This window comes from Actinomadura sp. DC4, assembly GCF_030406325.1.
In the GTDB taxonomy this organism is placed as follows: Bacteria; Actinomycetota; Actinomycetes; order Streptosporangiales; family Streptosporangiaceae; genus Actinoallomurus.
Window position 1 is genome coordinate 111,286 of sequence record NZ_JAUEQY010000017.1, and the last position, 57,671, is coordinate 168,956.

Annotated in this window: 28 protein-coding genes (2 of these 28 only partly in view); 17 read left to right on the forward strand and 11 right to left on the reverse strand. The window is 76.0% G+C overall.

Annotation, left to right across the window (positions count from 1 at the left end):
* On the forward strand, positions 1 to 1,127 hold the 3' portion of the coding sequence (gene rox / locus QWU11_RS26935) for a rifampin monooxygenase (RefSeq protein ID WP_290117211.1). The gene continues 331 nt to the left of window position 1, outside the view; only the last 1,127 of its 1,458 coding nucleotides appear in the window; its start codon lies beyond the left edge, outside the window; the stop codon is at positions 1,125 to 1,127.
* 68 nt (positions 1,128 to 1,195) lie between these two features.
* Here the strand turns inward: rox and QWU11_RS26940 are convergent, their stop codons facing one another.
* A complete protein-coding gene (locus QWU11_RS26940) occupies positions 1,196 to 1,876 on the reverse strand; it encodes an SHOCT domain-containing protein (protein ID WP_290117212.1) in 681 nt (226 codons plus the stop codon).
* A gap of 307 nt (positions 1,877 to 2,183) precedes the next feature.
* Here QWU11_RS26940 and QWU11_RS26945 point away from each other — a divergent pair, with 307 nt between their 5' ends.
* A complete protein-coding gene (locus tag QWU11_RS26945; protein ID WP_290117213.1) occupies positions 2,184 to 2,705 on the forward strand; it encodes a PPOX class F420-dependent oxidoreductase in 522 nt (173 codons plus the stop codon).
* A gap of 19 nt (positions 2,706 to 2,724) precedes the next feature.
* Here QWU11_RS26945 and QWU11_RS26950 read toward each other — a convergent pair whose 3' ends face one another.
* Positions 2,725 to 3,096, reverse strand: coding sequence for a hypothetical protein (locus QWU11_RS26950; RefSeq protein ID WP_290117214.1), 372 nt, complete (start codon positions 3,094 to 3,096; stop codon positions 2,725 to 2,727).
* 102 nt (positions 3,097 to 3,198) lie between these two features.
* Complete coding sequence (locus QWU11_RS26955) at positions 3,199 to 4,221, reverse strand: aldo/keto reductase (RefSeq protein ID WP_290117215.1); 1,023 nt, start codon at positions 4,219 to 4,221, stop codon at positions 3,199 to 3,201.
* 133 nt (positions 4,222 to 4,354) lie between these two features.
* Here QWU11_RS26955 and QWU11_RS26960 point away from each other — a divergent pair, with 133 nt between their 5' ends.
* The 8 genes from QWU11_RS26960 (at position 4,355) to QWU11_RS26995 (ending at position 45,021) form a co-directional block, all read left to right on the forward strand.
* Entirely contained in the window at positions 4,355 to 5,206 is an 852-nt protein-coding gene (locus QWU11_RS26960; RefSeq protein WP_290117216.1) for a helix-turn-helix transcriptional regulator, read from the forward strand.
* Between the two features lie 199 nt (positions 5,207 to 5,405).
* A complete protein-coding gene (locus QWU11_RS26965; protein ID WP_290117217.1) occupies positions 5,406 to 13,826 on the forward strand; it encodes a type I polyketide synthase in 8,421 nt (2,806 codons plus the stop codon).
* Positions 13,827 to 14,113: 287 nt separating this feature from the next.
* Complete coding sequence (locus QWU11_RS26970) at positions 14,114 to 21,121, forward strand: type I polyketide synthase (RefSeq protein WP_290117218.1); 7,008 nt, start codon at positions 14,114 to 14,116, stop codon at positions 21,119 to 21,121.
* A gap of 26 nt (positions 21,122 to 21,147) precedes the next feature.
* Complete coding sequence (locus tag QWU11_RS26975) at positions 21,148 to 31,101, forward strand: type I polyketide synthase (protein WP_290117219.1); 9,954 nt, start codon at positions 21,148 to 21,150, stop codon at positions 31,099 to 31,101.
* Positions 31,102 to 31,133: 32 nt separating this feature from the next.
* Positions 31,134 to 37,505: a type I polyketide synthase gene (locus QWU11_RS26980; RefSeq protein ID WP_290117220.1), complete on the forward strand. Its 6,372-nt coding sequence runs from the start codon at positions 31,134 to 31,136 to the stop codon at positions 37,503 to 37,505.
* Between the two features lie 4 nt (positions 37,506 to 37,509).
* Complete coding sequence (locus QWU11_RS26985; protein ID WP_290117221.1) at positions 37,510 to 43,287, forward strand: type I polyketide synthase; 5,778 nt, start codon at positions 37,510 to 37,512, stop codon at positions 43,285 to 43,287.
* A gap of 187 nt (positions 43,288 to 43,474) precedes the next feature.
* Positions 43,475 to 44,512 (forward strand): tyrosine-type recombinase/integrase, encoded by a 1,038-nt coding sequence (locus QWU11_RS26990; protein WP_290117222.1) that lies wholly within the window; start codon positions 43,475 to 43,477, stop codon positions 44,510 to 44,512.
* 122 nt (positions 44,513 to 44,634) lie between these two features.
* Positions 44,635 to 45,021, forward strand: a complete 387-nt coding sequence (locus tag QWU11_RS26995) for a hypothetical protein (protein ID WP_290117223.1) — start codon at positions 44,635 to 44,637, stop codon at positions 45,019 to 45,021.
* On the opposite strand, the gene QWU11_RS27000 is transcribed toward QWU11_RS26995, so the two are convergent.
* Together QWU11_RS27000 and QWU11_RS27005 are read right to left on the reverse strand one after the other, a co-directional pair.
* Positions 45,011 to 45,826, reverse strand: coding sequence for a nitroreductase/quinone reductase family protein (locus QWU11_RS27000; protein WP_290117224.1), 816 nt, complete (start codon positions 45,824 to 45,826; stop codon positions 45,011 to 45,013). The two genes, QWU11_RS26995 and QWU11_RS27000, sit on opposite strands and share 11 nt — an antisense overlap.
* Before the next feature lie 298 nt (positions 45,827 to 46,124).
* On the reverse strand, positions 46,125 to 46,895 hold the full coding sequence (locus QWU11_RS27005) for an SDR family oxidoreductase (RefSeq protein WP_290117225.1): 771 nt from the start codon (positions 46,893 to 46,895) through the stop codon (positions 46,125 to 46,127).
* Positions 46,896 to 46,963: 68 nt separating this feature from the next.
* Here QWU11_RS27005 and QWU11_RS27010 point away from each other — a divergent pair, with 68 nt between their 5' ends.
* Positions 46,964 to 47,584 carry a helix-turn-helix domain-containing protein gene (locus QWU11_RS27010; RefSeq protein WP_290117226.1) on the forward strand — a complete coding sequence of 207 codons (621 nt, stop codon included), beginning with the start codon at positions 46,964 to 46,966 and terminating at the stop codon, positions 47,582 to 47,584.
* Between the two features lie 24 nt (positions 47,585 to 47,608).
* Here QWU11_RS27010 and QWU11_RS27015 read toward each other — a convergent pair whose 3' ends face one another.
* Complete coding sequence (locus tag QWU11_RS27015) at positions 47,609 to 48,241, reverse strand: YigZ family protein (protein ID WP_290117227.1); 633 nt, start codon at positions 48,239 to 48,241, stop codon at positions 47,609 to 47,611.
* A gap of 35 nt (positions 48,242 to 48,276) precedes the next feature.
* Between QWU11_RS27015 and QWU11_RS27020 the strand changes: the two genes are divergently transcribed.
* The 4 genes from QWU11_RS27020 (at position 48,277) to QWU11_RS27035 (ending at position 51,368) form a co-directional block, all read left to right on the forward strand.
* The gene (locus tag QWU11_RS27020) at positions 48,277 to 49,287 is read left to right on the forward strand and encodes an MFS transporter (RefSeq protein ID WP_290117228.1); all 1,011 of its coding nucleotides are present in this window, start codon (positions 48,277 to 48,279) and stop codon (positions 49,285 to 49,287) included.
* 102 nt (positions 49,288 to 49,389) lie between these two features.
* A complete protein-coding gene (locus tag QWU11_RS27025) occupies positions 49,390 to 49,803 on the forward strand; it encodes a YciI family protein (protein ID WP_290117302.1) in 414 nt (137 codons plus the stop codon).
* On the forward strand, positions 49,800 to 51,017 hold the full coding sequence (locus QWU11_RS27030; protein WP_290117229.1) for a DUF6596 domain-containing protein: 1,218 nt from the start codon (positions 49,800 to 49,802) through the stop codon (positions 51,015 to 51,017). The genes QWU11_RS27025 and QWU11_RS27030 overlap by 4 nt, the downstream gene beginning before the upstream one ends.
* A 108-nt stretch (positions 51,018 to 51,125) precedes the next feature.
* The gene (locus QWU11_RS27035; protein ID WP_290117230.1) at positions 51,126 to 51,368 is read left to right on the forward strand and encodes a hypothetical protein; all 243 of its coding nucleotides are present in this window, start codon (positions 51,126 to 51,128) and stop codon (positions 51,366 to 51,368) included.
* A gap of 34 nt (positions 51,369 to 51,402) precedes the next feature.
* Here QWU11_RS27035 and QWU11_RS27040 read toward each other — a convergent pair whose 3' ends face one another.
* On the reverse strand, positions 51,403 to 52,464 hold the full coding sequence (locus QWU11_RS27040) for a cation diffusion facilitator family transporter (protein WP_290117231.1): 1,062 nt from the start codon (positions 52,462 to 52,464) through the stop codon (positions 51,403 to 51,405).
* 85 nt (positions 52,465 to 52,549) lie between these two features.
* Between QWU11_RS27040 and QWU11_RS27045 the strand changes: the two genes are divergently transcribed.
* Complete coding sequence (locus QWU11_RS27045; RefSeq protein ID WP_290117303.1) at positions 52,550 to 52,906, forward strand: metalloregulator ArsR/SmtB family transcription factor; 357 nt, start codon at positions 52,550 to 52,552, stop codon at positions 52,904 to 52,906.
* Positions 52,907 to 52,944: 38 nt separating this feature from the next.
* The gene (locus QWU11_RS27050; RefSeq protein WP_290117232.1) at positions 52,945 to 53,655 is read left to right on the forward strand and encodes a hypothetical protein; all 711 of its coding nucleotides are present in this window, start codon (positions 52,945 to 52,947) and stop codon (positions 53,653 to 53,655) included.
* Between the two features lie 30 nt (positions 53,656 to 53,685).
* Here the strand turns inward: QWU11_RS27050 and QWU11_RS27055 are convergent, their stop codons facing one another.
* The 4 genes from QWU11_RS27055 to QWU11_RS27070 form a co-directional block, all read right to left on the reverse strand.
* Positions 53,686 to 54,132, reverse strand: coding sequence for a hypothetical protein (locus tag QWU11_RS27055; RefSeq protein WP_290117233.1), 447 nt, complete (start codon positions 54,130 to 54,132; stop codon positions 53,686 to 53,688).
* Positions 54,133 to 54,135: 3 nt separating this feature from the next.
* Positions 54,136 to 55,098 (reverse strand): ribonucleotide-diphosphate reductase subunit beta, encoded by a 963-nt coding sequence (locus tag QWU11_RS27060; protein ID WP_290117234.1) that lies wholly within the window; start codon positions 55,096 to 55,098, stop codon positions 54,136 to 54,138.
* A 72-nt stretch (positions 55,099 to 55,170) separates the two neighbouring features.
* Entirely contained in the window at positions 55,171 to 56,427 is a 1,257-nt protein-coding gene (locus QWU11_RS27065; protein WP_290117235.1) for a cyanophycinase, read from the reverse strand.
* A gap of 352 nt (positions 56,428 to 56,779) precedes the next feature.
* On the reverse strand, positions 56,780 to 57,671 hold the 3' portion of the coding sequence (locus QWU11_RS27070) for a M20/M25/M40 family metallo-hydrolase (RefSeq protein WP_290117236.1). 152 nt of this gene lie beyond the right edge of the window; only the last 892 of its 1,044 coding nucleotides appear in the window; the start codon falls outside the window, past its right edge; it ends in the stop codon at positions 56,780 to 56,782.

Below are 57,671 nucleotides of genomic sequence, written 5' to 3' on the forward strand. Positions count from 1 at the left end.
CGGTCATCGACCGCCTGCTCGAAGAACACGCGGCCGAACTGGGCGCGCAGGTCCGGCGCGGTCGTGCGGTGACCGGTCTCGAGCAGGACGACGAGGGTGTGACCGTCGAGCTGGCCGGCGGGGAACGGCTGCGTTCGCGCTATCTCGTCGGCTGTGACGGCGCGCGCAGTACGGTACGCAAGCTGCTCGGCGTCGGCTTCCCCGGCGAGCCCTCGCGGAACGACACCCTCATGGGCGAGATGAAAGTGGGTGTGCCGCAGGAGGAGATCGCCGCCACGATGACCGAGGTCACCGAGACCAACAAGCGATTCTGGCTCAGGCCCATCGGCGAAGGGGTCTACAGCGTCGTGGTCCCCGCCGCGGGAGTCAGCGACCGTACGGAACCGCCTGCCCTCGAGGATTTCCAACAGCGGTTGCGCGCCATCGCCGGAACCGATTTCGGCGTGCACTCCCCGCGCTGGCTGTCCCGCTTCGGGGACGCCACCCGGCTGGCCGAGCGCTATCGGGTGGGGCGGGTTCTGTTGGCCGGCGACGCGGCGCACATCCATCCACCCACCGGCGGCCAGGGTCTCAACCTGGGCGTTCAGGACGCGTTCAACCTCGGCTGGAAACTGGCCGCGCAGATCCGCGGCTGGGCGCCGGAAGCCCTGCTGGACACCTACCAGGCCGAACGTCATCCGGTCGCCGCGGACGTGCTGGACAACACCCGCGCGCAGATGGAGCTGATGTCCACCGAACCGGGCCCCCGGGCCGTGCGCCGGCTGCTCACCGAACTGATGGACTTCAACGAGGTGAACCGTCACCTGGTCGAGAAGATCACCGCGATCGGCATCCGCTACGACTTCGGAGAGGGCCCTGACCTGCTCGGCCGCCGCCTGCGCGACATCGACGTGAAACAGGGCCACCTCTACGGCCTGCTGCATCGCGGCCGCGGCCTGCTGCTGGACCGTACCGAACGCCTGACCGCCGGCGGCTGGTCGGACCGGGTCGACCACCTCGCGGATCCCACCGCGGTGCTGGACGTTCCGTGCGTGCTGCTCCGCCCCGACGGCCACGTCGCCTGGATCGGCGACGATCAGCAGGACCTGGACGACCACCTCTCCCGCTGGTTCGGCGAGCCCGCCTGAGCGAGGAGGGCCGTGCCCGTGCCGCCTCGTCGATCGGAGACTCCGCCGACGCGAGGCGGCCGGCGCGGTCAGCCCTTGATGATCCGGGACTTCTCGGCGGCGTACTCCGTGTCGTCGATCTCGCCCTCGCGGTGGAGGCGGTCCAGTTCGACGAGCCGGTGGATGCGCTCGGTACCCGGTGACAGCGGTTCGGGCGCGGTGGCCTCGGCCCGATCCGCCTCGGCCGGAAGAGTGCTGAACGCCTCGACCGCCGCCGCCATCTCGTCCGTGCTCACGAAGTTCCGTCCCGGACGCAGGTCGACCGCGACCCGCCTGCGGTTGTGCGGTGCGACCGCGACGTCCACCGTCATGCCGTCGCGGACCCTGTCGTCGCAGATCAGGCAGGCGGTCTCGTACGGCGTCCGGCCCGGGACGCTCACGCGCAGGTGGTACCTCAGGATCGGGGCCGTGTTCCAGGCGTAGCCTCCCGACCCGATGGCGAGCGGGGTCCGCCCGGCCGAGAGGACGACCGCCCTCCCGCGTACGCCGCGCCGGAGCAGGCGCGGGTCGCCCATCATGATCGCCACGATCGCCAGGTACATCCCGTACGCGAACGGCCCCCACCACAGCAGCATCACGACGACGACGGCGACGGGGGTACGGGCCGGGAGGCCGCCGACGCCCTCGATCGCGTGGATGAGCGGGACGAAGGTCAGCGACAGGGCGAGGAAGAGGAGCCAGCAGAGGAGTGAGATCCTGCCCACGGTCATCGGGGCCGCCTTCCAGCACGGAGATCTATCTGTAGGAGATCTTTCCTGTATGGACGGCAGATGCCGGGTGCCGGTTCGCGCCGGATCGTACGGGCCGACGGACGGCCGCTGCCCGGCGACCGGGCTCTGTTCCCGTCGCCGGCTGCGTGCGGCGGTACCCCACCAGCGCCCAAACGATTGGATCACTCGATAGCCTGCCCCGGTGATCCCTGGCTCCCGCCTTTCCTCCGGCCGGGCCGGCCACATCACCGACCAGCCGGTCGACGTCCTCACCGCCGGGCCGCCCGGCTGAGCCAGAGGAGCACCAGTGGGCATCAACCAGCGTTCCCAGATCGAGATGACCGCGGAGGAAGTACAGGCGTTCGTCGCGTCCCAGCGCACGGCCACCCTGGTGACGGTCGGCCCGACCGGCCACCCCCACGCGGTGGCGATGTGGTTCGCCGTGCTGGACGGAGTGATCTGGTTCGAGACCAAGGCCAAGGCGCAGAAGGCGATCAACGTCGGCCGTGATCCGCGGGTGACGGTCCTGGTCGAGGACGGCCTCACCTACGACCAGCTCCGCGGCGTCTCCTTCGAGGGCCGCGCCGAGATCGTGGACGACCCGGACGCGCTCTGGCGGGTCGGGGTCAGCGTCTGGGAGCGCTACAACGGCCCCTACAGCGAAGAGGTCCGCGAACTCGTGGAGTTCATGCTGCACAAGCGGGTCGCCATCCGCATCGACGCGGACCGCACCCGGTCCTGGGACCACCGCAAGCTCGGCCTGGACCCGATACCCCTGGGCGGCACCACCGCCCCGGGCTCGGGGTCCGGCCCCCTCACGAGCGGGTGATCAGGGGCCGGACGCCAGGTCAGCCGAAGTTGACCAGGACCGGCGCCGTGGTGGTGCCTTCGGCGCCGCCCGTCCAGCCGGTGCCGGCCGAAAAGTGCGCCGTGCCCACGTAGAAAGAGTCCTGCGGGTGGGTGTTCCACAGCCCGTAGACCTTGGCGTACGTGCTGCCGTTGATCAGGGAGATCTGCTGGCACTCTCCCGGGAACGCCACAGTGGTCGAGAAGCCGCCCTGCTGGGGGACTTCGCCGTAGGCGCTGTAGTTGCCGTAGGCGCAGATCTTGAACGTGTGCGGCACCGCCGCCGCGGCCGGGACCGCCGCCGCCGCGATCCCGAAGCCGGTCAAGGCCACGGCCGCGACGGCCACCCGGGCACCCTTGGACGTCTTGCTCATGCTCGTCGCTCCTTCTGTCGGATACAGGGGGTATACAAGTCACACGGAACCCCTGCCCGGCGAAGTTCACATGTCGTGGACAAATCCCGTGCGCAATTTCGGTCAGGCGGCGGCGCGTTCGCCGGCGGGGCGGCGGCGCAGGGGCGTCCGCTGGAGGGCCGGTGGGACGTACGCCTGGTCGAGTGTGCCGACGTCGGTGCCCGGGGGGACGATCTCGTCGATGCGGTCGAGGATGTCGTCGGTGAGTGCCACGTCGATGCCGGCGAGAAGCGTGTCGAGGTGGCTCATCGTACGGACGCCGACGAGCGCGCTGGTCACGTCCGGATGGGAGATCGCGAACGCCATGGCCAGGTGGGTCATCGGCAGGCCCGCCTCCTCGGCGAGGGAGACGAACCGCTCGACGGTGTCGAGGCGGCGCTCGTCGTCGAGGTGCTGGATGAGGCCCGCGCGGCGGAGTTCGTTCCGCCGGCCCTTGCGGACGCGCCCGGTGAGCAGTCCCTGCCCGAGCGGGCCCCACACCAGCGTGCCCATTCCGTGGCGCCGGGCGGTCGGCAGCATCTCGCGTTCGATGCCGCGGTTGAGCAGGGAGTACGGCGGCTGTTCCGTGTGGAACCGTTCCAGCCCGCGCCGCGTGGCCGCCCACTGGGCCTCGACGATGTCGGACGCCGGCATCGCGGACGTCCCGATCGCGCGGACCTTCCCGCTGTGGACCAGGTCCGAGAGCGCCGAGAGCGTCTCTTCGATGTCGGTCTCAGGGTCCGGCCGGTGGATCTGGTAGAGGTCGATGTGGTCGGTCCGCAGGCGGCGTAGCGAGTTCTCGACGGCGGTCATGATCCAGCGCCGTGAGGCGCCCTGCCGGTTGGGGTCATCGCCCATCGGGCGGCTCACCTTGGTCGCGAGGACGACGTCGTCCCGTCGCGCCTTGAGCGCCCTGCCGACGATCTCCTCGGAGTCGCCGTAGGCGTCGGCGGTGTCGATGAGGTTGATGCCCGCGTCCAGCGCCTTGTGGATGATGCGGGCCGAGTCGTCGGGGTCGGGGTTGCCGATGGACGTGGCGAACATCAGTGTGCCGAGCGCGTAGGGGCTGACCTTGATCCCGGTCCGGCCGAGCGTGCGGTATCGCATGTGAAGTCGTCCTCTCCGCTGTTCTGAAGTGCTTCCCAGCGTGCGGCGGTCCGGGCGCCGGCGGGAGAGACGTCCTTATCCGGGGACGGGCGGTCCCTGGCTGCGTCCGGTGCTCCGGGGGCATGGTGGAGATGTGGACCGAACCGAACTGGCCGACTTCCTGCGGCACTGCCGTGCCCGGCTCGTCCCTGCCGACGTGGGGCTGTCGCCGGGCGCGCGGCGCCGTACCCCGGGACTGCGCCGCGAGGAGGTGGCGCAGCTCGCGGGCATGTCCACCGACCACTACACGCGGCTGGAGCAGGCCAGGGGATCGCGTCCGTCCCGCCAGATGCTCGCCGCCGTCGCCCGCGCGCTGCGGCTGACCGGCGACGAGCGGGACCACCTCTTCCACCTGGCCGGCGAGGAGCCCGCGCGCAACCGGCCGGCCTCGGAGCACGTACGCCCCGGCCTGCTGCTCGTCCTCGACCGGCTGACCGACACTCCCGCCCAGGTGGTGAACGACCGCGGTGACGTCCTCGCGCAGAACCTGATGGCCAAGGCGCTCCACGGCGACGCGTCCGCCCGCCCCGAGGCGGAGCGCAACGCCGCCTGGCGCTACTTCACCGACCCCTCCGCGCGGCAGCTCTTCCCGGCCGAGGACCGTGACCGGGGCGCCCGCGCGGTGGTGGCGGATCTGCGCGCCACGCTCGCCCGCCGCCCGGACGACGCGCGGCTGGCCGGGCTCGTACGCCGGCTCCGCGCCCGCAGTGAGGAGTTCGCGGCGCTGTGGGACGCCCACCACGTCGCCGTGCGCCGCTCCGACGTCAAACGTTTCCTGCACCCGGTCGTCGGCCTGCTGGAGCTGGATTGTGAGGTGCTGCTGAACCCGGAGCACGACCAGCGGCTGGTCCTCTACACGGCCCGTCCGGGCACCACGTCGTACGAGCGGCTGGAGCTGCTGCGGGTGGTCGGCCTCCAGGACCTGACCCAGGGCGGAGGCGGCTGACCTCGGCATAATCGGCCCGCCTCGCTTTATCGGCGCTTAAGACCTGCGAATGCGTCGTACGCGACGAACCCCCTAATATCAGGGTCCTATCCGATCTTGACCACGGTGGCTAAACCGACAGGTTCGCTTATTCGTCAATAGCGCGGACGGCCGGGCGGCGCGCCGGAACAAGTCTCTGTGCGATGGCGGGGGTTGCGACATGCCGGCCGAGTCGGGCGACAGGATGGTCGAGGCGCTGCGCGCCGCCCTGAAAGAGACCGAAAGCCTCAAGCGGCGTAATCGCCGGCTCGTCGCCGCGGCGCGTGAACCGGTGGCGATCGTCGGAATGGCGTGCCGTTTTCCGGGTGGGGTGGATTCGCCGGACGCGCTGTGGCGGCTGGTCGACTCCGCCGCCGACGCGATCGGCGACTTCCCGGCCGACCGCGGCTGGGACGTCGAGGGCCTGTACGACCCCGATCCCGACGCGGCCGGGAAGACCTACACCCGCAAGGGCGGCTTCCTGCACGACGCGCCGGACTTCGACGCGGAGTTCTTCGGCATCTCGCCGCGCGAGGCGCTCTCGATGGACCCGCAGCAGCGGCTGCTGCTCGAATGCGCGTGGGAGGCGTTCGAGTCGGCCGGCCTGCCCGCGGAGGCGCTGCGCGGCAGCCGTACCGGCGTGTTCGCGGGCGTGATGCACGAGGACTACGGCACGTTCGCGCCCCTCGGCAGCGGAGGCGAGGGCTACCGGCTGACCGGCCGGGTCTCGAGCGTCGCCTCCGGCCGGATCTCCTACGTCTTCAGCCTGGAGGGCCCGGCGGTGACGCTCGACACCGCATGCTCCTCCTCGCTGGTGGCGCTGCACCTGGCGGTGCAGTCGCTGCGGCGCGGGGAGTGCTCGATGGCTCTCGCCGGCGGGGCGACCGTGATGGCCACGCCCGGCGCGTTCGTGGAGTTCTCCCGGCAGCGCGGGCTGTCCGCCGACGGCCGCTGCAAGGCGTTCGGCGCGGACGCGGACGGCACGGGCTGGTCGGAGGGCGCGGGCTGGCTCCTCGTGGAGCGTCTGTCGGACGCGCGCCGAAACGGCCACCGGGTCCTCGCGGTCGTCCGCGGTTCCGCGGTGAACCAGGACGGCGCGAGCAACGGCCTGACCGCCCCGAACGGCCCGTCGCAGGAACGCGTGATCCGCGCCGCCCTCGCCGACGCCGGGCTGGAGACCGCCGACGTGGACGCCGTCGAGGCGCACGGGACCGGTACGAGGCTCGGTGACCCGATCGAGGCGGGCGCGCTGCAGGCGACGTACGGCCGGGGCCGCGACCGGCCGCTCCACCTCGGCTCGGTCAAGTCGAACCTCGGCCACGCGCAGGCCGCCGCCGGCGTCGCCGGCGTGGTGAAGATGGTCCAGGCGCTGCGGCACGAGACGCTGCCGCGCACGCTGCACGCCGAGGAGCCCACGCCGCACGTCGACTGGGACTCCGGCGCGGTGACGCTCGTACGCGAGCCGGTCGCCTGGCCGCGCGGCGAGCGCGTACGCCGCGCCGGGATCTCCTCGTTCGGCATCAGTGGCACCAATGCGCACGTGATCCTGGAAGAAGCACCTGCAGAGGCGGCCGCGCCGGGTGGCGAGCCGGCGGCGGCACCGGGCGCCGTCCTCCCGGTCTCGGCGTTCGGGCCGGCGGCGCTGCGCGCCCAGGCGGAACGGCTGCACACGCTGCTGACCGGCGACGATGCTCCCGAAGTCGCGGACGTGGGCTACTCGCTGACGCGCCGCGCGGTGCTCGGGCACCGGGCGGTCGTGCTCGGCGACGCGAAGGCCGGGCTGGCCGCGCTGCGTGCCGGCGAGCGGTCGCCGGACGTGGTGACCGGCGAGGCCGGGGCGGTCGGGCGGACCGTGTTCGTCTTCCCCGGCCAGGGCTCGCAGTGGCGCGGGATGGCGGCCGGGCTGCTGGCCGAGTCCCCGGTGTTCCGCGCGCGGCTGGCCGAGTGGGGCGCGGCGCTGTCGCCGTACCAGGACTGGTCCCTCGAGGCGGTGATCCGCGGCGACGAGGGCGCGCCGGCCCTGGACCGCGTGGACGTCGTGCAGCCCGCGCTGTTCGGCGTCATGGTGTCGCTGGCGGCGGTGTGGGAGTCCTTCGGCGTCGTCCCGGAGGCGGTCGTCGGGCATTCGCAGGGTGAGATCGCGGCGGCGTACGTCGCGGGCGCGCTGTCCATCGAGGACGCCGCCAAGGTCGTGGCGCTGCGGGCGAAGGCGCTGCGGGAGCTGTCCCACTCGGGCGCCATGGCCTCGATCGCGCTACCGCTTGCCGTCGTACGCGAACGGCTGGCCGGCGGGCTGGAGATCGCCGGGGTGAACGGCCCCTCCGCGACCGTCGTCACCGGCGACCCGGTCGCCGTACGCGAGCTGATGGCGGCGTGCGAGGCCGAGGGCGTACGCGCCCGGCTGGTCCTGATCGACTACGCCTCGCACTCCGTGCACGTCGAGCCGCTGCGCGAGCTGCTGGCGGCCGAGCTGGCCGGCGTACGCGCGCTGCCGGGGCGGATCCCGGTGTACTCCACGGTCACCGGCGGGCCGCTTCCCGGGACCGAGCTGGGGGCGGCGTACTGGTACCGCAACCTGCGTGAGCCGGTGCGATTCGAGGACGCGACGCGGGCGCTGCTCGCCGACGGGCACCGGGCGTTCGTGGAGTGCAGCCCGCACCCGCTGCTGACCTACGGGGTCGAGCAGACTCTGGACGACGCCGCGACCGGCCGCACCGTCGTGACCGGCTCGCTGTGCCGCGGCGCGGGCGGCGCCGCCGACTTCCTGCGTTCGGCCGCGCACGCCCACGTCAGCGGGCTGAACGTCGACTGGGGCCGCGCGTTCGGACCCGGCCGCGCCCACGTCGGCCTGCCCTCCTACCCGTTCCAGCGCCGCCCGTACTGGCTCGCCGCCGGGACGGACCTCGCCGGGCCCGGCGCCCATCCGCTGGCCGGCGCCACGGTCACGCTCGCCGACGACGGCGGATGCGTGCTCACCGGGCGGCTGTCGCTGCGCGACCAGCCGTGGCTGGCCGACCACGCCGTCCTCGGCCGCGCGGTGCTGCCCGGCGCGGCCGCGGTCGAGATGGCGCTGCGCGCGGGCGCCGAGTGCGGCTGCCCGGACCTCGCCGAGCTGGTCGTGGAGACGCCGCTGCCGCTCGGCGAGGAGCCGGCGACGGTGCAGGTACGCGTGGGGGAGGCCGACGAGTCGGGGCGCCGGACGCTGAGCGTGCACACGCGCCGCGACGGCGGCGGCTGGACGCGCTATGCCGGCGGTGTCGTCGCGCCCTCCGAGAACGATCCTGAGGACGAGGCGGGCGCGTGGCCGCCCGCCGGCGCGGCCGAGCTGTCGGTGGACGAGACCTACGACCTGCTGGTGGCGGGCGGCCTGGAGCACGGGCCGGCCTTCGCGGGGCTGCGCGCCGTGTGGCGGCTCGGTGAGGAGATCCTCGCCGAGGTGGCCCTGGATGAGGACCGGCGGACCGAGGCCGGCCGGTACGGCGTCCACCCGGCGCTGCTGGACGCCGCCCTGCAGCCCGCCGCCCACCTCCTGACCGGCGACGGGGCGACCGCGCGCCTGCCCTTCTCCTGGTCGGGCGTGTCGCTGACCGCTCCGGGCGCCGCCGCGCTGCGGGTCCGCCTGTCGCCGGCCGGCGACGACGGCCTGCGGCTCGTCGCGACGGACGAGACGGGCGCGCCGGTGCTGTCCGTGGACCGGCTCACGCTGCGGCCGGTCCCCGCGGGCGCCGGCGGGCCACGCGCGGACGGCCTCTACGCGGTGGAGTGGGTCGACGCCGCCGCCGAACCCGCCGCGCCGCTCGTGACCGCGACGCTCGGCGACGACCCGTACGGCTGGGCGGCCGCGATGGAGGCGGCCGGTCATGCGACGGCGCCCGCGGAGGGCGGTGCGGTGCCGGACCTGGTCGCGGTGGCCTGCGGACCCGCCGGCGACACGGCCGAGGCGGCTCACCAGGCGACGGCGCGGGCGCTGGCCGCGATCCGGGACTGGCTGGCCGAGGACCGTACCGCCGGCGCGCGGCTGGTGTTCCTCGTCCCCGGCGCGACCGAGGCGGAGCCCGCCGCCGCTGCGGTCTGGGGCCTGGTGCGGGCCGCGGCGGCGGAGCACCCGGGCCGGTTCGGGCTGGTCGACGTCTCCGGGCCGGTACCGGCCGGGGCGGCCGGCCGGATCCTGGCCGCGCTCGGGGAGGACGAGCCGGGAGTCGCCGTACGCGGCGACCGGGTCCTGGTGCCCCGCCTGGTCCGCGCGACCGAGCGGCCGGACGCCGCCGGCCCGGACGTCGCGGGCGGAACGGTGCTGGTCACCGGTGGGACCGGCACGCTCGGCGGCCTCGTCGCGCGCCATCTCGCCGCCGAGCACGGCGTACGGCACCTGCTGCTCGTGAGCCGCCGCGGCGCCGAGTCGCCCGGGGCGGCCGGGCTCGCCAGCGAGATGGCCGGGCTCGGCGCCGAGGTCACGTTCGCCGCCTGCGACGTCGCGGACCGTACGGCGCTGGCCGAGGTGCTGGCCGGGGTGCCCGCCGGCCGGCCCCTCACCGGCGTCGTGCACACCGCGGGCGTCATCGACGACGGCCTGATCAGCGCGCTCACCCCCGAACGGCTGGCGGCCGTCCTGCGCGGCAAGGCCGACGGCGCCTGGAACCTCCACGAGCTGACGGCGGGGCACGACCTCGCCCTGTTCGTCCTGTTCTCCTCGGTCACCGCGACGCTCGGCGGGCCCGGGCAGGCCAACTACGCCGCCGCCAACGCCTACCTCGACGGGCTGGCCCGCCACCGGCACGCGGCCGGGCTGCCGGCCGTCTCCGTGGGCTGGGGGCTCTGGGAGCCGCCCTCCGGCATGACGGCGCACCTCAGCGAGGCCGAGCGGGCGCGGATCGCGGGAGCGGGGGTGACGCCGCTGTCCGCCGAGCACGGGCTGGCGCTGTTCGACGCGGCGCTGCGCTGCGAGGGGCGGCCCCACCTGCTGGCGATGCGGTTGGAGGCGTCCGGGCCCGGGACGCCCGCGATCCTGGCGAGCCTCGGGTCCGGGCGCCGGCGTCCCCGGCGGTCCGGCGGCGGCTCGTTCGCCCGGCGGCTGGCCGGCCTGGCGGAGGCCGACGCCGCGCGGCTGGTCCTCGGCACGGTGCGTTCGGTCGCGGCGGCGGTCCTCGGCCATGACGGCGCCTCCGGCGTGCCGGCCGACCGGCCCTTCTCCGACCTGGGCGTCAGCTCGCTCACCGGCCTGGAGCTGCGCAACCGGCTCGCCGAGGAGACCGGGCTGCGGCTGCCGGCGACCCTCGTGTTCGACTACCCGTCCCCGCGTGTGCTCGCCGAGCGCCTGCGCGAGCTGGCCGGGGCCGTCACGGCCGCTCCGGAGCCCGTACGAGCCGCGGCGGCCGACGCCGGCGATCCGGTGGCGATCATCGGGATCGGGTGCCGCTACCCTGGCGGTGTGACCGGCCCGGACGGGCTGTGGGACCTCGTCGAGGCCGGGAGGGACGGCGTCGGGGAGTTCCCCGAGGACCGGGGCTGGAACGTCGCCGAGCTGTACGACCCGGACCCGGACCGGTCCGGCAAGTCGTACACGCGCGAGGGCGGTTTCCTCTACGACGCGGGCGACTTCGATGCCGCGTTCTTCGGCATCTCGCCGCGCGAGGCGCTGGCGACGGACCCGCAGCAGCGGCTGCTGCTGGAGACCTCCTGGGAGGCGTTCGAGCACGCGGGCGTCGACCCGCTGTCCGTACGCCGGCAGCAGGTGGGCGTCTTCGCGGGCCTGATGTACCACGACTACGGCGGGTGGCCGGCCGCGGTCCCCGAGGAGGTCGAGGGGTACTTCGGCATCGGCACGGCGGGCAGCGTCGCCTCCGGCCGGATCGCCTACACCCTGGGCCTGGAGGGGCCCGCGCTGACCGTGGACACCGCGTGTTCCTCCTCGCTGGTGGCGCTGCACCTGGCGGTGCAGTCGCTGCGGCGGGGGGAGTGTTCGATGGCTCTCGCGGGCGGGGCGACCGTGATGGCGACGCCCGGGGTGTTCGTGGAGTTCTCCCGGCAGCGGGGCCTGGCCGCCGACGGCCGCTGCAAGTCCTACGGCGAAGGCGCCGACGGTACGGGCTGGTCGGAGGGCGCGGGCATGATCCTCCTCGAGCGGCTGTCCGACGCGCGGCGCAACGGTCACCGGGTGCTCGCGGTGGTCCGCGGTTCCGCGGTGAACCAGGACGGCGCGAGCAACGGCCTGACCGCCCCGAACGGCCCGTCGCAGGAACGCGTGATCCGCGCCGCCCTCGCCGACGCCGGGCTGGAGACCGCCGACGTCGACGTGGTCGACGGGCACGGCACGGGCACGCCGCTGGGCGACCCGATCGAGGCGGGCGCGCTGCTGGCGACGTACGGGCAGGACCGCGCCCGGCCGCTGCTGCTCGGGTCGGTCAAGTCGAACCTCGGCCACACCCAGGCGGCGGCCGGCGTGGCCGGTGTGATCAAGATGGTGATGGCGCTGCGGCACGGCACGGTGCCGAAGACCCTCCACGCCTCCGCGCCGTCGTCGCAGGTGGACTGGGAGTCGGGCGCGGTCGAGCTGGCCACCGAGGCCGTCCCGTGGCCGGCGGCGGACCGGCCCCGCGGCGCGGGCGTGTCCTCGTTCGGGATCAGTGGCACCAACGCCCACGTCGTCCTGCAGGCCCCGGACCCGATCGAGGCGGACGACCCCTCCGGCGGGGTGGTGCCGCCCGTCCCCTGGCCGGTCACGGCGCGGGACGAGGCCGCGCTGCGGGCGCAGGCGGCGCGGCTGCGGGACACTCTGCCCGAGACGGCCGGCGCGGTCGACGTCGCCTGGTCCCTCGCCGCCACGCGTACCTCCTTCGAGCACCGTGCCGTGGTCGTCGGGCGGCCCGACGAGCTGCGCGAGGGCCTCGCCGCGCTGGCCGAGGGCCGGCCTTCGGCGAGTCTCGTACGTGGCGTGGCCGGCGAGGACGCCGACGTGGTGTTCGTCTTCCCCGGCCAGGGCGCGCAGTGGGCGGGCATGGCCGCCGAGCTGCTGGAGGACTGTGAGCCGTTCCGGCGGCGGATGGCCGCGTGCGCGGAGGCGCTCGCCCCGTACACCGGCTGGTCCCTCCTCGACGTCATCCGCGGCGCCGAGGGCGCTCCCGGCCTGGACCGGGTGGACGTCGTGCAGCCCGCGCTGTTCGCCGTCATGGTGTCGCTGGCCGAGCTGTGGCGCGCCTGCGGCGTACGCCCGGCCGCCGTGATCGGGCACTCCCAGGGGGAGATCGCCGCGGCGTGTGTGGCGGGCCTGCTGACGCTGGAGGACGCCGCGAGGATCGTGGCGCTGCGGGCCCGCGCGATCACCGAGCTGGCCGGCGGCGGGGCGATGGCCTCGATCCCGAGCCCGGCCGCCGAGGTGGCCGGGCGCATCGGCGGCCGGCCGGGCGGGCTCGGCGTGGCGGCCGTCAACGGGCCGTCCGCGACCGTGGTGGCCGGTGAGCCGGAGGCGGTCGAGGCGCTGGTCGGCGAGTACGCCGCCGAGGGCGTGCGCGCCCGGCGGGTCGCCGTCGACTACGCCTCCCACTCCCCGCATGTCGAGCCGGTGCGTGAGCGGCTGCTCGCCGAGCTGGACGGCGTCGCCTCCGGTGCGGGTGAGACGCCGCTGTTCTCGACCGTGACCGGTGAGGTGGCGGCGCCCGGCGAGCTCACCGCGGCGTACTGGTACCGCAACCTGCGCGAGCCGGTGCGCTTCGACGAGGCGGTGAGCGCGATGCTCGCCGGCGGGCGGCGCGTGTTCGTCGAGGTGAGCCCGCACCCGGTCCTGCTTCCCGCGATCTCCGAACGCGCCGAGGAGTCCGGCGGGGGCGTCCTGGTCGCCACGCTCCGCCGGGACGAGGGCGGTTTCGGCCGGTTCTACGCCTCCCTCGCCGAGGTGTACGCCGCCGGCGCGGCGGTCGACTGGCCGGCCGCCCTGGCGGCCGCGGGCGTGCATGGCCGCCGGGTCGACCTGCCCACGTACGCCTTCCAGCGGCAGCGGTACTGGCTCGGCTCGGGCGCGGTGGAGTACGCCCCGGCCGGCCTGGAGCCGGACCCGCGCGGCGCCGGCGGCCCGGCCACGCTGCCGTCCCGGCTGGCGGGCCTGGCGGAGGAGGACGCCCTGCGCCTGCTCGTGGAGGAGGTACGCGGGGAGGTCGCGGCCGTGCTCGGTCACTCGGGCCCGGAGTCCGTGGACCCGGCGCGGCCGTTCACCCAGATCGGCCTGGACTCGATGGCGGCCGTGAAGCTGCGCGACCGCCTGAACGCGGCCGGCGCGGTGAAGCTGCCCACCACCGTGATCTTCGACCATCCGACCCCGGAGGCGCTGGCCGCGGTGCTGCGCGCCGAGATCGCCGCCTCCGGCGCGGCGCCGGCGGCCGAGCCGCTCGAGGTCCAGCTCGACCGCGCGTACGCCGGGCTGCTGGCCGCCGGACCGGCCGACCTGGACCGGGCCGGCCTGGCGGCCCGGCTGCGGGCGATGCTCGCCGCGCTGGAGGAGGACGTCCCGGCGAACGGGCGGGCGGCGGACGCGGAGCTGGCCGACCGGCTCGGCGTCGCGAGCGACGATGAGATGTTCGCCTTCATCGACGGCCGGCTCGACGGCGACTGAACGTCCGCTGAATGGACGTCGCGGGATATCCGACGTTAAAATCGGCGCGCTTGTGTGCTATTGCTTATCGTGACGATTTAATAGCATCCAGTAAATGGCCTGCGGCATTATGGCATTCAGCCATGAAGTGCTGATTAAGTCGCTCTAAAGCCGGGACCATAAAGCTTTCCCGACTGTCGTCCATTGTCGCCGCCTTGCCAATTTCGGGTACGCTGGTGACATATTCGGACCCGCGCTTGAAAGGGCGGTATTCCCGAGATGATGACGCATACCCTGCACGGAACTTCATGCTGACCGATCCGTCCGGACCTGCTGGTGTCGTCGTCCCGTGGGCGATCTCGGCGGCGGACGCCCCTGCTCTGCGCCGCCGGGCGAGGCAGCTGCACGCGTACCTCGGCGAGCGTCCCGGCCTCGACGCCGCCGACGTCGCCGCCGCGCTGGCGCCGACCGCCGGTCACGAGCGGCGCGCCGTGGTCGTCGGCGACCGTGACCGGCTGCTCGGCGGGCTCGCCGCGCTCGCCGGCGGCACGGACGCGGCCGGCCTCGTGCACGGCGGGGCGGCCGATGAGCGGCCCGAGGGCGGGCTCGCCTTCGTCTTCCCCGGTCAGGGCGGGCAATGGCCCGGGATGGCGGCCGGCCTGCTCGACACCTCCCCGGTCTTCGCCGCGCGCATGCGCGCGTGCGCCGACGCCCTGGCCGAACACGTCGGCTGGTCGCCGATCGACGTCGTGCGCGGCCTGCCCGGCACGCCCGACCCCGCCGCGGCCGACGTCGTCCAGCCCGTGCTGTTCGCCGTCATGGTGTCCCTGGCGGCGCTGTGGGAGGCGCACGGCGTCGTCCCGGACGCCGTCGTCGGGCACAGCATGGGCGAGATCGCCGCCGCGTACGTCGCGGGCGCGCTCTCGCTGGAGGACGCGACGCGGGTGAGCGTCGTGTGGAGCCGCGCGCAGGCCAAGCTCGCCGGCCGCGGCGAGATGGCCCTGGTCGCGCTGCCCGCGCCCCGCATGTGGGCGCGGCTCGCCCGCTGGGGTGAGCGGATCGTGCTCGCCGGCGTGAACGGGCCCACGTCCGTGGTCATCTCCGGCGACCGGGACGCCGTCGCGGAGGAGTGCGCCGCTCTTGAGGCCGGTGGCGTGTCCGCCCGGATCATCCCGGTCGGCCTCGCCGCGCACGCCCCGCACATCGACGAGGTCCTCGACGAGATCCGCCGCGGCGTGGCGCCCGTCACGGCGCGCACGCCGCGCATTCCGATCTACTCCGGCCACGCCGGCGGGCTGCTCACCGGCGCCACCGACGCCGGCTTCTGGTGCGGCGCCCTGCGCGAGATCGTCCTGTTCGACCCGGCCGTCCGCGCCCTGCTGGACGACGGGCACCGCACGTTCGTCGAGGTCGGACCGCACCCGGTGCTGACGGCGAGCATCGAGGAGACCGCCGGCGACCACGACGTCGACCGCGTCTTCGTGACCGGCACGCTGCGCCGCGCCGCAGGCGACCTGGCCCGGTTCTACCGCCAGGCCGCCGAGCTGTCCGTACGCGGCCTGGACGTCGACTGGCGGCCCGCGTACGCGTCCGGGCGTCCCGTGGACCTGCCCGCCGAGCCCGCGCCCGGTGAGGACGCCGGCGAGGAGGGCGAGGGCCCGGTGCGGCGCCTGTCCGGGCTGCCGGCGGCCGAGCGCCACGCGACGCTGCTGGCCCTCGTCCGCGAGGAGGCCGCGATCGTCTCGGGCCGGTCCGGCGACGGCGGCCTGGACGACCGGCGCGCCCTGCGCGAGCTCGGCTTCGACTCCGCCGCAGCGGTCGAGCTGCGCAACCGGCTGCGTACGGCGACGGGGCTGTCCCTGCCGACCTCGCTCGTCTTCGACCATCCCACGCTCGCCGGGCTCGCCGCGTACGTGGGCGAGGAGCTGGCCGGCGGCCACGCCGTGGCCGAGGAGCACGAGTCCCGCGCCGCCGAGGACGATCCGCTGGCGATCGTCGGCATGGCCTGCCGCTATCCGGGCGGCGCCGACTCGCCCGAGGACCTGTGGCGGCTGGTGGACGAGGGCATCGACGCCGTCGGAACGTTCCCGGCCGACCGCGGCTGGGACCTCGACGGCCTTTACAGCCCCGACCCCGAGCGCCCCGGCACCACCTACGCCTCCTCCGGCGGCTTCCGTTATGACGCCGCCGGGTTCGACGCCGAGTTCTTCGGCATCCCGCCGCGCGAGGCGCTCGCCATGGACCCCCAGCAGCGGCTGCTGCTGGAGGTCGCGTGGGAGGCGCTGGAGCGGGCCGGCATCGACCCGGACACGCTGCGCGGCACCCGTACGGGCGTGTTCGCGGGCGTGATGGCCCAGGAGTACGGCCCGCGGATGCACGAGGGCACCGGCGACGTCGAGGGGTACCTGCTGACCGGCGGCACGGCCAGCGTCGCCTCCGGCCGGATCGCCTACACCCTCGGCCTGGAGGGCCCCGCCGTCTCGGTCGATACGGCCTGCTCGTCCTCGCTGGTGGCGCTGCACACGGCCGCGCAGTCGCTGCGTCGCGGCGAGTGCTCGCTCGCGCTCGTCGCCGGCGTCACGGTCATGGCCACGCCCGGTCTGTTCGTGGAGTTCTCGCGGCTGCGCGGCCTCGCGCCGGACGGGCGGTGCAAGTCGTTCGCGGCGGCCGCCGACGGTACGGGCTGGGGCGAGGGCGGGGGCGTGCTCGTCCTCGAGCGGCTGTCGGACGCGCGCCGCGCCGGCCACCCGGTCCTGGCCGTCATCCGCGGCAGCGCGGTGAACCAGGACGGCGCGAGCAACGGCCTGAGCGCGCCGAGCGGCGCCGCCCAGCAGCGGCTCATCCGCCGGGCGCTCGCCACCTCCGGCCTGCGCGCCGCCGACGTGGACGTGCTGGAGGCGCACGGCACCGGGACGACCCTGGGCGACCCGATCGAGGCCGAGGCTGTGCTCGCCACGTACGGGCAGGACCGCGCCCGGCCGCTGCTCCTCGGGTCGGTCAAGTCGAACATCGGCCACACCCAGGCCGCCGCCGGCATGGCCGGTGTGATCAAGATGGTGCTCGCGCTGCGGCACGAGTCGGTGCCGCGGACGCTGCACGTGGACGAGCCGTCGCCGCACGTCGACTGGGACTCCGGCGCGGTGGCGCTCGTACGCGAACCGGTCCCGTGGCCGCGGGGCGAGCGCGTCCGCCGGGCGGGAGTGTCCTCGTTCGGCATCAGCGGCACGAACGCGCACGTGATCCTGGAGGAGGCACCCGCGGAGGCCGCCGCCGGGCCGGCCGGCGAGGCGCCGCCGGTGCTGCCGTGGGTGCTGACCGCCCGGTCCGAACCCGCATTGCGCGCCCAGGCCGGGCGCCTGGCCGCGAGCGTCTCGGCGGCCGACCCCGCCGACGTCGGCTTCTCGCTGGCCACGACGCGCTCGGCGCTGGCGCACCGCGCCGTGGTGATCGGCGCCGGCCGTGTCGGGCTGCTGCGCGGCCTGGACGCCGCCGCCTCCGGAGCCGAGGCCCCGTGCGTCGTGCGCGGCGTCGCCGCCGACCCCGGCCGGGTCGCGTTCGTCTTCCCGGGCCAGGGGTCGCAGTGGCCGGGGATGGCGGCGGGCCTGCTGGCCGAGTCCCCGGTGTTCCGCGCGCGGCTCGCCGAGTGCGACGCGGCGCTGGCCCCCCACACCGGCTGGTCCCTGGAGGCCGTCGTACGCGGCGGCGCGGACGCGCCGGACCTGGGCCGGGTGGACGTCGTGCAGCCCGCGCTGTTCGGCGTGATGGTCGCCCTCGCCGGGCTCTGGCAGTCGATGGGCGTACGGCCCGGCGCCGTCGCCGGGCATTCGCAGGGGGAGATCGCGGCGGCGTGCGTCGCCGAAATCCTGTCGCTGCAGGACGCGGCGCGGGTCGTTTCGCTGCGCGCGCGGGCGCTGCGGGAGCTTGCCGGGTCCGGGGCGATGGCCTCGGTGCTGGCGCCCGCCGGCCGGGTCGCGGCGATGCTGGTCCCCGGCGGGGACCTTACGGTCGCGGCGGTCAACGGGCCGGCGAGCACGGTCGTGTCCGGGCCACCGGACGCCGTGGCCGCGCTGGTCGCCGCGTGTGAGGCGGACGGCCTGCGCGCCCGGCTGATCCCGGTCGACTACGCCTCGCACAACGCGCAGGTGGACTCGCTGCGCGAGTCCCTGCTCGCCGAGCTGGGCGAGGTGCGGCCCGGTCCGGGCACCGCCGACCTGTACTCCTCGGTGACCGGCGAGCGCCTGGACCCCGCGGAGCTGGACGCCGCGTACTGGTTCCGCAACCTGCGTGAGCCGGTGCGCTTCGAGGACGCCACGCGCGCCCTGCTCGCCGACGGGTACGGCGCGTTCGTCGAGTGCGCCCCGCACCCCGTCCTGTCCTCGGCCGTCGCGGACACCGCCGAGGACCGGCCCGGCCGTGCGCCGCTGGTCGTGGGCTCGCTGCGCCGCGGCGAGGGCGGCCTGGAGCGGTTCCTCACCTCGGCCGCCGAGGCGTTCGCGGGCGGCGTCGCGGTGGAGTGGTCCTTCGGTTCCGGACGCCGCCGGGTCGGCCTGCCGACCTATCCGTTCCAGCACCGGCACTACTGGCTGGCCACGCCCGAGACGGCCGCGGACGCCGCCGGTCTCGGCGGTCTGGGCGGTCTGGGCTTTGGCCACGCCGGGCACCCGCTCCTGGGCGCCGCGGTGGAGCTCGCCGACGGCACCGGCCGGCTGTTCACCGCCGAGCTGTCACGCGAGCGGCAGCCCTGGCTCGCCGACCACGCGGTCCTCGGCACGGCCATCGTGCCGGGGGCGGCGTTCGCCGACCTGTTCGCGTGGGCCGGCGGGCGGATCGGCCGCCCGCACGTCGCCGAGCTGGTCATCCTGGCGCCGCTCGTGCTCCCGGAGGAGGGCGCGGTCACCCTGCAGCTCCGGGTCCGGGAGACCGGCACCGCCGACGTGTACGCCCGTGGCGCCGCCGGCTGGAACCACCACGCCACCGCGACCCTCGCCTCCGAGGGCCCCGCCCCGGCCGCCGCGCCGTTGACCTGGCCGCCGGCCGGCGCGGAGCCGGTGGACCTGGACGGCGTGTACGACCGGCTGGCCGACGCGGGCTACGGCTACGGGCCCGCGTTCCGCGGCCTGCGTGCCGTCTGGCGGCTCGGCGCGGAGGTCTTCGCCGAGGTCGCGCTGCCCGGCGAGGCCGGCGTCTCGGGGCACGCGGTGCATCCGGCACTGCTGGACGCGGCGCTGCACCCGGTGGCGGCCGGTCTCCTGGGCGACGTCCCGGCCGGGTCGGTGCCGTTCTCCTGGACCGGGGTGTCGGCGGGCCCGGGCGCCTCCGACGCGCTGCGCGTCCGGCTCACGCCGGGCGCGGACGGCGCCGTGACGGTCGCCGCCTGCGACGCCGCCGGGACGCCCGTCGTCTCCGTGGCCGGGCTCGTCTTCCGGCCGATCGACCCCGAACGCCTCGGCGCGGCACGTGTCGCGGCGGGCGGCGGCGGCCTGCTGCACGTCGAGTGGTCGCCCGCGCCGGCCGCGACCGCCGTGTCCGGCCGCCCCGGCGTCGAGGACGGCCTCGTCGTCCTCGGCGAGGGCGCGGTGCCCGACCTGGCCGCGCTCGTGGCCGCCGTCGACGCCGGCGCTCCGGTGCCGGCCGCCGTCGTGGCGCGCGCGCCATCCGGCGAGGACGGCCCGGCAGGGGCGCACGCCGGGGTGCGGTGGCTGCTCGGCCTGCTGCGCGAATGGTTCGCCGAGGAGCGGCTCGCCGCGTCGCGCCTGGTCGTGGTGGCCCGTGGCGCCATCGCCGCGATCGAGGGGGAGACGTCGTCGCCGGCCGCCGCCGCGCTGTGCGGCCTGGTCCGGGTGGCCGCGGCCGAGCATCCGGGCGGGTTCCTGCTGGCCGACCTCGACGAGGCCGAGGAGTCGTGGGAGGCGCTGCGGTCCGCCGCCGCGTACGGCGAGCCGCAGCTCGCGATCCGCGGCGGGCGGATCCTGCGGCCCCGCCTGGTCCGCGCGGCCGACGCGGAGAGCGCTCCGGCGGCCATCGGCGGGACGGTCCTGGTCACCGGCGGCACCGGCGCCCTGGGCGCGGAGGTCGCCGCCCACCTGGCCGAACGCCACGGCGTCCGCCACCTGCTGCTGCTGAGCCGCCAGGGGCCGGCCGCCGAGGGCGCCGGCAAGCTCACGACCCGTATCGCCGAGCTCGGCGCGGAGGCGACCGTCCTCGCGTGCGACACCACGGACCGCGCGGCCCTCGCGCGCGCCCTCGCCCAGGTCCCGCAGGAGCACCCTCTGACGGGGGTCGTCCACTCGGCCGGCGTCCTGGACGACGGCGCCCTCGACGCGCTCACCCCCGGACGCTTCGCCGAGGTCATGCGCGTCAAGGCCGACGCCGCGTGGCACCTGCACGAGCTGACCCGGGGGAAGGACCTGGCGATGTTCGTGCTGTTCTCCTCGGCCGCCGGGCTGCTCGGCAACCCCGGGCAGGCCAACTACGCGGCCGGCTGCGCATTCACCGACGCGCTCGCCGAGCACCGCCGCGCGCTGGGCCTGCCCGCCACCTCGATCGCCTGGGGCCTGTGGGAGACGCCGACCGGGCTGACCGCCCGCCTCGGTGAGCCGGACCTGGCGCGGATGCGGCGGCGTCTCGGCCTGGCCGCGATGACCTCCGCGGACGGCCTGGCGATGTTCGACGCCGCGGTCGGCTCGGACCGGGCGGTGTCGATGGCCGCCCGCCTGGACCAGACGGCGCTGCGCACGAGCACGGACCTGCCCGCGCTCCTGTCCGGGCTCACCCCGGCGCGCGGCGGCCCGGAGCCGGTCGCGCCGCCGGACCTGCCCGGACGGCTCGCCGTCATGGCTCCGGATGAGGCGGAGGACGCCCTGCGCGACCTGGTGTGCGCGCACGCCGCCACGGTGCTCGGCTACGCGCGGCCGCAGGCGGTCGACCCCGACCGCGCCTTCTCCGAGCTCGGTTTCGACTCGCTGACCGCCGTGGAGCTGCGCAACCGGCTGAGCGCCGCCACCGGCGTACGGCTGTCGGCGACGCTCGCCTTCGACCACCCGACTCCGGCGGCGCTCGCCGTGCACCTGCGCGACCGGCTCGTCGTCGAGCGGGACGCCGCCGCGCCGATCCTCGGCGAGCTCGACCGGCTCTCGGACACGGTGTTCGCGGCCGGGGTCGACGACGAGGGCAGGGCGGCCATCAGCGAGCGCCTCACGCGCCTGCTGCGCGACCTGGACGGCCGGGGCGGCGACGGGAGCGTGGCCGGAGAGCTGCACGAGGCCAGCGACGACGAGGTCTTCGACTTCATCGGCCGCGAGTTCGGGATCTCGTGACGTACACGACGGGGAGTTGAGGATCGATGGCGGACGAGGAAAAGATCCGTTATTTCCTCAAGCGGGTGACGGCCGAGCTGCACGAGACCCGGCAACGGCTGCGCGAGCGCGAGGAACGCGACGGCGAGCCGATCGCGATCGTGGGCATGGCGTGCCGGTTCCCCGGCGGCGCCGACTCCCCGGCGGCGCTGTGGCGGCTGGTGGAGTCGGGCGCGGACGCGATCGGCGGGTTCCCGGCCGACCGGGGCTGGGACTCCGGCCTGTACGACCCCGACCCCGACGCGGCGGGCCACACTTACGCGCGCGGCGGCGGCTTCCTGTACGACGCGGCCGCGTTCGACGCGGAGTTCTTCGGGGTCGCGCCGCGCGAGGCCCTGGCGATGGACCCGCAGCAGCGGCTACTGCTGGAGACCTCCTGGGAGGCGCTGGAGTCGGCCGGTGTCCCGGTCGAGTCGCTGCGCGGCAGCCGTACGGGCGTGTTCGCGGGCGTGATGTACCACGACTACGCCGGGGGCGGCGACGTGCCCGGCGACGTCGAGGGCTATCTGGGCACCGGAGGCGCGGGGAGCGTGGTCTCCGGCCGGGTCGCCTACACCTTCGGCCTGGAGGGTCCCGCCGTCACGGTCGACACGGCGTGCTCGTCGTCGCTGGTGGCGCTGCACCTGGCGGCGCAGTCGCTGCGGCGCGGCGAGTGCACGATGGCGCTCGCGGGCGGCGTGACCGTGATGGCGACGCCCGGCGTCTTCGTCACCGCGGCGAGGCAGCGGGGCATCGCCGCCGACGGCCGCTGCAAGGCCTTCTCCGCGCGGGCGGACGGCGCGGGCTGGGCCGAGGGCGTGGGCGTGCTCGTCGTCGAGCGGCTGTCGGACGCGCGGCGGCTCGGTCACCGGGTGCTGGCGCTGCTGCGCGGCTCGGCGGTGAACCAGGACGGCGCGAGCAACGGCCTGGCCGCCCCCAACGGCCCTTCGCAGGAGCGGGTCATCCGGGCCGCGCTCGCCTCCGGCGGCCTGGAGGCCGCGGACGTGGACGTGGTGGAGGCGCACGGCACCGGGACCGCGCTCGGCGACCCGATCGAGGCCGGCGCGCTGCTCGCGACGTACGGGCAGGGCCGCGACCGCCCGCTGCTGCTGGGCAGCCTCAAGTCCAACATCGGGCACACGCAGGCCGCCGCCGGGGTCGCGGGCGTGATCAAGATGGTGCAGGCGCTGCGGCACGGCACGGTGCCCCGCACCCTGCACGCCGCCGAGCCCTCCCCGCACATCGACTGGAGCGCCGGCGCGGTCGAGCTCGTCACCGAGCCGGTGACCTGGCCCGAGACCGGCCGCCCGCGCCGCGCGGGGGTGTCCTCGTTCGGGGCCAGCGGCACGAACGCACACGTGATCATCGAGGAGGCCGGACCCGCGGCCGAGGAGGAGACGGGCGGGACCCCGGCCGCCGTGGTCCCGTGGGTGCTGTCGGCGGGCGACGGCGCGGCGCTGACGGCGCTCGCGCGGCGCCTGCGGGACGCGCTGCCCGAGGACGCGGACGCCGGCGACGTCGGCCGGTCGCTCACGGCGAGGCGGTCCGTCCTCCCGTACCGCGCGGTCGTGCTCGCCGGCGACGGCGAGGGGCTGCGCGGTGGCCTGGCGGCCCTCGCCGAGGGCGCCGGCGACCCGCGCGTCGTCCGCGCCGCCCGCCCGGCCGGGCGGGTCCGCCGCACGGTCTTCGTCTTCCCCGGCCAGGGGTCGCAGTGGGCGGGCATGGCCGCCGGGCTGCTGGAGTCGAGCGCGGTCTTCCGCGCCCGGATGGAGGAGTGCGAGGCCGCCCTCGCACGGACCGTGGACTGGTCCCTGCGCGAGGTGATCGCCGGCACGCCGGGCGCGCCCGGCCTCGACCGCGTCGACGTCGTGCAGCCGGCGCTGTTCGCGGTCATGGTCTCGCTCGCGGCCGTGTGGGAGTCCCTCGGCGTCGTCCCGGACGCGGTCACCGGCCACTCCCAGGGCGAGATCGCCGCCGCCTGCGTGGCCAGGGCGCTGTCGCTGGAGGACGCCGCACGGATCGTCGCCGTACGCTCCCGCGCGCTGCGCGCGCTGTCGGGGTCGGGCGCGATGGCCTCGGTGATGGCCGCGCCGGAGGCCGTACGCGAGCGGCTGGCCGGTCATGAGGGCCGACTGGAGATCGCCGCTATCAACGGGCCGGCGACGGTCGTGGTCTCCGGCGAGCCCGGCGCGGTCGACGCGCTCGTGGCCGCGTGCGAGGCCGACGGCGTACGCGCCCGGCGGGTCGCGGTCGACTACGCCTCGCACTGCGCGCACGTGGAGCCGCTCCGCGAGCGGCTGCTGGACGACCTCGGCGAGGTGACGCCGCTGCCGGGCCGCACCGCGTTCTACTCGACCGTCACCGGCGCGCGGATCGACCGCGCCGATCTCGGCGCGGAGTACTGGTACCGCAACCTGCGCGAGCCGGTCCGCTTCGAGGACGCCACCCGCGCGCTACTGGCCGACGGGCACGCCGCGTTCATAGAGTGCAGCCCGCACCCGGTCCTGGTCGCCGCCGTCGCCGAGACCGCCGACCGGACCGCCGACGCCGCGCCGCCCGCGGTCGTGGCCTCGCTGCGCCGCGACGAGGGCGGCCTGGCGCGCCTGGTCACCTCGGTGGCCGAGGCGTTCACGGCCGGCGTCGCCGTCGACTGGACGCCGCTGCTCGGCACGGGCGGCCGGCGGGTCGAGCTGCCCGCCTACCCGTTCCAGCGCCGCGACTACTGGCTGCCGCCCGCCCGCCGCGCCGCCGCCGCACCGGCTGATGAGTCCTTCTGGGAGACCGTCGCGTCCGGCGACCCGGACCGGCTGGCCTCGGCCCTGTCCCTCGACGCCGAGGCCGTGGCGCCGGTCCTGCCCGCGCTGGCCTCCTGGCGGCGGCGCCGCGACGAGCGGGCCGGCCTTTCACGGCTGCGCTACCGCGTCGAGTGGCGCCCCGTCCGTACCGCGTCCCGCGGCCCGGCCGGCACCTGGGTGATCGTCGCCGGCGCGCGGGAGGAGGAGACCGCCGCGTGGTGCGCCGGGGCCCTGGCCCGGCACGGCGCCGCCGGTGTCGTCACGGACCCGGCCGGGCTGCCGGCCGCCCTCGCCGAGAGGCCGGCCGGCGTGATCGGTCTCCTCGGCCTGGACGAGAGGCCCCACCCGGAGTACCCGGCGCTGACCCGCGGCCTCGCGGACTCCCTCGCCCTGGCCCGTACGGTCGCCGGGGCCGGGGTCCCGCTGTGGTCGCTGACCCGCGGCGCGGTCGCGGCGGCCCCCGGCGAGGAGCCCCCGAACCCGGCCCAGGCCCAGATCTGGGCGCTCGGCCGCGTCTTCGCCCTCGAACACCCCGCGGACTGGGGCGGCCTGGCCGACCTGCCCCCGCTCCTGGACGAGGCCGCCGCCGGCCGGCTCGCCGCCGCGCTCGCCGGGACCGAGGACCAGGTCGCGCTGCGCCCCGCGGGCATGCTGGCCCGCCGCCTGGTGCCCGACGGCGAACGGCCCGCGCCGCCGGAGCGAAGGCTCCGCGGCACCGTCCTGGTCACCGGCGGCACCGGCGCCCTCGGGCGGCGCGTCGCGCGCCGCCTGGCCGACGCGGGCGCCGAGCACCTGCTGCTGCTCGGGCGCCGTGGCGCCGACGCGCCCGGAGCCCGCGAGCTCGCCGCCGAGCTGACCGGACGCGGGACCGGGGTCACACTCGCCGCCTGCGACGTGTCGGACCGCACGGCGCTGGCCGGGGTGCTCGCCGACGTGCCGCCCGAACGGCCCGTCACCGCCGTCTTCCACCTGGCCATGGCGGTCCGGCTGACCCCGATCGCCGACTCCACCCTCGGCGAGTACGCCGAGGCGTGCGGCGCGAAGGCCCTCGGCGCGGCCAACCTCGACGCCCTGCTCGCCGGCGCCGACCTCGACGCGTTCGTGCTGTTCTCCTCGATCGCGGGCGTCTGGGGCGTCGCCGACCACGGCGCGTACGCCGCCGCGAACGCCTATCTCGACGCCCTCGCCGAGCGCCGCCGCGCCCAGGGCCGGCCCGCGACCTCGATCGCGTGGGGCGTGTGGGACGCCTTCGAGGAGGACGGTGCCCCGGTCGACGTGGACCTGCTGAAGCGCCGCGGCCTGCCGCTGATGAACCCCGAGCTGGGGCTGGCCGCGCTCGATGACGCGCTCGCGCGCGACGACACGTTCGTCGCCGTGGCCGACGTCGACTGGGACCGGTTCCTGCCGGTGTTCGCCTCGGCCCGGCCGCGGCCCCTGTTCGACGAGCTCCCGCAGGCCGCGCGGCCGGCCGAACGCGAGGCGGACCCGGCCGGGCCCTCCTCGCCGTGGGCGGCCCGGCTCGCCGGGATGCCCGCCGACCGGCAGGGCCGCGAGCTGCGCGCGATGGTCGCCGCGCGCGCCGCCGCCGTGCTCGGGCACACCGACCCCGCCCGTATCGACCCCGACCGGCCCTTCACCGACTTCGGCTTCGACTCGGTCACCGCCGTCGAGCTGCGCAACCGGATCGCCGACGAGGCCGGCGTACGCGTCCCGGCCACGCTCGTCTTCGACCACCCCACACCGCGCGCCGTCGCCGCGTACCTGCGGACCCTCCTGCTGCCCGAGCCCGCCACGGCCGCCGTCGCCGAGGCGCGCACCGCGAGCGACGAGCCGATCGCCATCGTCGGCATGGGCTGCCGCTACCCGGGCGGCGCCGACTCGCCGGAGGCCCTGTGGCGGATCGTCGAGAACGGCGTCGACGCCGTCGGCGGCTTCCCCGAGGACCGCGGCTGGGCGGCCGAGGGCCGCTATGACCCCGACCCGGCCCGCGCGGGCACCTCCTACGTCCGCGAGGGCGGGTTCCTGCACGAGGCCGCGGAGTTCGACCCGGAGTTCTTCGGCATCTCACCACGTGAGGCCCTGGCGATGGACCCGCAGCAGCGCCTGCTGCTGGAGACCTCCTGGGAGGCCCTCGACCACGGCGGCCTCGACGCGAACGCCCTGCGCGGCAGCGTCACCGGCGTGTTCGTCGGCTGCCAGGCCCAGCCGTACGGCCCGGCCGCCGGCACCGCGCCGCCGGGCGTGGAGGGCCACGTCATCACCGGTTCCTCAACGAGCGTCGCCTCCGGGCGGATCGCCTACACCCTCGGCCTGGAGGGCCCGGCCATCACGGTCGACACGGCGTGCTCGTCCTCGCTGGTCGCCCTGCACCTGGCGAGCCAGGCGCTGCGCCGGGGCGAGTGCGCGATGGCCCTCGCGGGCGGCGTGATGGTGCTGGCCACGCACGGGCCGTTCGTGGAGTTCTCCCGGCAGCGGGTGCTCGCCCCGGACGGCCGCTGCAAGGCGTTCTCCGCCTCGGCCGACGGCATGGGCCTGGCCGAGGGCGCCGGGATGCTCGTGCTCGAACGCCTCTCCGACGCTCGGAGCAACGGTCACCGCGTCCTGGCCGTCATCCGCGGCTCGGCGGTGAACCAGGACGGCGCGAGCAACGGCCTGACCGCCCCGAACGGCCCGTCGCAGGAACGCGTGATCCGCGCCGCGCTCGCCGCCGCCGGGCTGGGCCCGGGCGAGGTCGACGCGGTCGAGGCGCATGGCACCGGCACCGCGCTCGGCGACCCCATCGAGGCGCAGGCGCTGTCGGCGGCGTACGGCCGGGACCGCGAGCGTCCCCTGCTGCTCGGCTCGGTCAAGTCCAACATCGGGCACAGCACGGCCGCCGCCGGCGTCGCGGGCGTGATCAAGATGGTGCAGGCGATGCGGCACGGGGTCCTGCCCAGGACCCTTCACGTGGAGGAGCCCTCCCCGCACGTCGACTGGAGCGCGGGAGACGTCGAGCTGCTCACCGAGGCCCGCCCCTGGCCCGAGGTGGACCGGCCCTGGCGCGCGGGGGTGTCCTCGTTCGGCATCAGCGGCACCAACGCGCATCTCCTCCTCGAACAGGTCCCGCGCGCCGACGAGCCGCCGCCGGCTGCCGGCGGCACGGCGCCCTGGGTGGTCTCCGGCGCCGACGCGGCCGGTCTCGCCGCCCAGGCGGAACGGCTGCTCGGTTTCGCCCGCGAGAGCGGCGCCGGCGCCGTGGACGTCGGCCGCGCGCTCTCCGCCCGTACCGGGCTGGCCCACCGCGCCGTGGTCGTCGGCGACCGGGAGGGCCTGCTCGCCGGGCTGTCGGCGCTGGCGGCGGGGGAGCGGGCCGACGGGCTGGTGCGCGGCGTCGCCGCTCCGGCCGGCCCGGTCGCCCTGCTGTTCTCCGGCCAGGGCGCGCAGCGGCCCGGGATGGGCCGCGAGCTGGCCGCCGCGTACCCGGTGTTCGCTGCGGCGCTGGAGGAGGTCTGCGGGCACTTCGGCGGGCGTCTGGACCGGCCGCTGCGCGACGTGCTGTTCGCCGGGGACGGCGGCGCGCTGGACCGTACCGACTTCACCCAGGCCGGATTGTTCGCGTTCGAGGTGGCGCTGCTGCGCCTGGCCGAGTCGTTCGGCCTGCGCCCGGCGCTGCTGGCCGGCCACTCGATCGGGGAGATCACCGCCGCGTACGCCGCGGGCGTGTGGTCGCTGGAGGACGCGGTCGCGCTGGTCGCGGCGCGCGGCACGCTCATGGCCGCGCTGCCCGAGGCCGGCGCGATGCTCGCCGTGAACCTGCCCGAGGACCGGGTGCGCGCCGCACTGGGCGGCGACGTCGCGATCGCGGCGGTCAACGGCCCGGACGCGACGGTCGTCTCCGGTGAGACCGGCGCCGTGCTCGCCCTCGCGGAGCGCTGGCGCGAGGAGGGCGTGCGGACGCGGCGGCTGCGGGTGAGCCACGCGTTCCACTCGCCGCTGATGGAGCCCATGGTGGAGGAGTTCCGCCGCGTCGCCCAGAGCCTGTCGTACGCGCCGCCGGGCCTGCCGGTCGTCTCGAACGTCACCGGCGAGGTCGTCGGCGGCCGATTCTGTGACCCGGAGTACTGGGTGGAGCACGTACGCCGCCCGGTCCGCTTCGCCGACGGCGTCGCCGCGCTGCGCGAGCAGGGCGCGGCGGCGTACCTGGAGATCGGGCCGGACGCGGTGCTCACGCCGATGGCCGCGGCGTGCCTGGACGCGGAGGAGACCGCGCCGGTGGTCGCGGCGCTGCAGCGGCGTGACCGTCCCGAGGCGGCGGCGTTCCTGCTCGGCCTCGGCCGGGCGCACGTGCGCGGCGTCCCGGTGGACTGGACGCCGGCCCTGCCCGGCCCGTACCGCGAGGTGGAGCCGCCGGCGCAGGCCTTCCGGCGGCGCAGGTTCTGGCTGCCGCCGGGCAGCCCCGGCGGCGACGTCGCCGGGGCGGGACTGAGCGCGGCGGATCATCCGCTGCTCGGCGCGGCCGTGGGCCTGGCCGACGGGAGCGGCTGGGTGTTCACCGGGCGGCTCACGCTCTCCGGCCGGCCCTGGCTCGCCGACCACGCCGTCTTCGGCCGGGTGCTGCTGCCCGGCACCGCCTTCGTGGAGCTGGCCGCGCACGCCGGCGAACAGGCCGGCTGCGGCCGGGTCGAGGAGCTCGTCCTGGAGGCGCCGCTGGTGCTGCCGGAGCGGGGCGGCGTGAACGTCCAGGTCGTCGTCCAGGGCTCCGGGGACGGTCACACCGTCGCGGTGTACGCGCGCGCCGAGGACACCGAGCCGTGGCGGCGGCACGCGACCGGCACCCTGCGCCCCGCCGCCGCTCCCGCTGCGTGGCCGGAGACGGCCTGGCCGCCGCCCGGCGCGGACCCGGTCGATCTGGAGGGCTTCTACGAGCGGACCGCGGGTGAGGGCTACGCGTACGGCCCGGCGTTCGCCGGGCTGCGCGCGGTGTGGCGGCGCGGCGAGGAGGTCTTCGCCGAGGTCGCCCTGGACGATGAGCGGCGCGCCGACGCGGGCCGGTACGGCCTCCACCCGGCGCTGTTCGACGCGGCGCTGCACGCGGTGCTGGCCTCCGGCGCGGGCGAGGGCCGGGGCTTCCTCCCGTTCTCCTGGACCGGCGTGCAGGTGCACGCGGTCGGCGCGGCGGCGCTGCGCGTGCGGCTGCGCGCCGAGGCGGACGGGATCGCGATCGAGGCCGCCGACACCGAGGGGACCCCGGTGCTGTCGGTCGGCCGCCTGCTCGGCCGCCCCGCGACGCCGCCCCGGGAAGGCGGCGCGGCGCGCCCGCGCGACCTGTACGCCCTGGACTGGACGCCCGCCCCGGCAGGAACGCCCGGGACCTGGGCGATTCTCGGCGACACGCCCCTGTCCGGTGGCTCCGGCGTCGCGCGCTTCGCCGGCCTCGAGGCGCTGGACGCAGGCGCGCCGGTGCCCGGCACCGTGGTCGTGGCCGTCCGTACCGGCGGGGACGCGCCGCTGCCGGAGCGGCTGGACGCCGTGGCCGGCGCGACGCTCGCGCTCGTACAGGACTGGCTCGCCGCCGACCGCCCGGCCGGTTCACGCCTGGCCGTCGTGACCTCCCGCGCCGTGCCTCTGGGCGCCGAGCCCGATCCGGTCGCGGCGGCGGTCTGGGGACTCGTGCGCAGCGCGCAGAACGAGAATCCCGGCCGGCTGCTGCTGGCCGACCTGCCCGGCGAGGACCTCGACGCGGCCGGCCTGTCCGCCGCGCTGGGCGCCGGGGAGCCGCAGGTGGCGGTACGCGACGGCCGGGCCCTCGTGCCGCGGCTGGTGCGGGCGCCGGCCGGGGAACCTGCGGCCGGGCCCGTGTTCGGCCCGGACGGCGTCGTCCTGGTCACCGGCGGCACGGGCGCGCTCGGCGGCCGGGTCGCCCGTCATCTGGCCGGGCGGCACGGCGTCCGGCGGCTGGTGCTCGCGTCGCGGCGCGGCGAGGACACCAAGGAGGCCGTGGCGCTGCGCGACGCCCTGGCCGGGGACGGCGTGGAGGTGCTCGTCCGTGCGTGCGACGTGAGCGACCGGGCGCAGGTCGAGGAGCTACTCGGCGAGGCGCGGTCGCTCGGCCCGCTGACCGGCGTCGTGCACTGCGCCGGCGTGCTCGACGACGGCCTGGTCGGCTCGCTGGACGCCGGCCGGGTGCGCGGCGTGCTGGGCCCGAAGGCGGTGGGCGCCTGGCACCTGCACGAGCTGACCGCCGGCGACGCGCTGTCGGCGTTCGTGGTGTTCTCCTCGGCCTCGGGCGTGTTCGGCAACCCTGGGCAGGCCGGCTACGCGGCGGCCAACGCGTTCACCGACGCCCTCGCGGCGTACCGTACGGGCCGCGGGCTGCCCGGTCTGTCGCTGGCCTGGGGGATCTGGGACCAGGGCGAGGACCCTGCCGGCAACGGGGCGGGCGGCATGAGCCGGCGGCTCACCGACGCCGACCGGGCCCGCGCCGCGCGTTACGGCATCGCTCCGTTGCCGGCCGGCGACGCGCTCGCGCTGTTCGACGCCGCCCTGACCGCCGGGCCCGCGGTGCTGTTGCCGATCCGGCTGGACCTGGCGGCGCTGCGCGCCCGTACCGGGCACGTGACGCCGCTGCTCGGCGCGTTCGCCGGCGCGCCCGGCCGCCGGGTGGCCGCCGGCGGACGCGGCGACCTCGCCGGGCGCCTCGCCGTGCTTCCCGCCGGGAACGCCGCGCAGGAGCTGCTGGACCTCGTACGGGCCGAGGTCGCGGCGGCGCTGGGGCACTCCGGCGCCGCGGCGGTCCACGCGGACCGGGCCTTCGGCGACCTGGGCTTCGACTCGCTCACCGCGGTGGAGTTCCGCAACCGGCTCACCGAGGCGACCGGCGTACGGCTGCCCGCGTCGCTGATCTTCGACCATCCCACGCCGGCCGCGCTCGCGGCCTTCCTCCAGGGCCGGCTGGCGCCGCCCGCGGAGGAGGCCCCGGTGGAGGTGACGCTGGACCGGCTGGAGTCCGCGCTCGCGTCCGTGGCCGGCGACCGGCGTACGGCCGTCGCCGAGCGGCTGCGGGCGATGGCGAACGCGCTCGGGCCCGCCGGGGGCGGCGGGGACCGGGCGGCGCTGGCCGCCCAGGTCGACGCAGCGAGCGCCGACGAGGTGCTCGCGCTCATCGATCGCGAGTTCGGCGCCTCCTGACCGGCACCCTTCCGACGAAGACGAGGAACGTGATGGCAGAAGACTCTCAGCTGGTCGGCTACCTCAAGCGGATGACCGTCGACCTGCACGACGCCCGCGCGAGGCTGCGCGAGGCCGACGACGCCGCCCACGAGCCGATCGCCATCGTCGGGATGGCGTGCCGCTACCCCGGCGGGGCCGACTCACCGGAGGCGCTGTGGCGCCTGGTCGAGGAGGGCGTGGACGCGGTCGGTCCCTTCCCCGGCAATCGCGGCTGGGACCTGGAGGCCCTGTACGACCCGGACCCCGACGCCCCGCTGACCAGCTACACCACCGAGGGCGGGTTCCTCTACGACGCGGCCGACTTCGACGCCGGCCTGTTCGGCATGTCGCCCCGCGAGGCCCTCGCCACCGACCCGCAGCAGCGCCTGCTGCTGGAGTGCGCGTGGGAGGCGTTCGAGCGGGCCGGCATCGCGCCCACCTCGCTGCGCGGCACCGCGACGGGCGTCTTCGCCGGGTGCATGTACTTCGACTACGGCGGCCGGCTCGGCCACGCGCCGGGCGAGTTCGAGGGCTACCTGGGCACCGGCAGCGCGGGCAGCGTGGCCTGCGGCCGGGTCGCCTACACCTTCGGCCTGGAGGGCCCGGCGGTGACCGTCGACACGGCGTGCTCGTCGTCGCTGGTGGCGCTGCACCTGGCGGCGCAGTCGCTGCGGCGCGGCGAGTGCACGATGGCGCTCGCGGGCGGCGTGACCGTGATGGCGACGCCCGGCTCCTTCCAGGAGTTCTCCCGGCAGCGCGGCCTGGCCCCCGACGGCCGGTGCAAGTCCTACTCGGCGGCGGCGGACGGCACGGGCTGGGCCGAGGGCGCCGGCTGGCTCCTGGTCGAGCGGCTGTCGGACGCGCGGCGGCTCGGTCACCGGGTGCTGGCCGTCATGCGCGGCTCGGCGGTGAACCAGGACGGCGCGAGCAACGGCATCACCGCCCCCAACGGCCCCGCGCAGGAGCGGGTGATCCGCTCGGCGCTGGCGGACGCGCGGCTGACCACCGCCGACGTGGACGTGGTCGAGGGCCACGGCACGGGCACGACGCTGGGCGACCCGATCGAGGCGCAGGCGCTGCTGGCCACGTACGGGCGCGACCGGCCGGCGGACCGCTCGCTGCTGCTCGGCTCGATCAAGTCCAATATCGGGCACGCCCAGGCCGCGGCCGGCGTCGCGGGCGTGATCAAGATGGTGATGGCGATGCGGCACGGCACGGTGCCGCGCACGCTGCACGCCGAGGAGCGCTCCCCGCACGTGGACTGGGACTCCGGCGCGGTCCGCCTCGTGCGGGAGCCCGCGCCGTGGCCGGACGGCGACCGGCCGCGCCGCGCCGCGGTCTCCTCGTTCGGCATCGGCGGCACCAACGCCCACGTGGTCCTGGAGCAGGCCGCCGACGAGCCCGCCGGCGACGCCGTACCCGCCGCGCCGGGGCTCGTGCCCTGGGTCGTCTCGGCCGGTACGGGCGCGGCGCTGCCGGCGCAGGCCGCCCGGCTCGCCGCGAGCGTGCCGGAAGGCGCCGACCCGGCCGGCGTCGGGTCCGCGCTGGTGCGCACGCGGGCGCTGCTGGACCACCGCGCGGTCCTGCTCGGCCGCGACCGGGCCGGCCTGATGGAGGCGCTCGGCGCGCTGGCGCGGGGCGAGGAGCATCCCGCGCTCGTCCGCGGGGCGGCGCGGCCGGCGGGCAAGGTCGGGTTCGTCTTCCCCGGCGGCGGCAGCCACCGCGCCGGCATGGGCCGGGAGCTGTCCGCGCGCTTCCCGGTCTTCGCCGCGGCCTTCGAGACGGTCTGCGCCGCCCTGGACGAGCGGCTGGACGGGGAGGCGCCGCTGCGCGCGGCGATCGACGGCGCGGACGACCGGCTCGGCCGCTTCGACTGGGCGCAGTACGCGACGTTCGCGTTCGAGGTCGCGCTGTACCGGCTGCTGGAGACCCTCCTCCCACGTCCCGGCGTCCTGGTCGGCCATTCTCTCGGCGAGGTCACCGCGGCGCACGTCGCCGGGGTGCTGTCCCTGGAGGACGCCTGCACGCTGGTGGTGCACCGGAGCCGGCTGATGCAGGCGCTGCCCGCCGGGGCGATGACCGCCGTGCAGGCGGCCGAGCCCGAGGTGACCGCGCTGCTGGCCGGCCGGGAGGCCGAGGTGGCCGTCGCCGCCGTCAACGGCGCGAACGCGCTCGTGCTGTCCGGCACGGAGGAGGCCGTCGGGGCGGTCGCCGCGACGCTCGCCGGGCGCGGCCGCAAGACCACGCGCCTGCGGGTCGACCGGCCCTCGCACTCGCCGCTGATGGACCCGATGCTGGAGGAGTTCGGGCGGATCACCGCCGGCCTCACCTACCGCGAACCCGACATCCCGATCATCTCGACGGTCACCGGCGAACCGGCCGGGCCCGGCGAGATGAGCACCGGCGCCTACTGGGTCCGCAACGTCCGCGCGACGGTCCGGTTCGCGGACGCGGTCGGTCGGGCGGCCGGGCAGGGCGCGACCGCGTTCGTCGAGGTCGGCCCCGACACCACGCTCACCCCGATGGTCGGCGACTGCTTCGAGGAGGAGGCCCCGGTCGTGGTGGCCACCGCGCACCGCGACCGTACCGAGCCCGAGGCGCTCGTGACCGGCCTGGCCCAGGCCTTCGTCCAGGGCGTCGCGGTCGAGTGGACCGCCCTGGCGCCCGGCTCCGGCACCCGGTTCGAGCCGCCCACGTACGCCTTCCGGCGCCGCCGCTACTGGCTCGACGCGCCGCCCCTCCTCGCCGGCGTCGCCGACGCGGGCCTGGAGCCGGCCGGCCATCCGCTGCTCGGCGCGGCGACGCGGCTCGCCGACGGCGGCGGCTGGGTGTTCAGCGGCCGGATCGGCCTGGGAGACGAGCCGTGGCTGGCCGACCACGCCGTGCTCGGCACCGTGATCCTTCCCGGCGCGGCCGTCGCCGAGCTCGCCGTGGGCGTCGGCGACCAGGTCGGCTGCGCCCATCTGGCCGAGCTGGTCCTCACCACGCCGCTCGTGCTGCCCGAACACGGCGCGGCCACCGTGCAGGTACGCGTCGGCGAGCCCGGCGAGGACGGGCGCCGCTCGTTCGAGGTCTTCTCCCGTACCGGGGACGCGTGGACCGCCCACGCGAGCGGCGAGCTCGCCCCGGCCGCGCCGGCCGCCCCGCCGCGCCTCGGCGCCTGGCCGCCGGAGGGCGCCACGCCGGTCGACGTCGGCCTCGCGTACGCGTCGATGGCGGAGGCGGGCCAGCACTACGGCCCGGCCTTCCGCGGCCTGCGGTCGGCCTGGCGGCGGGAGGAGGAGATCTTCGCCGAGGTGACCCTGGACGGGGAGCCGGGCACGTACGGCATCCACCCCGCACTCCTGGACGCGGCGCTGCACGCCGCCGCGGGCGGCCGCCGGGACCTCACCGGGCCGCGGCTGCCGTTCGCCTGGCAGGGGCTCACCCTGCACGCCTCCGGCGCCACCGAGCTGCGCGTAAGGATCACGCTCACCGGGACCGACACCCTCGCGGTCGCCTGCTTCGACCCGGATGGCGCGCCGGTCCTGTCGGTGGGGTCCCTGGTCGTCCGGCCGGTCGCCGCGGCGGCGCTGCGCCGTACGGCCGCCTCCCCGGACCTCCTGCTCGGCCTCGGCTGGCACCCCGTCGAGGCCGAGGCGCGGGAGACCGGAGCCTGGGGCGTCATCGGGGACCCGGCCGGTCTGGAACACGCCGTCGCCGTCGCCAATGTCGCCGACCTGCCGGAGGAGGTGCCCCCCGTCCTGCTCGTCCGCGCCCGCGGCGGCGACAGCGCGGACGCCGCGCGCCGCGCCGCGCACGAGATGCTGCGGGTCCTGCAGGACCTGCTGGCCACCGAGCGGGCCGCGGACGCCCGCCTGGTCGTGCTGACCCGCGACGCGGTCGCCACCGAGCCCGGCCAGGCCCCCGACCCGGCCGCCGCGGCCGTCTGGGGCCTGGTCCGCAGCGCCGAGTCCGAGAACCCGGGCCGGTTCCTGCTCGCCGACCTCGACACCGACGACGTCCCGTCCGGCGCGCTGCGCACCGCCCTGGCGAGCGGCGAGCCGCAGGTCGCGATCCGCGCCGGCCGGCTTCTCGCGCCCCGCCTGCGCCGGCCCGCGACGCTGACGCCCCCGCCGGGCAGCGGCCGCGCCTGGCGGGTCGACACGACCCGCAAGGGCACCCTGGACGACATCGCGATGGTCGCCGTGCCCGAGGCGGCGGCCGAACCCGGCCCCGGCCACATACGCGTCGCCGTACGCGCCGCGGGGGTGAACTTCCGCGACGTGCTCATCGGCCTGGGCATGTACCCGGGCGAGGACCTGATCGGCACCGAGGGCGCCGGCGTGGTCGAGGCGGTCGGCGAGGGCGTCATCGGCCTCGCCCCCGGGGACCGCGTCCTGGCGATGTTCTCCGGCGGCATGGGGCCGGTGACGGTCACCGACGCCCGCTACGCCGCCCGCTTCCCGGACGGCTGGACCTACGAGCAGGCCGCGGGCGTGCCCGTGGTGTTCGTGACCGCCTACCTCGGCCTGGTCGAGCTCGCCGAAGTACGGCCCGGCGAGACGGTCCTGGTGCACGCCGGGGCGGGCGGCGTCGGGATGGCCGCGATCCAGCTCCTGAGGCATCTCGGCGCCGAGGTGTACGCGACGGCGAGCCCGGCAAAGTGGGACACGCTGCGCGCGATGGGCCTGGACGAGGACCACATCGCCTCCTCGCGCACGCTCGACTTCGCGGGAAGGTTCGGCGGCCGCCGCTTCGACGTCGTGCTGAACTCCCTGGCCGGGGAGTTCGTGGACGCCTCTCTGGGGGTGCTCGGTGAGGGCGGCCGGTTCCTGGAGATGGGCAAGACCGACATCCGCGACGCCGAGCAGGTGGCGCGCGACCACCCGGGGGTGACGTACACCGCGTACGAGGTCCTGACGAGCGGCCCCGAGCGGATCGGGCAGCTCCTGTCCGAGGTGATGGAGCTGTTCGCGTCCGGCGCGCTGACCGTGCTGCCCACGGCCGCCTGGCCGGTCGCCGAGGTCGTCGACGCGCTGCGGCACGTACGCGAGGCGCGGCACGTCGGCAAGGTCGTCGTGACGCTGCCGCCCCCGCTCGGCGGCGAGGGAACCGCCCTGATCACCGGCGGCACCGGCGTCCTCGGCCGTCTCGTCGCCCGGCACCTGGTCACCGAGCACGGCGTCCGGCGCCTCGTGCTGGCCGGCCGGAGCGGGCCGCACGCGCCGGAGGCGGAGAAGATCGCCGCGGAGCTGGCCGAACTCGGCGCGGACGCCCGGCTGGTCGCCTGCGACGTCGCCGACCGCGACCAGGTCGCCGCGCTGCTCGAAAGCGTCCCCGGGCCGCTGTCCGTGGTCGTCCACGCGGCGGGCGTCCTCGACGACGGCGTCCTTTCCGCCATGACGCCCGAGCGGCTCGACGCGGTGCTCCGGCCGAAGGCCGACGCCGCCTGGCACCTGCACGAGCTGACCGCCGACCGGCCGCCGGCGGCGTTCTGGCTGTTCTCCTCGGCCGCCGGCACGCTCGGCAACGCCGGCCAGGCCAACTACGCCGCCGCCAACGCCTACCTCGACGCGCTCGCCGCCCGCCGGCGCGCCGCCGGGCTGCCCGCGACCTCGCTGGCCTGGGGCCTGTGGGAGCCCGCCAGCGGGATGACCGGCGACCTCGGCGACGCCGACCGGGCCCGGATGGCGCGCGGCGGGTTCGGCGCGCTGCCGGCCGAGGGCGGCCTGGCGCTGCTGGACGCGGCCTGGGCCCGCCAGGACACCTGGGCGATGGCCGTACGGCTCGACACCGGCGCGCTGCGCTCGGCGCCGGTTCCTCCGCTGCTCGGCGAGCTGGCGGGCGGCCCGGTACGCCGCCGGGCCGCCGCGGGCACGGCGGGCGGCGGCGCGGACGTGGCGGGCCTGGCCGCCCGGCTCGCCGGGCTCGGCGCGGCGCAGGCGCAGGACCTGCTGACCGAGACGGTCCGCGAGCAGGCCGCCGCGGTGCTCGGGCACGCCGACGCCTCCGCGATCGAGCCGAAGCGGGCGTTCAAGGAGGTCGGCTTCGACTCACTCACCGCCGTGGAGCTGCGCAACCGGCTGTCCGCGGCCACCGGCCTGCGGCTGGCCTCGACGGTGGTGTTCGACCATCCGAACCCGGCGGCGCTCGCCGCCACGCTGCGGGCCGGGCTCGTCCCCGACGCCGCTCCCGAGCCGGCCGCCGAGGACGAGGAGACACGGGTACGCCGGGCGATCGCGGCCATCCCCGAACAGCGGCTGCGCGAGGCCGGGGTCTGGGACGTGCTCCTGGAGCTGTCCGGGGTCACGCCCGCCGACCGGGCCGACGATGCCGATCTCGACTCCGATCTCGACGACGTGGACGCCGACCGCCTGATCGAGCTGGCGCTGGGGGAGTGACGGAGTGAGCCAGAGCACCGAGGACAAGCTGCGGGACTACCTCCGCAAGGCCACCGTCGACCTGCACGAGACACGGCGGCGGCTGAAGGACGCCGAACGCCGCGAGCCCGTCGCGATCGTCGGCATCGGCTGCCGGTACCCCGGCGGCGTACGGTCCGCCGAGGACCTGTGGGAGCTGGTCTCCTCCGGCGCCGACGCGGTGGGCGCCTTCCCCGCCGACCGCGGCTGGGACCTGGAGGGCCTGTACGACCCGGACCCGGAGGCGCCCGGAACGTCCTACACCCGCCACGGCGCGTTCCTCTACGACGCGGCCGACTTCGACGCGGCGTTCTTCGAGATCTCCCCGCGCGAGGCCCTGGCGATGGACCCGCAGCAGCGGCTGCTGCTGGAGGTGGCGTGGGAGACGTTCGAGGACGCCGGCCTCGTGCCCGCCGCGCTGCGCGGCAGCCGTACCGGGGTGTTCACCGGCGTCGGCGCCGGGGAGTACAGCGCGCTGCTCGCGGACGCGCCGGCCGAGCTGGAGGGGCAGCGGCTGACCGGCAACGTCGCGAGCGTCGCCTCGGGCCGGATCGCCTACACGTTCGGACTGGAGGGCCCTGCCGTCTCGGTCGACACGGCCTGCTCGTCCTCGCTGGTGGCGCTGCACCTGGCCGCGCAGTCGCTGCGGCGCGGTGAGTGCTCGCTGGCCCTGGCCGGCGGCGTGGCGATGATGGCCACCCCGACGGGGTTCGTGGAGTTCTCGCGGCAGCGCGGCCTGTCCCCGGACGGGCGGTGCCGGTCCTTCGCCGCGGCGGCGGACGGCACGGGCTGGGGTGAGGGCGCCGGGCTGCTGCTGCTCGAACGCCTGTCCGACGCGCGCCGCCACGGGCACCGCGTGCTGGCGCTGGTGCGCGGCAGCGCGATCAACCAGGACGGGGCGAGCAACGGCCTGACCGCGCCGCGCGGCGCGGCGCAGGAGCAGGTGATCCGCTCCGCGCTGGCCGACGCGGGCGTCGCCTCCCCCGAAGTGGACGTCGTGGAGGCGCACGGCACGGGAACCACGCTGGGCGACCCGATCGAGGCGGGCGCGCTGCTCGCCACGTACGGGGCGCACCGGCCCGCGGACCGCCCGCTGCTGCTCGGCTCGATCAAGTCCAACATCGGCCACACGGCGGCGGCGGCCGGCGTCGCGGGCGTGATCAAGATGGTGACGGCACTGCGGCACGGCTCGATGCCGCGCACGCTGCACGTGGACGAGCCGACGCCGCACGTCGACTGGTCGGCCGGCGCCGTACGCCTGCTGACCGAGCCGTCGCCGTGGCCCCGGGGCGACCGGCCGCGCCGCGCGGGCGTGTCCGCGTTCGGCGTGAGCGGCACGAACGCGCACGTCATCCTCGAGGAGGCGGCGCAGGAGCCGGGCGCGGACGCCCCGCGTACCGGGCCGCCGGTGTGGGCGGTGTCGGGGCGGTCGGCCGGGGCGTTGCGCGCCCAGGCCGCGCGGCTGGCGGCCTCCGCCGGCTCACCCGACCCGCTGGACGTGGGCTTCTCCCTCGCGACGGCGCGCGCGGAGCTGTCCTCACGCGCGGTCGTCGTCGGCGCCGGGCGGGCGGAACTGCTGGCCGGCCTGGCCGCCGTGGCCGAGGGCCGTACCGCCGATCACGTGGTGACCGGGACCGCGGGCGCGGTGGGCCGGACGGTGTTCGTGTTCCCGGGGCAGGGGTCGCAGTGGGCCGGGATGGCGACGGAGCTGCTGGCGGCCTCTCCGGTGTTCCGCGAGCGGCTGGAGGCGTGCGCGGCGGCCCTGGACCCGGTGACGGGCTGGTCGCTGCTGGACGTGCTGGGCTCGGCCGAGGGCGCGCCGCCGCTGGAACGCGTGGACGTGGTCCAGCCGGTGCTGTTCGCGGTGATGGTCGCGCTGGCGGCGCTGTGGGAGTCCGCCGGGGTCGTCCCGGACGCGGTCGCCGGGCATTCGCAGGGCGAGATCGCGGCGGCGTGCGTGGCGGGCGTGCTGACGCTGGAGGACGCCGCGCGGGTGGTGGCCGTACGCTCCCGCGCGCTGCGCGCGCTGTCCGGCACGGGCGCGATGGCCTCGATCGGGCTGCGCGTGGAGGAGCTGACCAAGCGGCTGGAGAGCCGGCCGCGCGTGTCGGTGGCGGCGGTGAACGGCCCGTCGAGCGTGGTGGTCTCCGGCGATCCGGACGCGGTGGCGGCTCTGGTCGCCTCGTGCGCGGCCGAGGCGATCCACGCCCGCGTCGTCCCGGTCGACTACGCCTCCCACTGCGACCGCGTCTCGCCGCTGCGCGACCGGTTGCTCGCCGAACTGGGCGAGGTCGCGGCCTCGGACGGGCCGACCGCCTTCTACTCCACCGTGACGGGCGGCCTCCTGCCCGGCCGCGAGCTGAGCACGGACTACTGGTACCGCAACCTGCGCGAACCCGTCCGCTTCGAGGACACCACGCGGGCCCTGCTGGCCGACGGGTACGGCGCGTTCGTCGAGTGCAGCCCGCACCCCGTGCTCACCTACGGCGTCGAGGAGACCGCCGTGGACGCGGGCCGCCCGGCCGTCGTGGTGGGCACACTGCGGCGTGAGTCGGGCGGGCCGCTCCGGTGGCACACGTCGCTGGCGGAGGCGTGGGTCGCGGGCGTGCCGGTCCGCTGGTCCTCGCTGTATGCGGGTGCGCGGCGGGTGACGCTGCCGACGTACGCGTTCCAGCGCCGCCGGTTCTGGCCGTCTCCGTCCCCGTCGCCTCGTCCGGCCGATGCCGGTGAGCCGTTGTGGGAGGCGGTCGCGGCGGGTGACGCCGCGGCGCTGACCGCCGAGCTCGGGGTGGACGCGGAGGGCGCCGCCGCGCTGCGCACGGTGCTGCCCGCCTTCGCGGAGTGGCGCCGCCGGCGTGCCGATCGCGGCCGTCTCGGGGGCCTGCGGTACCGCGAGGCCTGGCGGCCGCTGGGCGATCCCGCACCGGGTCCGTTCCCGCCGGGGGCCCGGTGGCTGGTGCTGTCGACCGGTGCCGATGAGGAGGCGGCCGGGCTGTGCGCCGCCGCCGTGCCGCCGGGTGCCGCGACCGTCGTCCCGTTCTCCTCCCGTCCGCGACTGGCCGAACTCCTGCGTCCGGGAGGGTGGCACGGCGTCGTCGTGGTCGCCGCAGCGCCGGGCGAGGACCCGCCGGCGCGCGCCATCGCGACCGCGAACCTGGTGATCGCGGTGGCGCAGGCGATGGCGGACGCGGAGTCGGACGCTCGCCTGTGGCTGGTCACGAGGGGTGCCGTACGGGCGGAGGAGACCGACGCTCTCGATGCTCCGGAGCAGGCTCCGGCGTGGGGGGCCGGGCGGGCGCTCGCGGTCGAGCAGCCGCAGCGGTGGGGCGGCTCGGTCGACCTGCCGCCGGAGCCGGCCGACCGTACGCGACGAGGACTCGCCGCCGTGTTCTCGGGCGCGGTCCCCGAGGGCGAGACCGCGCTCCGCCCGACGGGCCTGCTCGCCCGCCGCCTGATCCCCGCGCCGCCCCCGGAGGGCCCGGCCATCGGCCGGAACGCACCGACGGTCTCGGCGGGAGTGGACGAGGTGGGTCGGGTGGTGGCTTCGGCGGCACCGGGCCGGCCGGTTCCGCCTCCTTCCGATGCGGCGCCGGAGCCCGGTTCGCCGGTGGACGGTGCCGGGGCCGCGCTGTCTCCGTCCTCGCCCGCCGCCGATCGCACGCCGGCGGTGCCGGGGTCCGCCTCGCGATCGGATGGCACGGCTCTTCCCGGCACGGCTCTTCCCGGCACGGGCTCGGGGTCCTACGACGGCACGGCGACGGTGGCCAGGTCGGCCTCGCGATCGGATGGCGTCGCTCTTCCGGCGCTCCCCGTCTCGGGTTCGCGGCCCCACGACCGTACGCCGGCTTCGCCCGTCTCGCCCGGTTCGGGGGCGTGGGAGGGCACGGTGCTGGTCACGGGGGGTACCGGCGGACGGGGGGCCGAGGTGGCGCGGTGGCTCACCCGGTCCGGGGTGCGGCGGCTGCTCCTGCTGAGCCGTGGCGGGCCGGACGCGCCCGGCGCGGATGAGCTTCGCGCCGAGCTGGCCGGGCCGGGCCGTGACGTCGCCGTCGTCTCCTGCGACGTCGCCGACCGTGCGGCGCTCGCGGCCGTACTCGCCGAGATCCCGGGCGAGCATCCGCTGACCGCGGTGGTCCACGCCGCCGATCTCCTCGACGAGGCGCCCCTCGGTTCCTGGGACGCCGGCCGGGTGGAGCGGACGCTGGCCGCGAAGACGGCGGCCTGGCATCTGCACGAGCTGACCCGTGACCTGGACCTGCGCGCGTTCGTGCTGTTCTCCTCGGTGGCCGGTGCGCTCGGCGGTGTCGGTCAGGCCGGGTACGCGGCGGCGAACACGTTCGCGGACGCGCTCGCCGCCCACCGCCGCGCTCGCGGGCTTCCCGCCACCGCCGTCGCCTGGGGTCTGTGGGGCGACGGGCCACCCGAACCGGGTGGCGGGTATGACCGGCTCGCCCGGCTCGGACTGTCGGCGGTCCGCGTCGACGACGCGCTCGCCGCGTTCGAGCAGGCGGTACGGGCGGAGGAGCCCTACGTCGTGGTCGCGGGCCTGGACTGGCGGCGTCTCGTACCGGGCCTGCGGGCGGCAGGGACGCCCGAGGCGGCGTTGCGTCCGTTCGCCGAGGTCGCGCCGGAGAGCCCCGCGCCGGCCGATGCCGGTGAGCCGGGCGCGTTCGCCGCCGGGCTCGCGGGCGCCGGTCCCGGGGAGGCCGGGCGTGCGCTGCTCGCGCTGGTCCGTACGCAGGTGGCGGCGGTGCTCGGGCACGGTGACGCCGGCTCGGTGGATCCCGGCCGGCCGGTGATCGAGCTCGGGATGACCTCGCTGACCGCCGTCGAGCTGCGCAACCGCCTCGGCGCGGCGACCGGCCTGCGGCTGTCACCGTCCGCGGTGTTCGACCATCCGACGCCGGCGGCGCTCGCCGAACACCTGCGTGCGGAGCTGGCGTTGCCCGCCGGCCCGGGTGCCGGCGCGGCCGGCGGGCTGCTCGGGGCGATGTTCGAGCGGGCGCGTGAGACCGGCGCCGTACCGGAGTTCCTCGACGTGCTCGCACGCGCGGCCCGGTTCCGGCCGGTCTTCGGCGAGCCGGGCCGGGCCTCCGGCTCGCCGACGCCGCTCACCGCGGCCGGCGCGGGCGTCGCACTGGTCTGCCTGCCGGCCGTGCTGGTGACGTCGGGGCCGCAGCAGTACGCGCGGCTGGCCGGCGGGTATCCGGGGGCGGTGTGGGCGCTGGGCTGGTCCGGGTTCGAGGCCGGTGAGCCGTTGCCGGCCGACGTCGAGGCCGCGGTGGCCGCCGCGGCCGGGCAGGTCGGCCGCTGCGTGGACCTCACGGCGGGCGAGCCGTACGCGCTGGCCGGGTACTCCTCCGGAGGCGTGCTCGCCCAGGCCGTCGCGCACCGGCTCGAGGCGGCCGGCACGCCGCCGCGGGGCGTCGTGCTCATCGACAGCGACCCGCTCCGGCCCGGCTGGGCCGAGAAGGCGGGCGGCGCCCTGTTCGACGCGCTGGCCGAGCGCGCTCCCGCACCGCCGGGCGACGCCCGGTTGACCGCGATGGCGCACTACCTGGACCTGCTCACCGGCTGGACACCGCCGACGCCGTCCGCGCCGGTCCTCGCCCTCCGGGCCGCGAACCCGCTCACCGGCGACGGCGCGCCCGCCCGCGGCCACGAGACACGGGAGGTACCGGGGGACCACTTCGCGATCATCGAGGAACGAGCCGAGACGACCGTGCGGGAGATCGTCGCCTGGCTCGACGCGAACACCGGGTAGAGACGGGGAAGGGAACCGCCGGTTCGCGGCCCAGCGCCGGGCGGGCCGCGCCTCGGCGATCTGCTGGGAGTGCCTCGATGGCCGGCCCCACCGGCTCCCGGGCGGGCGGTTCGCGTACCGCGCCGGCGCGGATCGGTGTCCGATGGTGACGGTAGGTTCGTCGGGTCGGATGCGGAGGAGGTCGGCGATGCGGCCGTACGGCACGGCGGGTGAGCCTTCGCGGCTCGTACCGGCCTCGGGTGGTGTGCTCGAGGCGTGGGGACGGGCGGTGACGCCGCTGTCCTATGACCCCGAGCGCGACCCGTACCGCGTCTACCTCGACCGGCTCGACAGCGCCTCCTCACGCCGTACGATGCGCGGCTGCCTGGACCGCATCGCCCAGATCGTCGCGATGGACGAGAGCGTGACGGGCGCGGGGCGCCCGTGGTGGATGCTGCGGTACGAGCACACGACGCGGATCCGCGCCGAGCTGCGCGAGCGTACCGGCGACAGCGGGACACCGGCGTACTCCCCGGCCTCGATCAACAAGCATCTCGTCGCCCTGCGGCAGGTCCTGCGCGAGTGCTGGCGGCTGGGGCTGATGAGCGCCGAGGACTACCAGCGGGCCGCCGACCTGAAGTCGGTGGAGGGCTCCCGGCTCCCGCGCGGCCACCACCTGCCGGGTCAGGCGCTGAGCGCGGCGCTGGCGGTCTGTGACGAGGACCCGACTCCGGCCGGGCGGCGCGACGCCGCGCTGCTCGGTGTGCTGTTCAGCACCGGAGCGCGCCGCGCGGAGATCGCGGGCCTGGCGCTGACCGACTACGACCCGTCCGAGCGTTCCCTGCGGGTCCGCGGCAAGCGCGACAAGGAGCGCCTGGTCTATGTGACGGTGGAGGCGGCGGCTCGCCTGGACGCCTGGATCGCGGTACGCGGCCGTGCGCCGGGCGCGCTGTTCCCGCCGGTCAGCAGGGGCGGGCGCTGCCGTACGCGCGACGGGCGGCTCGCCCATCCGACCGGTCAGGCGATCGCCGGCATCGTCGCCCGCCGCCTGGCGCAGGCGGGCGCGGACCCGCACACCCCGCACGACTTCCGCCGTACGTTCATCGGCGAGCTCCTGGACGCGGGCGTCGACCTGGCCACCGCCCAGCAGCTCGCCGGCCACGCCTCCCCGGCGACCACGGCCCGCTACGACCGCCGGCCCCAGCGCCGCCGCCGCGAGGCCGTCGACCGCCTTCACCTGCCCTGAGCGGCGTCACGCCGGGTGTCGGCTTTTCCGGCGTGTTCCTCATCTGTATCTAGAGCGCGGCCCGCATCCGGTCGTCCGTGCACGTTTCGCGGCGCGCGGCGCCTTCCTCTGAGGAACGTCTCATGTCTTCGCCCTCGTACCTGGCCGTCCTGCGCACGCCGCACGCCGGCCGGCTGTTCGGCGCGGCCCTGCTGGGCCGGCTGTCCTACGGGATAGCCCCTCTCTCGCTCGTCCTGGCGCTGACCGCCGCGACGGGGTCGTATGCGGCGGCGGGCGGTGTGATGGCGCTGTTCGCGCTGACCGTCTCGGTGTTCGCTCCGGTACGGGCGGGGTTGATCGACCGGTACGGGCCGGCGCGTGCCCTGCCGCCGATGGCCGTCGCGTACGCGCTGGTGCTGGGGTGTGCGGCCGCCGCGACCTGGCGTCCCGGCGCCCCCGGGCCACTGCCCGGCGGGTCGTCCGGTCGCCGCCCGGACGACCCGCCTTCTCCCGGGGCGGTCAGCGGTTGAGGATCGGCACGAGGCGCTCCTCCTCGCGGTCCAGGTGTGCGGTGAGTGCGGCGATGACGCGGTCCACCTCCGCGAGGAGCGCGGCGGAGTCCGTACGGGGGGCCGAGAGGAGTTCGCCGAGCGAGGTGAGGAGCGCGGCCAGGGCCCGGTGCTCCTCGCGCAGGCCGGCGAGGACGGGGGCGAGTTCGGGGTCGTGTTCCTCCAGGTGGGGGAACAGGTGGCCGTCCTCGCTCGCGTGGTGGTGGCCGAGGCCCGCGCACAGGCTGAGGCAGCTGACGCGCAGTTGCGCGCCCACGCCCGGCCCGGAGCGGGCCACCTCGGCGTGGATGAGGGCCAGTTCGCGGCGGAAGGCGTCGTGGATCTGCTTGAGGGAGTCCCCGAGCGGGCCGTCCGGCTGGGGGACGCCGAGCGGGTTCAGCGCGACGACGGGGATGGTGCGGCCGGCCGTGGCCTGGTAGGCGGCCCAGCCGGGGTCGGCCTCGGCGGCGCGGGCGAACAGGTGGTCGCGTTCCTCGCCGGTCAGGGCCTCGGCGTCGGCGTCATAGGTGAAGGTCCCGTCCTCCACGGTGACGCGCGGGTGGGCGAGGAGGTTGTGGTACCAGGCCGGGTGGGCCGGGGCGCCGCCCGCGGAGGCGAGGACGAGCCGCCGCGCGCCGTCGGGCAGGTAGGCGAGCGGTGTCGTGCGGCGGGCGCCGGTCCGGGCGCCGGTGGTGGTGAGCAGGAGGAGCCGTCCTCCGGCGAAGGGGCCGCCGACACGGCCGTGGTTGGCGCGGAACTCCTCGATGACCTGCTGGTTGAAATCCACTGCTGTGCTCCAGGCGTGACTGATCGCCGCGGCGGGGACGCCGCGGTGCGGATGGGGTGTTGCGGGGCAGCACCGCACGCCGGGCCTGAGCCTGGAACGTGATCAGGAGAACGGGCGGTGCCGGGGCACCGCCGGGCGCGGGGACGACGCGCGGGCGCGCTCAGGTCAGGCGTCGCCTGTGAAGTGAGAAGTCACGACATCATCCCCTGCGGTTTCACGGTGCCGCCCACCCGCCGCCGTCCTCCTGGTCGGCGTCACACGACACGCCGATCATTACAGTCCCGCGGCCGCGCGGCCGTCAACCCGAAGCGCGCGGTCCGAGGAACAGGCCGCCGCTCGCGTCGATGACCTGGCCGGTGATCCAGCGTGCCGCGTCGGTGGCGAGGAACACGACCACGTCGGCGACGTCGCCGGGCCCGCCGAGACGGTCGAGCGCCGTCGATCCGGTGATGAGTTCGGTCAGGCCCGGTGTGTCGAAGACCGGCCCGTTGGTCGCCGTGCGGGTGGCTCCGGGGGCGACCGCGTTCACCGTGATGCCCCGTACTCCGAGCTCGTTTGCCAGGGTCATGCTCATCGTCTCGACCGCGCCCTTGGTCATGGCGAAGGAGGTCTGGGCGGGGTTGGCCATCCGGGTCGCGGCGGAGGAGATCGTGATGACGCGGCCGCCGTCGCGCAGCAGTGGCAGGGCCCGCTGGATGATGAAGTACGGCGCTCGTACGTTCACCGCGAACAGGTGGTCGAACTCGGTCCGCGTCGTGACGCCGATCGGGCCCGCGGGCGGGGCCGCCGCGTTGTTGACGAGGATGTCGAGCGGCCGCCCGGCCAGGCCGGCCTCGACTCCGGCGAAGAGCGCCGAGACGTCGTCGTCCACGCCCAGCTCGGCCTGGACGGCGAACGCGGTCCCGCCCGTACGCGCGATCTCCGCGGCCGTCGCGGCCGCGCCGTCCTCGTCGGTGTGAAAGTGCACGGCGACCTCGGCTCCCTTCGCCGCCAGCCGGGTCGCGACCGCCTGCCCGATGCCGCGTGACGCTCCGGTCACCAGAGCCGTTCTGCCGGTCAGATCACCCATGTCGACCACCTCAATCCGTTAGTCACTACCGATCTGGTAGTAACTACCACTGCGGTAGTGTCTATCACATGCCCGATCAGCACCCGACGCTGCGAGCGCAGCGGCGCGCCGAGACCCAGCGCGTGATCCAGGGGCACGCGGTGCGGCTGTTCACCGAGCGCGGGTACGGCGCCACGACCGTGACCGACGTCGCCGAGGCCGCGGGGGTGTCGCCGATGACGGTGTACCGGCACTTCCCCACGAAGGAGGACCTGGTGCTCGTGGACCAGCGCGGCCGGCTCGTCGCCGAGCGGATCGCCGCGTCGTCCGCGGCGGAGCCCCTGGTCCGGCGGATCGGCGGGGCGCTCGTCGACGCGGCCGCGGCGCTGACCGGCGGCGCCCGCGGGGACGGCCTGACGGCGGAGGAGCGGTTCCTGCTGGCCCGCCTCCGGCTCATGATCTCCACGCCGGCCCTGCGGGCCAAGCACCTGGACGGCCACTACGCGCTGCAGCAGGCGATCGTCGAGGCCCTCGGCGTCACCGAGCCCGAGGCGGCGTTCCAGGCGCAGGCGGCGGCCAGCGCGTGCCTGGCCGCCCTGCACACGGCGCTGGTGCGCTGGGCCGGGGACGACGGGCGGACCGAGCTGCCCGGCCTGATCGCGAAGGCGCTCGCCGCGGCCTTCGGCGACGACGTCGCCGGACCCCGGTGACGGCGTACGGGGCGGCGGCGGGCCTCAGCCGGTGGGGCCGACCGGCACCTCGACGTGCCCGGAGGCGCCGCGCCGGGTGCGGGCGCGACCTCCGGCCGCGGCGGCGACCCAGGCGTCGAACGCGTCGAGCTCGTCCTCGGGCACGACGACGTCGAGTTCGGCGGCGGGCCCGTACCGTGAGCCGGCCGGGGTGTACGGGGAGGCGTGCAGGTCGCGGCTGAGGCGTCCGGCACGGGCGTGGTCGGTGGTCACGGTGACGGTGACGACGGGCCGGCGTTCGACCACGCCGACCAGGTCGACGGCCGCGGCGACCGCCTGGCCGTAGGCGCGCACGAGGCCGCCGGCGCCGAGCTTGACGCCGCCGAAGTAACGGCTGACGACGGCGGCGGTGCCGGTGAGCTCGCGCCGCAGGAGGACCTCCAGCATGGGCCGCCCGGCGGTGCCGCCGGGTTCTCCGTCGTCGTTGCTGCGGGTAAGGTCTCCGTGCTCGCCGAGGACGTAGGCGGTGCAGTTGTGGGTGGCGTCGTGGTGGACGCGGCGGCGCTCGGCGACGAACTCCTGTGCCTGGGCCTCGGTCGTGACGCGGGCCAGCGCGCAGACGAACCGGGATCGGCGGATCTCCAGTTCGTGGACGCCGGGTCCTTTGATCGCACGCATGTCGCATTCCACCGTACGCGGGGAGGCGGGGGGTCATGAGGGGGCGGCGCCTCGTCCTGGACGTCGGGCCGTTGCGGGAGTCCGCGGACTTTCGCCGGCTGTGGGCGGGCTCGTCGCTGTCGGTGATCGGCGGGCAGATGACCGCGTTCGCGGTGACGCTGCAGGTGTTCCGGATGACGCATTCCTCGATCGCGGTCGGCGGGGTCGGGCTGGCCTCGGGCGCGCCGCTGCTGCTGCTGGGCCTGTTCGGCGGCGCGTTCGCCGACGCGGTCGACCGGCGGCGGCTGGCGCTGGTCACCAACGCGGGCTCGATCGTGGTGTCGGCGCTGCTGGCGGCGCAGGCGTTCGCGGGGCTGGGCCTGCTGTGGCCGCTGTACGCGCTGGCGCGGCTGCCGCCGATGCCGCCGCAGGGCGGCCCGGCCCGGCCGGGGCTCGCGGCGGTGACGGAGGGACTGCGGTTCGTCCGCCGTACGCCGGTGCTGGCCGGGATCTTCCTGGCCGACCTGGACGCGATGGTCCTGGGGATGCCGTTCGCGCTGTTCCCGGCGCTGGACGCCGCGCACTTCGGCGGGTCGCCGCAGACGCTGGGGCTGCTGAGCGCGGCGCCGGCGGTGGGCGGGCTTGCCGGGTCGGCGCTGTCGGGCCCGGTGGGGCAGGTCGCCCGGCCGGGCCGGGCGCTGCTGGGGGCCGTCACGGTGTGGGGGGCGGCGATCGCGGGGTTCGGGCTGGCCGACGCGCTGTGGGCGGCGCTTTCGCTGCTGGTGGTCGCGGGGGCGGCCGACACGGCCAGCGTGATCTTCCGTGCCACGATCGTGCAGGTCGCGACGCCGGACCGGCTGCGCGGGCGGGTGACGGGCGTCGACTTCGTCGTGGGGGCGGGTGTGCCGCAGCTGGGCAACTTCCGCGCCGGGGCGGTGGCCTCGCTGACCTCTCCGGCCGCGAGCGCGGTCGGCGGGGGCGTGGCCACGTTCCTCGGCGCCTGCCTGATCAGGCTGGCCGTACCGGCCCTGGCCCGTTACACGCCGGCGGAGGAGAAGGCAGACTGAGAGTCTCCCCGGTCCCGATGTCCGGTCCGGCCGGCCGGCGTCGACGTCTCCGGTGAAGCGGCGCCGACGGCGGCGCCGGCGAGAGGAGAGACCGTGAAGTACATGATCTTGATCTACGGGTCGCAGCGGGACTTCGACGCCCTGACCGGCCGGCCCGGCGCCCAGGCGCCCTGGTCCGCGGAGGACCTGGCGAAGATGGGCGCGTTCATGGAGGCGTGGAACAACGACCTGATCGAGTCCGGGGAGTTCGTCGACGCCCAGGGCCTGACCGCGCCCGTACACGCCCGCCGGGTCTCGCTGCGCGACGGCGTGCCCGTGGTCACCGACGGGCCCTACGCCGAGACCCAGGAGGTCCTGGCCGGTTACAACATCGTCGAGTGCGACAGCTTCGACCGGGCCACCGAGATCGCGGCGAGGCTGGCGGGCACCCCGCACCCGGAGGGCGCCGCGCTGGAGCACGCGTGGCACGTCGACGTCCGCCCGATCGCCGGTTCCCGGCACGAGCTGGACCTTTGACCGTCGCCGTACCCGAGGACCTGCTGCGCACGCTGGCGCCGCAGGTCCTCGGCGCGGTCGTACGGCGCTTCGGGCACTTCGACCTCGCCGAGGACGCGGTGCAGGAGGCGCTGCTGGCCGCCGCGGAGCAGTGGCCACGCGACGGCGTCCCCGCGAGCCCGCGCGGCTGGCTGGTCACGGTCGCCTCGCGGCGGCTGACCGACCTGCTGCGCGCCGAGCAGGCCCGCCGCCGCCGCGAGGACACCGTCGCCCGGTGGACGCCGCCCGAGCCCGAGCCCGGGCCGGCCTCCGATGACACGCTCGTGCTGCTGTTCCTGTGCTGTCACCCGTCGCTGTCGCCGGCGTCGCAGATCGCGCTGACCCTGCGGGCGGTCGGCGGGCTGAGCACCGCCGAGATCGCCCGCGCGTTCCTCGTGCCGGAGACGACGATGACCCGGCGGATCACCCGCGCCAAGCAGGCCGTCAAGGACAGCGGCGTGCCGTTCGCCCTGCCCCAGGACCGCGCCGGGCGCCTCGGCGCGGTCCTGCACGTCCTGTACCTGATCTTCAACGAGGGCTACGCGAGCACCTCCGGCCCGCACCTGCAGCGCGCCGAGCTGTCGGCCGAGGCGATCCGGCTGGCGCGCCTGGTGCACCGGCTGCTGCCCGGCGACGGCGAGGTGGCGGGGCTGCTCGCGCTGATGCTGCTGACCGACGCGCGCCGGCCCGCGCGCACCGGGCCGGGCGGGGAGCCGGTCCCGATGGCCGAGCAGGACCGCGGCCGGTGGGACGCGGAGCGGATCGCCGAGGGCGTCGCGCTCATCACCGAGGCGCTGCCACGCGGCGCGCCCGGCCCGTACCAGCTCCAGGCGGCGATCGCCGCGGTCCACGACGAGGCGCCGGACGCGGAGGCCACCGACTGGCCGCAGATCAGGGCGCTGTACGGGCTGCTGCTGCGGATCTCCGACAATCCCGTCGTCGCGCTGAACCACGCCGTCGCGGTGGCGATGGCCGAGGGGCCGCGGGCGGGCCTGGACCTGGTCGAGGCGCTGGTGGCGGGCGGGCGGCTCGCGGGCGATCACCGGCTGCACGTGGTCCGCGCGCACCTGCTGGAGATGGCCGGGGACCACGCCGCGGCGCGCGCGTGCTACGAGACCGCGGCCGGGTGCGCGATGAGCCTGCCGCAGCAGCGTTACCTGCACAGGCGCGCCGCCCGCCTGGACCGCCCGGCGTAGGCGCCTGCGGCGTCTCAGGCGCGGCGGCGGGTCTCGGCGAGGCGTTCCTGCAGTCTGGCGTGCCGGAACCGGTAGACGGGCCCGACCTGGCGGAGGAGCCCGGCCTGGATGGGCGTTCTGGAGGAAGCGCATCAGACGCCGGGGGACGTTCCGCTGCGCGCGGAGCACCAGGACGGTGCACAGGTAGACCGAGCCGGCGGTCACGGTCCGGCGCGCGGGCCCGTACAGCAGCAGGACGGCGGCGACGCCCTCGATGCCGAGCACGAGGGCGACCACCGAGCCGCCGACGAACCCGGCCGTCAGGCCGAGCAGGAACCCGCCCGCGAGCAGCGCCGTATCCGGCGCCCATGAACGCCATGAACGCCATCGCCGGCGATCGGGGTGGTCAGTACGGCCGGTGGTGGGCCAGGGGAGCGTGGGGGTCCTCGGCGGCGGTGGGGGTGGGGTCGGTGTGGATGAGCGCGGCGGTGAGGCGGGGGACCGCGTGCAGGAGGGCGTGTTCGGCCTCGACGGCGATGCGGTGGGCGGCGCGCAGGCTGAGCGATCCGTCGATCACGACGGTCGCCTCGGCGCGCAGGCGGTGGCCGATCCAGCGGGTGCGCAGTTCGGCGACGTCCTGGACCCCGGGTACCTCGCGCAGGGCCGCCTCGGCGGTGTCGACCACGGCGGGGTCGACGGCGTCCATGAGCCGGCGGAACACCTCGCGGGCGGCGTCCTTGAGCACGAACGCGATCGCGACGGTGATGAGCAGGCCGACGATCGGGTCGGCCAGGCGCCAGCCGAGCGCGGCGCCGCCCGCGCCGAGCAGGACGGCCAGGGACGCGAACCCGTCGGTACGGGCGTGCAGGCCGTCGGCGACCAGCGCGGCCGAGCCGATGCGCCGGCCGGTGCGGACGCGGTAGCGGGCGACCCATTCGTTGCCGGCGAAGCCGATGACCGCGGCGGCGGCGACGGCGGGCAGGTGGGAGACCTCGCGGGGGTGCGCGAGGCGGTCGAGGGCGGTGAGGGCGGCCAGCGCGGAGGAGGCGGCGATGACGGCGACGATGACGACGCCGGCCAGGTCCTCGGCGCGGCCGAACCCGTAGGTGAAGCGGCGGGTCGCCACGCGGCGGCCCAGCACGAACGCGACGCCGAGCGGCAGGGCGGTGAGGGCGTCGGCGGCGTTGTGCAGGGCGTCGCCGAGCAGCGCGGCCGACCCGGACAAGGCGACGACGAAGACCTGCAGCGCCGCGGTGACGCCGAGGACGGCCAGGGAGATCCACAGGGTGCGCATGCCCGCCGCGGAGGACTCCATCGCCGGATCGACCTTGTCGGCGGCCTCGTGCCCGTGCGGCCTCAGCAGGTGCCGGATCCCGTGGCGGTGCGCGCCGTGCTCGTGTTCGTGCTCGTGGTCATGGTCATGGTCGTGTGGGTGGTGGTGGGGCGGTGCGGTGCCGGTGTCGCTCACGGCAAGCGGGCGCCTTCCTCGTGAGTGGCGGCGGCCGCTGGACATCGGCCGCGTACGGTCCCATTATGTGCGTATGAGCGCACGCATGCACCTATCAGGTGCGCATGGCTCGCAGGAGCCAGGCGTTCCCCCGTCCGGGGGCGAGCGGGTGGCGGTCGCGGTGGAGGTGCTGGGGCTGCTGGCCGACCGGACCCGGCTGAGCCTGCTGGTCCGCCTCGGCGAGGGCGAGGCGGACGTGAGCACGCTGACCGGGGCGTGCGGCGCGTCGCGTACGTCGGTGAGCCAGCACCTGGCCCGCCTGCGCCTGGCCGGGCTGGTCACCACGCGCAAGGACGGGCGGCGCGTGGTGTACGCGCTGCGCCACGGGCATCTGCGGCGCCTGGTCCAGGAGGCCCTCAGCGTCGCCGACCACCGCATCGGCGAGCTGTCCCCGCACGACTGAACGCTCCGGGTGCCGGATCCGAGGAGGGAGGCCTGCCGATGCCGCCGCGACCGTACATCGCGCGGTTTTCTCGTGTCCGGCCGGTCGTGATGATCCTGGGCGGGGTGGCCGTCCTGGTGGTGTCGTCCGCAGGTGTCGCCCGGGGCGGGCGTCTCGGCCGGCTTCCCCCGCTCGCCGCCTTGGTGTTCGCGGGCGTCGTGGTGGCCGTCCTCGGCGCCGTGCGGCTGGTCCGGGCACGCCGCAGGGGATGGACCGCCCTGGCCGTCGACTCCGCCGGAGTCCGCTTCGCGGCGACCGTGCCGGACGGTGAGCCGAGACGGTTCGCCTGGGATGAGGTGAGCGCGCTCGTCCTGTTCTCCCGGCGGACGGAGTTCCTCCACGGCACGGTGAAGTGCGTCGGAGTGCGGATCCATCCCGCCGCCGCCGGGTCTCCCGAACGCCATCTCGCGCTCCTCGAACAGACGCTGTCCCAGGTCGATCTGGAGCTGCACGTGTGGGAGCGACTCCGCGAGCTCGACGGCGGGCCGGCCCGGTCCCGGCTGGAGACGGCCGTCGCCTTCCACACCGAGGTGCGCGGCTGGAGGTTCCGCCGTTCCCGGCTGGAAGAGGCCGCGTGGGCCCACGGGCCCGGTGTCCCGGTCGTCGCGTTCACCTCCGGCAGCTACCACGACCTGGTCGGCTGGCGCGCGGACCAGCGGAGGCTGCGCGAGATCCTGGACGACGCCCGGCTGCGACGCTGGGGCTGGTGACCGGGCCCCGGCACCATCGGGGGCCGCCGGTCACTGCAGGAGGGCGGGGACGCGGGCGATGAGGGCGACCGACTCCACGAAGAAGTAGATGCCGCGGAAGAAGCGCAGCACGTCGCCCTCGGTCAGGCGCAGCCCGCGGTACATCACGATCCGCCCGGGGTCCTGCCCGCCGAGCAGGGCGCGCCAGGTGGACAGGTCCGCGGACAGGACGTAGGTGGCATCGAGGGGGTCGTCCGGGCCGATGATCGCCGCTTCGGCACAGGTGCCGTCCTTCCAGCCGAGCCGCAGGTAGGACGGCCCGCCGGTGGGCAGGTCCCGTACGCCGAGGGCCCAGGAGGAGGCGTAGCCGGCGCGGACGTTCGCGATCCAGTCCCAGTAGCCGGGCAGTTTCGCGGCGCGGGTCTCCTCGCCGGGGCCGTGGTCGACGGCGGCGCGGACGTCCTCGGCCCATTCGGGGGTGAAGAATCCGGGGGTCATGGGTCAGCCTCCCGCCAGCTCGGGCTGGATGCCGGCGATCATCTCCTGCAGGTCCGGTGGCAGGCCGATGCCGACGTCGGTGAGTTTCATGGTGAGCTGGCGGATCATCAGGCGGCGTACCTCCTCGGGGGACCAGCCGAGGGCCTCGAGCATGACGCGGCGGCTGGTGGCGCTGTTGATCGCCAGGATGGTGCGGAGCGTCTCGTGGATCTGGCCGAGCAGGCGGGGGTCCTGCTGGACGGAGTCGCGCAGGAACCGCATGCCGAACTGGACGTGGCGAGCCTCGTCGCGGCAGGTGGCGGTGAACCCGGCGTAGTAGCCGGGCAGGAACCCGCGGTTGCGGCAGTAGCTGAGGGTGATCTTCATGACGGACAGCGCGAGGACGCCTTCGATCCACAGGAAGTAGGTGGTGCCGTAGCGGACGCGCGCCGCGGCGTCCTCGGGGTCGTTGCGCAGTTCGTCGGCCTGGTAGGCCAGGAGCCCGAACGGGCCGACGAAGGTCTCCGAGACGTGCTGGAAGGAGGCGTCGAGGACCTCCTGGACGGAGTCGCCGGGCAGGCCGACGACCTCGCGGTAGAAGCGGTCGAAGAAGACGGTGTGGCGGGCCTCGTCCTCGATCTGGCTGGACATGTAGATGCGGGACTCTTCACTGCCGCCGAGCATGAACACCGGGAGTTCGACCTCGACCTGGCGTTCGCCGTGGTGGAAGCCGGAGGAGATCGCCACGAACGCGTCACGTTCGTCCTGGGTCATCCGCCCGGTCCAGTCCTGGGCGTCGCGGGTGAAGTCGATGTCGTAGACGTCCCAGCGCTGGCGCAGGTAGCGGCGGTACAGGTCCAGGTAGCCGGGTAGTCGCTTGAGGTCCTTGTGCACGTAGTCGATGACGTCGTCGATGTCGACGGCGTGGATCTGGTCCAGGGCCGACTCCTCGACCGCGGTGACCTTGTCCCTGGACATCTCCGGCATGGGTCACGTCCCTTCCGCACGGCGTGCGTCCACCCGGAATTATGCGTTATCGGGGCCGCCGCGTAGAGGGGGTCAGGGCTGTTCGGCCGCGGCGTACATGGCGACGGTCAGGTCCGCGAACGAGGTCGCGGTGTCGTCTCCCCAGGCCGTGAAGGTGCCGTCCTTGCCGAGCGCGACGGTGAAGACCGGGTCGGTCTCGTAGGTCAGGCCGTGCAGGACGGCGGAGCGGCCGGCACCGGCGAGGTCGAGGGCGGCGCGGGTGAGCCGGAAGCCCTTGCGGTCGGCGGCGGCGGAGTCGAACACGTCCTGTACGGGGGAGGCGGCGGCGCGGTCGGCGGGGGTGAGGCGGGTGGCGCCGGGCGGCATGCGGTGGCTCCAGCTCGCCGGGTCATAGACGGCGCCGTCGGTGAGGTAGCTCCAGCGGACGCCGGTGATGGACCAGCGGCCGTCGCGTACACCGGTGGAGGCGGCGCGCAGGTCGACGACGGACACGCCGTGGCGGCCCAAAACGCGCAGGGTGGTGCCGGTGGCTTCCAGGGCGGTGTCGGGATCCAGGCCGAAGACGCGCCGGTGGCCGGTGTCGGAGGCGAGGCGGACGGCGCGGCCGAGGCGGCCGTCGGCGGAGAAGTGGGTGTCGATGAGGCCGTCGGTGAACAGCCCGAACCCGCCGGCGGGCAGGTCGGCGAGCAGGGTGTCGTCGTCGAGGTAGCCGGTGTGGGTGCCCTCGCGCAGCGCCTGGTAGCTGGCGCCGCCGGTGACCATGTCGGGGCCGGACTGGATCTGGGCGCCGGCGCTGGTGCCGGCGATGAGGGCGCCGTGGGCGTGGCGGTCGCGGATGGCGGCCAGGACCTTGGTGTCGGTGTGGGCGGTGCCGTGCAGAAAGGTGGTGACCAGGCGGTACTGGTCGCCGCCGCCGAAGACGAACCCGGTCATGGTGGCGGCCTGGCGGGCCAGGGCGGGGTCGTCGGCGGCGCCGGGGTGGTCCAGGTCGATGGGGAGCCACTGGGCGGCGCCGGCGCCGTAGCGTTTGAGGATGTCGGCGTAGAAGCGCCCGTTGACGGCGCTGTTGGCGGCCTGGGGCGTGCCGGCCGCGGGGTCTCGGCTCGGGGGCAGCGAGGCGGCGGTGATGACGCCGATGCGGGCGCGGGCGCCGCCGGCCCTGGCGACGATCTCGTGGTAGATCTCGGCGTTGCCGTCGGAGAGCGCACCGCCGATGAGGATCACGGCGCCGCGCCGGCCGGGGGCGGGTGTGGTGGTGGTCGCGTGTGCGGGGGTCGTCATCGTCGCCGCCAGGACGGTAGCCGCGGACAGCATCGCGAGTCGTTTCATCAGGGGTCTCATCCGGGATGTGAGGCCGTAGCCGAGGATGTCACCGACGGGGCCCCGCGGGCGGGGGTCCTGGCCGCCAGGAACGCATATCCACCGGTCGCGCCACCATCGCCGCGATGGATCCGGATCAGTGCCACTCTACCTGTACGCCCGCGATGTCTCCGCAGGTCAGAACCCGTGTGGCGCGCTGCGTCCCGGCGGTAACACCGGTCACGGCTAGGCGGCCATGGCCAGGTTCGGCGACCGCGGCGAGCTCGGCCGCGCCGGGACATGCCCTGGATGACCGCGGCGAAGTATCGTCGTGTTCCTGGCCTCCGGCGACGCGCGCCGGGTCCGCGACGCGACCGGCGGCTCAGGCCTGTGAAACGGTGAGGCCGGCGGCGAGCTGGTCCAGCGCCGAGGTCAGGATCGCCACGCCGCGCAGGAACTCGGCGATCTCGATGGACTCCTCGTCACTGTGGTCCAGGGACCCGTCGCCGGGCCCGTACGCGGCCATCGGCACGCTCCACCGCTCACTGACGGTGTTCATGTCCGAGGTGCCGGTCTTGAGCGTGGGCCGCGGTGACCCGCCGTGGGTACGGATCGCCGCCGACAGGGCCCGTACGACGGGGTCGGCGCGGGAGGCGCGGACGGCGGGGATCGCGCGGGTGACCTTCAGCTCCCCGCCGGCCGCCAGCGTCTCCAGACGCGTGACGAACGCCGGCACGTCGAAGCCCGGGGGGATGCGGCAGTCGACGTCGGCGTGGCCGCTGGTGAGGTTCCCGCTGATCGAGCGCAGCGTCGCGGCGGGCAGCCCGAACGCCCCGTGGTCGCGTTCGGGCCCCAGCGCCTCCTGCAGTCCCTGCCAGAACGCGACGACGGCCTCGCTCGCCTTCGGCAGCGGATTCGTCGAGTGCGTGGCGGGCCGCGCCGCCCAGTACTCCAGGTCGATCTTCCCCTTGTAGCCCAGCACGACCCGGTCCCACCCGCCGGGCTCGCCGATGACGAGCGCGTCCGGGGGCGGCAGCGTACGGGCGATGTGATGCCCGCCGCGGGACAGGCGTTCCTCCTCGACCGCGCCGATCACGCGGATCAGCCCGGGAAACTCCGGGCGCGCCGCGGCGGCGCAGATCATCGCGGCGAGCGGCGCCTTGGCGTCGACGGCGCCCCGCCCGTACAGGCGGCCGCCCGCGCGGCGCGCCGGCAGCGCGGGCGCGACGGTGTCCATGTGCGACAGCAGCATCACCGTCGGACCGCCCCCGGCG

Excerpts from the sequence above, each read along its gene's own strand:
- QWU11_RS26940 (WP_290117212.1), bottom strand. The coding sequence starts at position 1,876 with ATGACCGTGGGCAGGATCTCACTCCTCTGCTGGCTCCTCTTCCTCGCC.
- QWU11_RS26950 (WP_290117214.1), bottom strand. The coding sequence starts at position 3,096 with ATGAGCAAGACGTCCAAGGGTGCCCGGGTGGCCGTCGCGGCCGTGGCC.
- QWU11_RS26955 (WP_290117215.1), bottom strand. The coding sequence starts at position 4,221 with ATGCGATACCGCACGCTCGGCCGGACCGGGATCAAGGTCAGCCCCTAC.
- QWU11_RS26965 (WP_290117217.1), top strand. The coding sequence starts at position 5,406 with ATGCCGGCCGAGTCGGGCGACAGGATGGTCGAGGCGCTGCGCGCCGCC.
- QWU11_RS26970 (WP_290117218.1), top strand. The coding sequence starts at position 14,114 with ATGCTGACCGATCCGTCCGGACCTGCTGGTGTCGTCGTCCCGTGGGCG.
- QWU11_RS26975 (WP_290117219.1), top strand. The coding sequence starts at position 21,148 with ATGGCGGACGAGGAAAAGATCCGTTATTTCCTCAAGCGGGTGACGGCC.
- QWU11_RS26980 (WP_290117220.1), top strand. The coding sequence starts at position 31,134 with ATGGCAGAAGACTCTCAGCTGGTCGGCTACCTCAAGCGGATGACCGTC.
- QWU11_RS26990 (WP_290117222.1), top strand. The coding sequence starts at position 43,475 with ATGCGGCCGTACGGCACGGCGGGTGAGCCTTCGCGGCTCGTACCGGCC.
- QWU11_RS26995 (WP_290117223.1), top strand. The coding sequence starts at position 44,635 with ATGTCTTCGCCCTCGTACCTGGCCGTCCTGCGCACGCCGCACGCCGGC.
- QWU11_RS27005 (WP_290117225.1), bottom strand. The coding sequence starts at position 46,895 with ATGGGTGATCTGACCGGCAGAACGGCTCTGGTGACCGGAGCGTCACGC.
- QWU11_RS27010 (WP_290117226.1), top strand. The coding sequence starts at position 46,964 with ATGCCCGATCAGCACCCGACGCTGCGAGCGCAGCGGCGCGCCGAGACC.
- QWU11_RS27015 (WP_290117227.1), bottom strand. The coding sequence starts at position 48,241 with ATGCGTGCGATCAAAGGACCCGGCGTCCACGAACTGGAGATCCGCCGA.
- QWU11_RS27020 (WP_290117228.1), top strand. The coding sequence starts at position 48,277 with ATGAGGGGGCGGCGCCTCGTCCTGGACGTCGGGCCGTTGCGGGAGTCC.
- QWU11_RS27025 (WP_290117302.1), top strand. The coding sequence starts at position 49,390 with ATGATCTTGATCTACGGGTCGCAGCGGGACTTCGACGCCCTGACCGGC.
- QWU11_RS27035 (WP_290117230.1), top strand. The coding sequence starts at position 51,126 with ATGGGCGTTCTGGAGGAAGCGCATCAGACGCCGGGGGACGTTCCGCTG.
- QWU11_RS27045 (WP_290117303.1), top strand. The coding sequence starts at position 52,550 with ATGCACCTATCAGGTGCGCATGGCTCGCAGGAGCCAGGCGTTCCCCCG.
- QWU11_RS27050 (WP_290117232.1), top strand. The coding sequence starts at position 52,945 with ATGCCGCCGCGACCGTACATCGCGCGGTTTTCTCGTGTCCGGCCGGTC.
- QWU11_RS27055 (WP_290117233.1), bottom strand. The coding sequence starts at position 54,132 with ATGACCCCCGGATTCTTCACCCCCGAATGGGCCGAGGACGTCCGCGCC.
- QWU11_RS27060 (WP_290117234.1), bottom strand. The coding sequence starts at position 55,098 with ATGCCGGAGATGTCCAGGGACAAGGTCACCGCGGTCGAGGAGTCGGCC.
- QWU11_RS27065 (WP_290117235.1), bottom strand. The coding sequence starts at position 56,427 with ATGAAACGACTCGCGATGCTGTCCGCGGCTACCGTCCTGGCGGCGACG.